The sequence below is a fragment of the Hamadaea sp. NPDC050747 genome (assembly GCF_040654195.1).
Classification (GTDB): Bacteria; Actinomycetota; Actinomycetes; order Mycobacteriales; family Micromonosporaceae; genus Hamadaea.
In genome coordinates this window covers 1-57,671 of record NZ_JBFAHM010000006.1, presented here as the reverse complement: position 1 = coordinate 57,671, position 57,671 = coordinate 1, and the positions used below count along the sequence as shown (strand labels likewise).

Here is a 57,671-nt window from a genome sequence, read left to right as displayed (position 1 = left end):
GCAGACGGTGGGTGGGGTCGGCCCGCGGGTCGCCCAAGCCGTGCTGTCGGTCCATTCCCCTTATTCAGTACGCGTGGCGATCGCGCACGGCGAGGTCGGCGTGTTGACCAAGGTGCCCGGGATCGGCAAGAAGGGCGCCGAGCGGATCATCCTCGAACTGCGCGACAAGGTCGGCCCGGTCGACGCGGCCGCCTCCGTGAAGGGCGTGCCCCGGCAGATGCCCTGGCAGGAGCAGGTACGCCAGGGTCTGGTCGGGCTGGGCTGGACGGCGAGTCAGGCGGATCAGGCGATCGGCACCGTCGCGTCCGGCCTCGACGACGGGCCGACGCCGCCGGTGCCCGTCCTGCTGAAGCAGGCGATCAAGCTGCTGGGTAGGGCCCGGTGAGCGAATCCGTCGTCAGCGCGGTCGCCTCGCCGGAGGAGCGTGACGCCGAGGCGACCGTCCGGCCGAAGCGCCTCAGCGAGTTCATCGCCCAGGAGCGCGTACGCGAGCAGCTGGAAGTTCTGCTGCACAGTGCGCTGCGCCGGGGCTCGCCGCCGGATCACATCCTGTTCTCCGGCTCGCCGGGGCTCGGCAAGACGACGCTGGCCATGATCGTCGCCGCCGAGCTGGGCGGTGGACTGCGGATGACCAGCGGCCCGGCCATCGAGCGCTCCGGCGACCTGGCCGCGATCCTGACCAGCCTCGCCGCCGGTGACGTGCTGTTCATCGACGAGATCCACCGCATCGCGAAGCCGGCCGAGGAACTGCTCTACTCGGCGATGGAGGACTTCCGGGTCGACGTCATCGTCGGCAAGGGACCGGGCGCGACCGCCATTCCGCTGGACGTGGAGCCGTTCACCCTGGTCGGGGCGACCACCCGGGCCGGGCTGCTCACCGGGCCGATGCGCGACCGGTTCGGCTTCGTCGGGCACCTCGAGTTCTACACCGGCACGGAGCTGACGGCGTTGCTGCACCGATCGGCCCAGATCCTCGGCGTACCGGTGACCGGCGAGGGCGTCGAGGAGATCGCGGGGCGGTCGCGGGGGACACCCCGGATCGCCAACCGGCTGCTGCGGCGCGTACGCGACTATGCCGAGCTGCGGGCCGACGGCGTGGTCACGCTGGACGCGGCCAAGGCCGCGCTGCGCGTCTACGACGTCGACGACCTCGGGCTGGACCGGCTGGACAAGGCGGTGCTGGCGGCGCTGGTCGAGACGTTCGGCGGGGGACCGGTCGGGCTGTCGACGCTGGCCGTCGCGGTGGGGGAGCAGCCGGAGACCGTCGCCGAGGTCTGTGAGCCCTTTCTCGTCCGGGCCGGCCTGCTCGCGCGTACGCCCCGGGGCCGGGTGGCGACCCCGGCCGCCTGGCAGCACCTCGGCCGCACGCCGCCGAACCACGTGTTTCCGGGGCAGACGGGCACGCAACTCCCGGGACAAACGGCCGGGAATGGTATGTTTTCCGGCGGCGCCGCCGGGGCGCCGGATCTGTTCAGCACTGCGGACGAAGCCGAATAAGTGCCGTGATCGTAATGTGATCGCCACGGGGGGTGTGGCGATCGGCGGTCCAGCGACTAGACTTCGCGCGGTCCGAACGGACATTCTTCGCCTGCCCCGGAACTCGGGGTGGGCTGAAACGGAAGGTCAGAAACCGTGTTCTACGCGGCAGGCAATTCGGGCGGCAGTGCGCTGCCGACGCTGCTTTTCTTCGGCCTCATGGCCGCCCTGATGTACTTCATGATCATCCGCCCGCAGAGCAAGCGGCGCAAGGAGGCCATGGAGCTGCAGCGCAACGTCGCCGTCGGCGACGAGGTGGTGACCGTCGTGGGTCTCCACGCCACCGTCGCGGGCATCGACGACGAGAACAACACCGTGCTGCTGGAGATCGCGCCGGGCGTCAACGCGACCTACGAGCGGGCCGCCATCGGCCGGGTGATCAAGGCCCCGACCGCCGAGGAGACCGCCGCGCCGGAGGCCGCCGACGAGACGCCGCAGGTCATCGAGCAGGGCCGCTAGTCCTTAGCCCCACCCCGGCGTCGCTGATCCGGCGCCGGGTCCACCCTCCCCACCCGTTCCCCATGCAAGGAGACCCGAGGCCGTGGCACCACCTCAAGGACAGATGAAGCCAGGACGGCAGCTAGCCGTTCTCGCCGGTCTCTTCGTCGTCCTCTATCTGCTTGTCTTCTTCACCTCCGGCGCCAGTGGCAGCTTCACCGATCGCCTGCACCCGCGGCTCGGGCTGGACCTGGTCGGCGGCATGCGGATGACCCTGGTCGCCCAGGGCAAGACGCCGTCCGCCAAGGAGATGGAGCAGGCCCGGCAGATCATCGAGGACCGGGTGAACGGTACGGGTGTCGCCGAGGCCGAGGTCGTCACCGAGAGCGACCGCAACATCGTGGTCTCCATCCCGGGCAGCAACACCGCCGACCTCGAGGACGTCGGCCAGCCCGCGCAGATGTTCTTCCGCAAGGTCCTCAACTCGGTGGACGACACCAGCGGCGCCCTCGCGGCGGCCACGGCCAGCCCGAGCCCGTCGGCCTCCACTTCGGCCTCGCCGAAGCCGTCCAGCTCGACCTCCGCTTCGCCGAAGCCGTCGACCAGCGCCTCCACCGGTGGCCAGGGCGGCGGTGCGGCCGCGAGTGCCACGCCGAGCGCGTCGGCCTCCACGTCTCCTTCCGCGGCGGCCAGCCCGACGCCCAGCGCCAAGGCGCTGACCCAGGAGCAGACCGCGACGCTGGACGAGGTCAAGAAGAAGATCGGCGACACCACCTACAAGGCGGCCGAAGCGTTGACCGCGCCCGTCGACGTGTCCACCGATCCGACCGCGGCGCTCCAGTTCTCGAAGTTCGCCGATCTGACGGCGAACGAGGTCGCGGTGCTCCCGGCGAAGATCCAGTTCAACGTCCCGCAGATCGGCTGCGACAAGCTCGGCAAGCGCCCGGTCGGCTCGATCAGCGACGCCAACGCGCAGGTGGTCGCGTGCGAAGGGTCCAGCAAGCACCTGCTGGACGTCGCCAAGGTCGCCGGCACCGACATCGGCAGCGCGCAGGCTGTGCCGCCGAACGCGCAGCAGGCCGAGTGGGTCGTCAGCCTCAAGTTCAAGGGCGACGGCCAGGACAAGTGGACCAACCTCACCAAGGAGGCGGTCAACAAGACCGGCACCACCTGCGAGGTCAAGGGCAACGAGGGCAACTGCCTCGTCGCCGTGGTCCTCGACAACACCGTGATCTCCGCCCCGGAGATCCGCGAGGTGCTCACGAGCGACTCGACGATCAGCGGCAGCTTCACCTCCGACACCGCCGCCGACCTGGCGAACAAGCTGAACTACGGCGCGCTGCCGGTCACCTTCCAGGCGGAGGAGGCCCAGCACGTCACCGCGACGCTCGGTGCGGCTCAGCTGAAGGCCGGTCTGCTGGCAGCCGGTCTCGGCATGCTGCTGGTCATCATCTACGCGTTCTTCTACTACCGCCTGCTCGGCTCGGTCATCTTCCTCTCGCTGGTCCTGTCCGGTCTGCTCACCTTCGGTGCGCTGGTCTGGCTCGGCCGGACGATGGGCTTCACGCTGACCCTCGCGGGCATGGCCGGTTTCGTGGTCTCCCTAGGTGTCGCGGCCGACTCGTTCGTCATCTACTTCGAACGATTGAAAGACGAGATCCGGGAAGGCAGAGCGCCGCGCAGCGCCGTGCAGCGGGCCTGGGTCCGCGCCCGGCGGACGATCATCACCGCCAACACGGTGACGGTCATGGCCGCGGTGGTCCTGTACCTCTTCTCGGCCGGGGCGGTGAAGGGCTTCGCGTTCGCGCTGGGTCTGTCGACCGTGCTCGACCTGGTGGTGGTGTTCCTCTTCCGGCACCCGATGATGGAGATGTTCGCCCGGACGAAGGCGTTCATGTCGCCGCGTGTCAGCGGTCTCGGCCGGGTCCTGCAACAGGCCAACGAAGACGAGGCCGACCAGCCGCGTCGCTACCGGGCCAAGGAGGCCTGACATGAGCAAGTCGGGACTTGCGACTCGCCTCTACCGCGGTGAGGCCGGCCTCAACATCATCGGCAAGCGGAAGGTCTGGTTCGGCGTCGTCGGCGCGGTCTTCGTGCTCGCCCTGATCAGCTTCTTCACGCTGGGCTTCAAGTCCGGCATCGAGTTCACCGGCGGCACGGAGTTCACCGTGCCGGCCAAGGTCGGCACGATCGAGAGCGTGCAGACCGCGGTCGGCGAACAGATCGTCAAGGTCGACCCCGAGGCGAAGGTCGCCACCAGCCAGCACCTCGGTGGCGGCACGCCGTCGTACAAGATCCGGACCTCGGCGCTGAGCAACGAGCAGGCGAACGAGGTTCGGACGGCGTTGGCCCAGCAGTACAACGTCGGCGTCGACGAGATCTCCAGCAGCGTGGTCTCGGGTGCGTGGGGCAAGCAGGTCACCGAGAAGGCGCTGTTCAGCCTCGCGATCTTCCTCGCCCTCGTGACGATCTTCCTGATCATCCGGTTCGAGTGGCGGATGGCCGTCGCGGCGCTCGCGTCGTTGGCCTTCGACCTGGTGGCGGCGGCCGCGGTCTACTCGCTGGTCGGGTTCGAGGTCACGCCGTCCACCGTGATCGGCTTCCTCACCATCCTGGGCTTCGCGCTCTACGACGTCGTCGTGGTGTTCGACAAGGTCCAGGAGAACACCCGGTCGATCACCGGCAGCAGCACCCAGACATACGCCGAGGCGGCCAACCTCGCCGTCAACCAGACCCTGATGCGGTCGATCAACACCGGTCTGGTGGCTCTGCTGCCCGTCGGCGGTCTGCTGTTCATCGGGGCCGGCCTGCTCGGCGCGGGCACCCTGAAGGACCTCGGCCTGGTGCTGTTCATCGGTATGGGCACCGCGGTGTACTCGTCGATCTTCTTCGCGACGCCGGTCCTGGTGACGCTGAAGGAGTTCGAGCCGAAGATCGCCACGCACACGCAGCGGGTGCTGGCCCGCCGGGCGAGCGGGGCGAGCAAGGCCGCCGCCGGTACGCCGGCCCAGGCCGCCCCGGAGCCGGAGCTGGCCACCACGGGAGGCGGCGGCACCGCCGCGCCGCGTCCGGGCGCGCGTCCGGCCGGTCGCAAGCCCGCCGGTGGCAAGTCCGGTGGCGGTAAGGCCGTCCGCCCCGGTGCGCCCAAGCGCCGCTGACCGCAGTTCCTCGCGAACGCCCACCAGGCCGCTCGGCCCGGTGGGCGTTCGCATGATCATTGCGTCAGCCAAGCTGTTTCCGGCCGCGAAATGCCCGGCTATGCAGCATGGCCGGCGCAACGATCATGGCGTGGAAGGGCCGTAGCCGCTGCTATGGCGGGGAGAGGCACACCCTAGAGTGGAGCGCGTGACGGAGATCGTGGAGCACCGGGGCGACAGCGGCCCCGAGACGGCGGAGCTGGTCGCCGGTGGGGTCGTGAACGTGGCCGACTTCCCGAAGCCGGGGATCCAGTTCAAGGACCTGACGCCGCTGTTCGCCGACGGGGAGCGGTTCCACGCGGTGATCGACGCGATCGTCGAGCACTACACGGACTCCGACGGTCGGCTCACCTTCGACACCGTGGTGGGCGTGGAGGCCCGGGGCTTCGTGATCGCCGCTGCCGTCGCGTACGCCGCCCGCGTGGGTGTGGTGGCTGTCCGGAAGGCCGGAAAGCTGCCCCGGGTGGCTCATTCGGCCGCCTACGACCTCGAGTACGGCCAGGCCGTCCTGGAGGTCTCCGAGGACGCCTTCGTGGCCGGTCAGCGCGTAGTGGTCGTCGACGACGTGCTGGCGACGGGTGGGACCGCCGAGGCGACGGTGGACCTGGTCGAGCGGGCCGGTGGCGAGGTCGTCGGTTTCACGGTGCTCATGGAGCTGGCGTTCCTGGAGGGGCGCAAGCGACTGCCGGGACGGCAAGTGCACGCCCTCTGGACGGTGTGACGCCCGTCGCAGGGATTGCCGAGCGCCGCCCGGGTGTTCTGACCCCTGGAAGTGGCCCGTCCGCTAGGTAAGATGGTCTCCTTGCGAGGGGATCGCCGAATGGCGGCGGGCACCCTGGCGAGGTGTGAGGAGCGGCCTGGTGTCCATGGATCCAGTCGACGCCGTGAGGGCTCCGGAGCAGGGCGGCGAGCAGGACAACGTCGTTCCCCTGCACCGTGCGGGTGCGTCCGGGCGGACGGCGACCGTGCCGCCGGGCGGAGAGGCGCAGAGCGCTCTCGAGCCCGTCGAGGGCGCCCCGGCGACGCAGACGAACCCGTTGAGCCTCAACGGGACTCCGTCAGGTCGGCGCGTGCGCGCCCGCCTGTCGCGGTTCAACGCGCCCTGGCAGTCGACCCTGGTCGCCGAGGAGCTCGCGCCGCTGATCTCCGAGCACCGCAGATGGCATCCGAAGGCTGACATCCGCCTGTTGCAGCAGGCGTACGAGACGGCCGACCGGTGGCACAGCGGGCAGTACCGCAAGTCCGGCGATCCCTACATCACGCACCCGCTGGCGGTCGCCGGGGTGCTCGCTGGGCTGGGCATGGACACCACGACCCTGGTCGCAGCGCTGCTGCACGACACGATCGAGGACACGGCGTACACGCTGGACCAGGTGCGCGCCGACTTCGGCGAGAGCGTCGCGCTGCTGGTCGACGGGGTGACCAAGCTCGACAAGGTCAAGCTCGGGGACGCGGCGAAGGCGGAGACGATCCGCAAGATGGTCGTCGCCACCGCGAAGGACCCCCGCGTCCTGGTCATCAAGCTGGCCGACCGGCTGCACAACATGCGTACCCTCAACTTCCTGCCCGCGCCCAAGCGGGAGCAGAAGGCGAAGGAGACGCTGGAGATCCTGGCGCCGCTGGCGCACCGGCTCGGCATGAACACGATCAAGTGGGAGCTGGAGGATCTCGCCTTCGAGCAGCTCTTCCCGAAGCGCTTCCACGAGATCAAGCGTCTGATCGACGAGCACCAGCCGCAGCGCGAGGCGTTGCTGCGGCAGGTCACCAACAAGGTGCAGGGCGATCTGCGGACGTCGAAGATCAAGGCGGAGGTCACCGGGCGGCCGAAGCACCTCTACTCGGTGTACCAGAAGATGATCGTCCGGGGCCGCGACTTCAACGACATCTACGACCTCGTGGGCGTCCGCATCCTGGTGGAGACGGTGCGCGACTGCTACGCGGCGCTCGGTGTGATCCACGCGAACTGGCAGCCGGTCCCCGGCCGGTTCAAGGACTACATCGCGATGCCGAAGTTCAACATGTACCAGTCGTTGCACACGACGGTCATCGGTCCCACCGGCAAGCCGGTGGAGATGCAGATCCGGACGAACGCGATGCACCGCACCGCGGAGTACGGCATCGCCGCGCACTGGAAGTACAAGGAGAACAAGGCCGCCACGATCGTCGGCCCGCCGGCGCACATCGACGAGATGACCTGGCTGCGGCAGCTGCTGGACTGGCAGCGGGAGGCCAGCGACCCGTCGGAGTTCCTGGACGCGCTGCGGTTCGACTTGTCGAGCCAGGAGGTCTACGTCTTCACGCCGAAGGGCGACGTGCGGGCGCTGCCGGTCGGGTCGACCCCGGTCGACTTCGCGTACGCGGTGCACACCGACGTCGGCCACCGGTGCATCGGCGCCCGGGTCAACAGCAAGCTGGTGCCGCTGGAGTCGGTGCTGTCCAACGGCGACGTGGTGGAGATCTTCACCTCGAAGTCGGAGACGGCCGGCCCGACGCAGGACTGGCTGGGCTTCGTCAAGTCGCCGCGGGCGCGGACGAAGATCCGGCAGTACTTCAAGAAGGAGCGCCGGGACGAGGCGATCGAGCAGGGCAAGGAGCAGCTCAACCGGTCGCTGCGCCGGGAGGGCCTGCCGCTGAAGCGGATGCTCACCGCCGAGGCCCTGATGGCGATCGCGCGGGAGCTGAACCTGCCGGACGTCGCCTCGTTGTACGCGGCGATCGGTGAGAGTCAGGTCTCCGCGCAGTCCATCGTGTCGCGTCTGGTCACCTCCTACGGCGGGGAAGAGGGCTCGATCGAGGACATGGCCGAGCAGGCCGTGCCCACGCGCCCGTCGCGTACGCGTCAGTCCAGTCAGGACCCGGGCGTGGTGGTGGTCGGTGTCAGCGACGTCTGGATCAAGCTGGCCCGCTGCTGCACCCCGGTGCCTGGTGACGACGTCTTCGGTTTCGTCACCCGGTCCGGCGGAGTTTCGGTGCACCGCAACGACTGCGCCAACGCCGAGGATCTGCAGGCCCAGCCGGAGCGGATCGTCCAGGTCACCTGGAAGCCGCGGGCGGGATCGACGTTCTTGGTCGCGATCCAGGTGGAGGCGCTGGACCGGCAGCGGTTGCTCGCCGACGTCACCAAGGCGCTGTCGGAGGAGCGAGTCAACATCCTGTCCGCCGTCGTCACGACCACCCGGGACCGGGTGGCGGTCAGCCGGTTCAGTTTCGAGATGGCCGACCCGAAGCACCTGGGGCACCTGCTGAACGCCGTCCGCAAGGTCGACGGGGTCTTCGACGCGTACCGGGTCACCTCGGGCGCCTGATCCGTCTCAGCACAGCGAAAGGGCCGCCCTCCGTGAGGAGGGCGGCCCTTTCGCTGAGTGTCAGGAGGCCTGGACCGCGCCGACCGTCGCCGACGTGATCTTCACTTCCAGCTTCGGCTTGCCGTCGCCGGCCGCCGTCTTGCCGTCCTCGCCGACGGCGCCGGCCTTGATCACCTTGTCCAGCACGTCGAGGCCGGTGACGATCTTGCCGAGCACGGTGTAGTCGGCGGTCAGGCCCTGCGTCGTCTGCCCGTCCGACAGTGGGATGTCGGCGTCGACGAGGAAGAACTGACTACCGGTCGAGCTCGGGCTCTGCGTCTTGGCCATCGCCACGACACCCCGCTCGTACGCCGGGTTCTGGCCGGTGGGGAGGTTCTCCTCGGCGTACTTGAAGGTCGGCCCGCCGGAGCCGGTGGCGCTCGGGTCGCCGCACTGGAGGATCTTGAAGCCCTCGGTCACCATCCGGTGGCACTTGGTGTTGTCGTAGAACTTCTTGTCGGTCAGGTACGCGATCGCGGCCGAGGTGCAGGGCGCGTCGGTCACGTTCATCTCGATCTCGATCTTGCCCTGAGTCGTGTTCAGCGTGAGCAGCTGCTTGCCCGACTTCGGAACGTCGGTCGCCGGCATGCCGACGTCCTTGAGGTTCGGGTTCGACGCCGTGTCGGCGTCCGGCAGCCACTGGCAGCCCGACGGCGCCGCGGCGGGGGTGTCGGTCTTCTTGTCCTTGCCCAGCACGCTGACGCCCAGCCAGGTGCCGCCGCCGATGAGGATCAGCACCGCCAGACCCGCTCCGATGTACGCGTTGCGCTGCCGGCGCTTGCGCGCTCCCTCGGCGCGGGTGGTCATCTCGCGCTCCAGCCGGGCGCGGGCCGCCGCGCGCTGGCGCTCCCTCGTGGACGTCATGGGGCTTTCCTCCGTGCGGGTCGGGTGGATTCTCGCTGGTTAAAGGCTAGCTGGCGGACGCGGAGGGCGACGCGGAGGCGGTCGGCGCCGCCGATCCGCTCGGCGCGGCCGAACCGGTGGGTTCGGTGGTCGGCTGGGTGTCGGTCACCGTCAACGTCTGGATCTTGACGTCGGTCTTCGGCTTCACGTCGGCGCCGGAGTCGTTGGCGACGGTCCCGGCCTTGGCGATCCCCTCGATCACGTTCAGCCCGGAGCTGACCTGGCCGACCACGGAGTAGTTGTGCACCGCGGAGTCGACCGTCGAGTCCTTGTAGAAGATCCGGAACTGGCTGCCGCTGACGGCCGGCTCCATGACGACGGTCCCGGCCTGGTAGAAGCGCAGGGTGCTGGGGGCGGCCGAAGCGCTCGCGGACGGGGCCGCGCTGGCGGTGGCCTCCGGGGCCGGCTGCTCGGAGAAGAACGTGTACGCCACCCCTCCGGTGCCCTTGCCGGACGGGTCGCCGCAGGCGAGGGCGTATCCCTCGGCGTCGGTGTGGGTCAGCGCGTGGCAGGCGGTGCCGTTGAAGAAGTTCTGGTCGGCGAGGTAGCGCAGGCTGGCCGCGCCGCAGGTGGCTCCGGCCCGGTCGAGCGTCGCCGTGACGGTGCCCGTGCCCAGCGCGAGGTTCATCGTGGCGTTGCCGGTGTCCGGCAGCCCGGACGTCGTCGGGACGCCCTTGTCCGCCAGATCCGGGTTGGCGGAGGTGTCCTGCTTGGTCCACTCGCACTGGGTCTGCGCGGTGGGCGTCTTGTCCTTGTCGAACGCGCCCAGCAACCAGGCCGTTCCGACGCCGACGAGGAGTACGGCGAGACCCACGGCGACCCCGGCCCGGACCTGCCGGCCTCGCCGCTGCGACTCGGCTTGGCGGGCGAGTTGCCGGTTGAGCTTGGCGCGGGCCAGTTTCCGCGCACGGGTCTTGCTGGAAGCCACGAGAGCTCCCCTCCCTGTCTCTACGCCGTAATTCCGGGGTGGACCAATTTCAGGGTGAATCAGCCGTTTCGTACCGGAGTGTGCCACGCCACGTCCCGGACGGTCCGTGCGAGTGTACGGAAAGTCGCTGTGTCGTGCCAGATAGGCTCTGGACAAACGGCTGAGTGTAGAGAGGTGGGCCACGTGCTCGTCGCGGGTTTCCCGTCGGACGTCTTCGGCACCAACTGCTACGTCGTGGCTCCTGGGCCCGGCGAGGAGTGCGTCGTCATCGACCCGGGCATCGGCGTGGCCGCCCGGCTCGACGATCTTCTCGCCGAGCATCGGCTGCGCCCGGTGGCGGTCCTGCTGACCCACGGGCACCTCGACCACACCTTCTCCGTGACCCCGGTCTGCGGCGCGAAGGGCGTTCCGGCGTACCTGCACCCGGACGACCGCTACATGCTCGAGGACCCGGGCAAGGCCTTGAGTTCGATGGACGTGAACAAGCTGCTCGGCGGCCTGCCCTGGAGCGAACCCGACGACGTCGCCGAACTGGCCGACGGCCAGCTGCTCAAGATCGCCGGCTTGGAGCTCGCCGTCGACCACGCACCGGGCCATACCGGCGGGTCGGTGATGTTCCGGAGTCAGAGTGCGGACGAACCCGTGTGCTTCAGCGGTGACGTCCTGTTCGCCGGCTCGATCGGACGCACCGACCTGCCGGGCGGCAGCATGGAGCAGATGTGGGCGAGCCTGCGGGACAAGGTCCTGCCGCTCGACGACACCACAGTCGTGCTGCCCGGCCACGGTCCCGCCACGACCATCGGCCGCGAGCGCGCCACCAATCCCTACCTCCGGGATGCCGGTCTGCGTCGGCCCCCGCTCGATCCGGCGTCAGCCGGGAGGGCGGCGGCCCGACCCGACGGGCTCAGCGCGCCGAAACGCGGCTTCTAAGACTTCGACAGGAGCTTTGCGAGAAATGAGCAAGATCATGCCGTTGTCCGGCTTCCCCGAGTGGTCGCCGGCCAACCGAGTCGTCGAGCAGTACTTCCTGGACCGCATCCGGCGCGTCTTCGAGCTGCACGGCTTCGCCTCGATCGAGACCCGGGCGGTCGAGCCGCTCGACACGCTGCTCAGCAAGGGTGAGACCTCCAAGGAGGTCTACCTGCTGCGCCGCCTGCAGGCGGAGGCGGAGGAGCCCCGTGGGGCCGGTGACGCCCAGCTCGGCCTGCACTTCGACCTGACCGTTCCGTTCGCCCGGTACGTGCTGGAGAACGCCGGCAAGCTGCAGTTCCCGTTCCGGCGCTACCAGATCCAGAAGGTCTGGCGTGGCGAGCGGCCGCAGGAGGGCCGGTACCGCGAGTTCTACCAATGCGACATCGACATCGTCGACCGGGACACCCTGCCGGCCCACTACGAGGCCGAGATCCCGCTGGTGATCGGGGACGTCTTCGCCGAACTGCCGCTGCCCAAGGCGACCATCCAGGTCAACAACCGCAAGATCCTGGAGGGCTTCTACCGCGGGCTCGGCCTGGCCGACCCGATGGAGACCATGCGGATCGTCGACAAGCTCGACAAGATCGGGCCGAAGGGTGTACTGGCGGAGCTGGTCGCCGGGGGCGTGAGCGAGGCGCAGGCGAACGCCTGCCTCGCGCTGGCCGAGATCTCCGCCGAGGACGGCTCGTTCGCCGAGCAGGTGGCCAAGCTCGGGGTCACCGATCCGCTGCTCGACGAGGGCCTCGCCGAACTGGTCGCGGTGGTCGAGACGGCCGCCGCGCACGCGCCCGGCCTGTGCCGGGCCGAGCTGAAGATCGCCCGTGGTCTCGACTACTACACCGGCACGGTCTACGAGACCCAGCTGGCGGGCTACGAGCGCTTCGGCTCGGTCTGCTCCGGCGGCCGCTACGACAACCTGGCCAGCTCCGGCGACGACCGCTATCCCGGCGTGGGCATCTCGATCGGGCTGTCCCGGCTGCTCGGCGTCCTGTTCGGACAGAACGCGCTGACCGCTTCGCGTGGCGTACCGACCTGCGTCCTGATCGCGCTGACCGCGGAGGAGGACCGGGCCGCGGCCATGCGGACCGCGGCCTCGCTGCGGGCCCGCGGTCTCGCGGTGGAGGTGTCGCCGTCCGCGGCCAAGTTCGGCAAGCAGATCCGGTACGCCGAACGGCGTGGCATCCCGTTCGTCTGGTTCAGCGGGCCGGACGGCGACTCCGTGAAGGACATTCGGTCCGGAGACCAGGCCGCAGCCGACGCGCTGACCTGGAACCCGCCCGCAGAGGATCGGTATCCGACGGTTTCCGGACCGATCGTATGACGGGAGACCACTTACAATAAAGAAACCTAAAGATTAGTCTGCCTTCCATGGCAGACCAGGTTCGTATCTGGGCGGACGGGGTGCTTCAGCCCGGGTTCGTCGGTGTGACGCCGCCGGAGTGGCTGAGGCGGCGGCTGGACGAGGGTCTCGGCGGTGTGGCGCTGTTCGGGCGCAACATCGTCGACCTCGACCAGCTCGCCGCCCTCAGCGCCGCGTTGCGCGCACACAATCCCGCCGTGGTGATCGCCCTCGACGAGGAGTCCGGCGACGTCACGCGAATAGAGATCGGCAGCGGCAGCACGCGGCCCGGCAATCACGCGCTCGGCGCGGCCGACGACCCGGAGCTGACGGCGTCGGTCGCGGCCGACATCGGCGACCAGCTCGCCGCGGCCGGGATCACGCTGAACTACGCGCCCACGGCGGACGTCAACAACAATCCGGACAACCCCGTGATCGGGGTGCGCTCGTTCGGCGCCGACCCGGATCTGGTCTCCCGGCACACCGCCGCCTGGGTACGCGGACTGCAGTCCAGCGGCGTGGCAGCGTGTGCGAAGCACTTTCCCGGGCACGGGGACACCGATGTGGACTCCCACCACGGCCTGCCGATCGTGCACGCCGATCGCGAGCGGCTGGCTCGCCTGGAACTGGCCCCCTTTCGGGCCGCGATCGAGGCCGGTACGCAGTCGATCATGACGGCGCACGTCCTGCTCCCGGCCCTGGACCCGGCGGTTCCCGCTACCTTGAGCGCGCCCGTGATGGACCTGCTTCGCACCGAGCTGGGCTTCACGGGTCTCGTGGTCACCGACGGCATCGAGATGGCGCCGATCAACGCGCAGTACGGGCTGGCCGGGGCCGTCGTGCGTGCGATCGCGGCCGGGGTCGACGCCGTCTGTGTGGGCGGCGAAACGGCCGACGAGGCGACCGCGATCCTGCTGCGGGACGCCCTCGTGCAGGCCGTCCACGATGGAACGCTCACCGAGGAGCGGCTGGCCGAAGCCGCTGGACGAGTCGCGGCCCTCGCCTCGTGGTCGGCCGCGCGGGCGACCGTGCGCCAGGAAGCCGCCGCCCGGTGGCACGCGGGTGGCGGCCGGCCGGGTCTGGAGGCAGCCCGCCGCGCCGTACGCACGTGGCGGGCGCCGTCGGCGGAGCCGCTGATGAAGCCGGCTCACGTCGTGGAGTTCACCACCTCGGTCAACCTCGCGGTCGACGCCGCCACGCCGTGGGGTGTCGGGGGGCCGCTCGCCGAGATCCTGCCGGGGACCACAGTGGAGCGTCTGGACGCGGCCGCGGCCCGTAACGGTGGCCTTCCGGCGGCGTTGCAGGCGGCCTCCGGGCGCCCCCTGGTCCTGGTCGTACGCGACGCGCACCGCCACGACTGGCTGTCGACCGCACTGCGTACGGCGCTGGCCGAGCGGCCGGACGCCTACGTCGTCGAGATGGGCGTACCGGGCGGCGAACCGGTGGGTTCCATGCACGTGGCGACCTTCGGATCGGCCCCGGTGTGCGGGCGGGCGGCGGCGGAGGTGCTGACCGGCGCCCGCTGACCGACCGCTCCTCCCGTTTTCGTTGGGGCGCCCTGTCGGACGCTTCCCGGCGGGCGCTTCCCGTTGGGCGCTTCCCGTTGGGCGCTTCCCGTTGGGCGCTTCCCGTTGGGCGTTGGATCAGGGTTCCGCGTCGAATCTTGGGGCAAGATTCGACCGGGAACCCTGATCCAACGCCCGGCCGCGCGTCCGGATGGGGCGGTCCGCGCGCGACGCGGCGCGGCTGGATGGAAGAATGACGAGGCAGCTGTTGAAGCCCGTGAAGGAGTCACCGTGATCCGCACCCACAACGCCGGCACCTTGCGCCCGACGCACGTCGGTGAGGTGGTGACGCTCGCGGGCTGGGTGGCCCGGCGCCGTGATCACGGCGGGGTGACCTTCATCGACCTGCGCGACGACTCCGGCATCGCCCAGGTCGTGCTCCGCCCCGGCGAAGCCGGGTCGGACCAGCAGCACAGCCGTGAAAGCGACCAGGCGCACGCCCTGCGGAACGAGTTCTGCGTCAAGGTCACCGGAACCGTGGCCGAGCGGCCCGCCGGCAACGAAAATCCTGAGCTTCCCACCGGCGCGATCGAGGTCATCGTCAGCGACCTGGAGGTGCTGTCGACCGCCGCGCCGCTGCCGTTCCCGATCGACGACCACGTCGAGGCCAACGACGACATCCGGATCCGGCACCGCTACCTCGACCTGCGGCGGCCGGGCCCGGCGAAGGCGATGAAGCTGCGGTCGCGGGCCAACCAGATTGCCCGCGAGATCCTGCACGCGCGCGACTTCCACGAGATCGAGACGCCGACGCTGACCCGGTCGACCCCCGAGGGCGCCCGCGACTTCCTGGTCCCGGTACGCCTGCAGCCCGGTTCCTGGTACGCGCTGCCGCAGTCCCCGCAGCTGTTCAAGCAGCTGCTGATGGTGGCCGGGATGGAGCGCTACTACCAGATCGCCCGGTGCTACCGCGACGAGGACTTCCGGGCCGACCGGCAGCCCGAGTTCACCCAGCTCGACATCGAGATGTCGTTCGTGACCCAGGACGACGTCATCGAGCTCGCCGAGGCGGTGGTGCGGAACCTCTGGAGCGAGCTGGCCGGGTACGACATTCCCACGCCCATCCGGCGTATCCCGTTCGGCGAGGCGATGGACCGCTACGGCTCGGACAAGCCCGACCTGCGGTTCGGCAGCGAGCTGACCGATCTCAGCGGCTACTTCGCGGGCACCGAATTCCGGGTGTTCCAGGCGGCGTACGTGGGCGCGGTCGTCATGCCGGGCGGGGCGAGCCAGACGCGCAAGGAACTCGACGGCTGGCAGGACTGGGCCAAGTCCCGCGGCGCCAAGGGCTTGGCGTACCTGCTGTTCGACGCCGAGACCGGTGAGCCGAAGGGCCCGGTCGCCAAGAACCTGTCCGAGGCACACCTGGCCGGGCTGGCCGACGCCGTCGGCGCGAAGCCGGGCGACGCGGTGTTCTTCGGCGCCGGCGAGAAGCGGCGTACGCAGGAACTGCTGGGCGCGGCCCGGCTGGAGATCGGCAAGCGGGCCAACCTGATCGACCCGGCCGCGTGGGCGTTCTGCTGGATCGTCGACGCGCCGATGTTCGAGCCGGTCTACGACGAGAAGGACGACACGAAGCAGATCGGCTGGACGGCGCTGCACCACCCGTTCACCTCGCCGAACGCGGAGTGGATCGACAAGTTCGACAACGACCCCGAGCACGCGCTGGCCTACGCGTACGACATCGTGTGCAACGGCAACGAGATCGGCGGCGGCTCGATCCGTATCCACCGCGGCGACGTGCAGGAGCGGGTGTTCACTTTGCTCGGCATCTCCGAGCAGGAGCAGCGCGACAAGTTCGGCTTCCTGCTCGACGCGTTCGCCTACGGCCCGCCGCCGCACGGCGGCATCGCGCTGGGCTGGGACCGCGTCTGCATGCTGCTCGCGGGCGCGGACTCGATCCGCGAGGTCATCGCGTTCCCCAAGACCGGCAACGGCTACGACCCGTTGACCGGCGCGCCCACACCCATCACCGCCCAGCAGCGGGCCGAGGCCGGTGTGGACGCGAAGCCCAAGGCCGCGTGAAGCTGCTCGTCATCGGGGCGTCGGGCCACCTCGGCAGCGAGGTGGCCCGGCTCGCGCTGGCCGCGGGGGCCGAGGTCACCGGCACCCACGCTCGTCCGGCACCGCCCCATGAGCTGCACGGCTGGTCGCGGCTCGACGTTCGCGACCCGTTCGCGGTCCACACTCTCGTCCAGCTGGTACGCCCGGACGCCGTGATCAACACGTGCTACGACCGCTGGTCGTGGGGGCCGACGGCGACGGGCGCCGCCCACGTCGCGACGGCGTCCGCCGCGGTCGGGGCGCGCCTGGTGCACGTGTCCAGCGACGCGCTGCACGCCGGGCGGCCGGAGGCGTACACCGAGGACGACGACCCGAGCCCGATCACGTCGTACGGCGCGGCGAAGGCGGCGGCCGAGACGGCGGTCGCGGCGATCGACCCGTCGGCGGCGATCGTGCGTACCTCGCTGATCCTGGGGGACGAGACGTCGCCGCAGGTCCGGTTGGCGCTGGACCTGATCCACGGGCGGTCCGAGGGCCGGCTGTTCACCGATCAGGTGCGCTGCCCGGTCGACGGCGCGGAGTTGGCGGCGGCATTGCTGGAGCTGGTCGGCAACGACTACGCCGGTGTGCTCAACGTCGCGGGGCCGCAGGCGGTGAGCCGGGCGCAGCTCGGCAAGCTGATCGCGCTGCGCCACGGGCTGTCCCCGCGCCTGGTGCCGACAGGCAAGGCCACGCGGGTGCCCAACGCCGGGCCGTTGGACGTCAAGCTCGACTCGTCGCGCGCGGCGACCCTGCTCAAGGTCCAGATCCGGCCGGTCTCCGAGGTGCTCGCCGGATAACCGGGGGCTACCGGTGTTCCATGACGAGCACGGCCCAGGTGCCCGGTTCGAGGGCCTCGTAGCCGTGGTCGGCGTCGCCGGGGAACGACGCGTAGTCGCCCGGTCCGAGGTCGACCAGGCTCCCCTCCGGCCCGGTACGCATCCGGCCCCCGCACACCACCATGTGTTCGACGGTCCCCGGGATGTGCGCCTCGGCGTGCCGTTCCGCGCCGGGCTCGACGTGCAGGACGTAGATGTCCCGGGTCACGTGGCGGGGGCCGGAGCTGAGTAGGGTGCCGGTGAAGTCGGCCTGGCTGCTCGGGTACGCCACCCCTTCGCCGCGCCGCACGACGCGTACGCCGGTGGGGCCGGGTTCGATGAGCCGGCTGAACGGCACCTCCAACGCCACCGCCAGTGACCAGAGCGTCTCCACACTCGGGTTGCCCTGCCCCGACTCCAGTTGGGAGAGGGTCGACTTGGCGACTCCGGCTCGTTTGGCGACCTCGCTGAGGCTGAGGCCGAGCCGGTCCCGTTCGCGCCGGAGCGCGGCGGCGATGACGTCGAGCGGTGGCCCGTCGGTCATGTTCGCTCCATAGGTCATAGCGTTCGATTTGACGAACACCGGGTTCGTGTTCGATATTCTAAACATGCGTACGCCAGATCGAACGCCACTCGATCGCGGCCTGCTCCGGGACGCGCTCGCGATCGGGACGGCCTCCGCGATGATCGGCATCTCCTTCGGCGCGATCAGCGTCGCCCAGGGGATGCCGAAGTGGCTGCCCACCGCGATGTCACTACTGATCTTCGCGGGCGGGTCGCAGTTCCTCGCCGTCGGCATGCTCGCCGCCGGAAACCCCGTCGCCGCGATCCTCGGCGGCCTGCTCGTCAACGTCCGCCACCTGCCGTTCGGCCTGGCGATCGGCGGCGCGCTCGGCGATCGGCTGCCGCTGAAACTGCTCGGCGCCCACGTGCTGATCGACGAGAACACGGCGTTCGCCCTGGCGCAGGACGAGGAGCATCGGCGGCGACAGGCGTACTGGCTGGTCGGCGGCATCCTCTTCGTCACCTGGAACCTCGGCGTGGCGGCCGGAGTCGTGGTCGGCGGCGCAGTCGGCGATCCGGCCACCTACGGACTCGACGCGGCGTTCCCGGCCGGCCTGCTTGCCCTGATCCTGCCCGCGATGCGGGACCGGACGACCCGGACGTCGGCCGCCATCGGAGCGGTCATCGCGGTCGCGGCGACTCCACTGCTTCCGGCCGGGCTCCCCGTGCTCGCCGCGCTGCTGGGAGTCGGTGCGGGCGTCGTCCGCCGCTTCTCGCTGCAGGGGGCGTCGGAATGAAGTACGTCGTGGTTCTCCTGGCGCTGGCCGCGGGCACGTACGCCATCCGCCTGTCCGGCGTCCTGCTCCGTGGCCGGCTCACCCTCCCGGACTGGCTACGCGACCTCCTGCCGGTGGCGGCGACGACACTGCTGGCCGCGTTGGTGGCGACCGCCGTGTTCACCGACGCCGGGCACCTCGCGCTCGGGATCGCCCGACCGGCGGGAGTGGCCGTCGGCGCGGTCCTGGCCTGGCGGCGTATGCCGTTCGCCGTGGTGGTCGTCGCGGCCGCCGCCACCGCCGCCCTCCTCCGCCTGGCCGGCCTCCCCTGACCGCCCGAACCCGCCTCCCCTGACCGCCGCCGCCTCATGACTTAGCGCTGGATCAGGGATCCGGGTCGAATCTTGGACCAAGATTCGACCGAGATCCCTGATCCAGCGCCAACGGGGGCGGCGGTGCCGGGCGGGGCGGCTCACGGTGGCGGTCGCCAGGGGTTACCGTGCGCATTGTGGAGACTGACATCCTCGTCGTGGTGACCACGACGGACTCCGCGGACGCCGCGCACGAACTCGCCCGGTCCGCGGTCGGCGCGCGGCTGGCCGCGTGCGCCCAGGTTCACGGGCCGATCACCAGCGTGTACTGGTGGAACGGCGGGGTGGACGAGGCCCGGGAGTGGCGCGTCGAGTTCAAGACGACCGCCGACCGGGGGCCGGAGCTCAGCGACCACCTGCGCGGCATGCACAGCTACGACGTGCCGGAGATCGTCTGCCTGCCCGTCGTCGACGGGGCCGCGTCCTACCTGGCCTGGATCCGCGACTCGACCCGCCCGGCGAAGTAGTCCAGCAGGCGGCGGTCCCGGGATTGTTCGGCCACGAGCGGGGTGCCACGAAAGCGGTCGCCCGTTCGGTCCGCCGGACGACGTCGCGCTGATCGTTCACGCGGTCGCGCCCGGTCAGGAACTCGCAGAACGGGCACGTGTATCCAGGCGGTTCGTGGCTCCATTCCGGCATCGGAACAGCTTAGCCACAAGGCGTTGCGGCGGTGTCCGTACATAGTGGACGGCTCCGGGTCTGCATGCGGCCCGGAGCCGTAACAGAAATCGTAACCCTCAATACGCAGCGTGGTCCAGAGGGCTGAGCTGCCATGAGTGAGGAACTGTCACGCGTACATGAGATGGAGCAGCATGCCCTGCTCGGCGTGGGCGAGATTGTGGCAGTGGTTCGCCCACATGCCGGGATTGTCGGCCTTGAAGGTCACCTCCCACACCTCACCGGGGCGTACGTCGAAGGAGTCGAGCCACAGCGGACTCCCGGTCGCGGCCTTTCCGTTGCGGGACAACACGAGCACATGGTGGCCGTGCAGATGCCACGGATGCACCACCAGCGACCGGTTCACGATCGTGAACTTGACGGTGTCGCCCAGGTGGACGACCTGCGGCGGGATGTCCGGGTCGGCCGCGCCGTTGACGGTGTGGGCGTACCGGGGGAGCAGGCCGCGCAGGTCCAGGCCGCGGTCGAGGACGAGGGTGAACTCCTTGTCGTAGCGGGTCCAGGGTGGGGCGGCGAAAGCGCCGTAGCTCAGCGGATCCAGAACGGGCCAGCCGGAGGTGGCGGCGGCCGTGGCGCCGGTGGCGTAGACGACGCGGTTGTCCACCGACAACGCGATCGGGGTCGCCGGGGCGGTGAACACCAGGTCGTAGCGCCCGCCGGCCGGGATCGAGATCGCGGTGCCGGTCAGGGTCGAGGGCTGCGACAGGTCCATCCCGTCGATCGCCGCCACCTGGAACGAGGTACCGGCCAGGGCGTACCGGTGCGTTGTGCTGTCGGTGTTGATCAGCCGCAGCCGCACCGGCGTCCCGGCCGCGACCGGCTCCTGCACCGGTTCGGGCAGGCTGACGCTCGACAACGTGTGCGCCGCGATCACCCGGTCCACACCGGACGCCGGCGCCGGGCGTACCACGAGCACGCCGTAGAGGCCCATCTTCACGCCGATGTCGGAGACCGCGTGCGTGTGGTACCAGTAGGTCCCGGCTTGATCGGCCCGGAATCGATAGACGAACTCCTGGCCGGGCAGCACCGCGTCCTGCGTGATGCCGGGCACGCCGTCCTGGCTGTTCGGCACGTCGTAGCCGTGCCAATGCAGCGTCACGCCGCGCGCGATGTCCTTGTTGCGCAACGTCACCTCCAGGACGTCGCCGACGGTCGCGGTCAGCTCCGGCCCCGGCACCTGGCCGTCGAACGCCCACGCCGCCACGCGCTGCCCGCTCACGGTCACCGTGGCGGTCGCCGCCGTCAACGTGAATTGTTTTGTCGGCTCGCCTACGCTCGGCGTGGCTCCCTGCTCGTGCTGATGTGGTACGCCTGGAGCAGCGCTCGGCGCGGCGGCCAGCCCGGTGCCGGCCACCAGCGCCACGACCGCCACCGCCAGGGTCGTCCGGGACACCGCCCGGGACGGGCGCGGGCCGAGGAGACGCCAGGAGACCGCGGTCGCGGCGACCACTCCCGCCACCGCCAGCAGGCCCGCTCCCGCCGACGCCGGGTACCCGTGCAGGACCGTCACGAGCAGGGCGCTGCTGTCGGCGTACCCGGCGAAGAGCAGGGCGATCGCCGCGGACCGGATGTCGCCCCGGGCCTTGAGCAGCCGCCAGCCGGCGACGACCACGGCCGTGAGCGACAGCGGGGCGGCGATGAGGATCTTCTCCGCGGCGAACCACCAGCCCGCGCGGGCGAGCATCGTCACCGTGACCGCGCGTGCGACCGTGGCCAGCACAGCGAACGCCGCCAGGGCGAGTGCGACCGGACGGCGCCGGGCGGCCGCCGCGGCGCCGCCGCCCAGCCACCCGGCGGCCGCGAGGACTGCGATCAGGAAGTCGATCGCGATCACGGACCCCGTGCTCATGCGACCACCGACCTGCGGCCGGCGCTCGCCTGGAACCTGTGGATGCTCATGCTGCTTCCACCGGCTGGCCGAGCTTCTGCGCTCCGCGCATCACGCCGACCACGAAATGGACCATGATGATCGCGTTGATGGCGTGCAACGCGCCGATGATCAGGCCGACCGTGCTCGTCGCGCCGCCGTCGTCGGTCAGGCCGTTGGCGATCCCGGCGAGCACCGGCTGCAGGACGACCAGGCCGAGCGGCAGAATCGCCATGCCGATGAGCTTGCCGGGCGCCTTCGCCAGCGCGGCGAACAGCGTCATGAGCAGGATGAGCACCGGGATCACCACCGATCCGTTGATCCGGTGCAGGCTGTACGCGCTGTCGTCGGCCGGTTTGGTGAACGCCCCGACCGCGGCGAACGCGAACTGCAGCGCGAACACGGCGAGCAGGACGCCGCTGGTGACGGAAAGTGCCTTACGCATGGTGATCTCCTTCAGATGAGGGCGTGCGCCGCGGTCGCGACGTGCTCGGTGGCCGTGATCGCGCCGTACGCGACGAGCCGCACCAGGTCGGCGTCGGACGGGTGGGACAGGCGCCAGAGGGCGACGTCGCCCTGGCTGAGGGCGCTCGGCGCGAACGCCGCCAGCAGCGCGATTCGCGCACCGACCCGGTCGAGCGCGGGCAGGTCCCGGACCTGGTCGACGGCCCAGTCGGCCGGGCGCTGCGGATGGATGCCGTCCTCGGCGGCGACCACGGCCTTGACGTGCGCCTGGGCGGCCTCGCTGAGCAGGCCGCCGACGTTCGACGCGACGTTTCGCAGCTCCGCGTACGCGTCCTCGACCGGCTTGCGTGGCTGCTTGTGCTCACGGGCGACCTTGGCGTAAAGGCGGCCCCCGACGTTGCGGACCATCGCCGAACGCTGCAGGCCGGCCGGCAGCAGATCCGGGTTGAGCAGCGCTGACACCATCCGGTTGATGAAGTGGAAGGCGAGCACGGTGCCGACGAGTTCGGCGGAGTAGCCGTCGTGGGTCCAGCGTGCGGTCACCGGATTCCGGCTCGCCTCGGCCCACGCCACGAGCGGGTGGTACGCGGCCGGTGCCTCGCCGCGGGCGGCGGCCTCGGCAAGCTCGTGCTCGCCGAGCCCGTGCAGCAGCATCACATGCGCGTCGACGCAGAACCGGCAGCGGTTCGCGTGCGACACCGAGGTCGCCGCGAGTTCCCGCTCGGTCCGGGAGGTGTCCCCGGCCAGCAACGCCTCGCGCATCAGCGACCAGGTCGCGCCCATCAGCTCGGGCACGGCCGACAGCACCTGGAAGGTGGGCACCGGCCCGAGGAACTCCTCGCGCAACTGCCGGTAGACCCCGGCGGCTTCGCCCGTGGCGGTGCGGGCGGGCGGCGGAGTGAAGAAGCGGTAAATCATGATCTCGATGCTCGTCGCGCAGCGTGGCGAAAACGTCGTGCGGCCGCAGGCACTTGGCGGGCCGCCGATACCGCGATCGCAGTACGCGTGATCTACGGCAAACGCAGGACGATTCGGGGCGACGGCCGTTCTAGAGTGCGGTTATGCCCTTCGCCATCGGTGGTCTCGTGATCGCGGCCGTCCTGCTCGGCAACGCGGCCCTCGTGCCGGAGGCCGGCCACGTCGGCGTCGTCGAAGTCGCGCTGGCCTTGCTGACCGCGGGGGCGGTGGCCGTCTGCCGCAAGTACCCGGTACCCGCGATGGCCGTGGTGACCGTCGCGATGCTCGCCTTCCACGTACGCGTCCACGCCGGGGTGTCGGCCTCGTTCGCCGTCCTCGGCACCGTCTACGTCGCAGGCTGGCTGGGCCATCGCATCTCGGCCGCCGTCGCCAGCGTCGTGTTCCTGACCGGCTTCCTCGCGTACGACATCTCCACGTCCAGCGGCGGGCTTCCGCAACAGGTAGGCGAGCGTACGTCGTTGCTGCTCGGCTGGTTCGTCGCGGCCAACATCGCGGGTCTGATCGCGCGGCAGCGGCAGGCGTACCTGGCTCAGGTCGAGCAGCGGGCGCTGGAAGCCGAACGCACCCGTGAGGAGATGGCGCTGCGCCGGGCCGGCGAGGAACGCCTGCGGATCGCCCGCGAGCTGCACGACGCGCTGACGCACAGCATTTCGGTGATCAAAGTGCAGGCCGGGATCGCGGTGCATCTCGCTCGCAAACACGGCGAGGAACCGCCACCGGCGCTGCTGGCCATTCAAGAGGCGAGCGCGGATGCGATGCGGGAACTGCGCGCCACGCTGGGTGTGCTGCGTACGTCTGATATGGACAGTGCTGGGCTCGATCGGCTGCCCGAGCTGCTGGAGCGGACCCGGTCCTTGGGCGTACCGGTGACGGTGGAGATCTCCGGCGAACCGCGGTCGCTGCCGGCCGAGGTGGACCAGGCCGCGTACCGGGTGGTCCAGGAGGGGCTGACCAACGTCGCCAAGCACGCCGGATCGGCCGCCGCCTCGGTCGCGGTCGCCTACCAGCCGGCGGCGGTCGTCATCTCGGTGACCGACGACGGTCCCGTCACCGATCGGCCCGTCACCCCGGGGGTCGGGCTGCGCGGGATGCGGGAACGGGTCACCGGGCTCGGCGGGACACTGTCGGCCGGACCGGTCGACAGCGGCGGCTTCGCCGTCCGCGCCTGCCTCCCACTCCCCATCGCCCTAACCCCCGTCCCCTCCGCCTCCGCCGGCGTCCCCGTTGATCATGGAGTAAACTCTGGTGTCGACGGCGTGTCGCGACAGGAAACTCCATGATCAAAGTGCTGCTCGCCGACGATCAGGCGCTCATGCGCGCCGGGTTCCGGGCGCTGCTCGAAGCCGAGGACGAGCTGGCGGTCGTCGGAGAGGCCGCCGACGGGGCGGCGGCGGTCGCCGAAGCCACCCGGCTCCAACCCGACGTCGTGCTCATGGACGTGCAGATGCCCGGCCTCGACGGGATCGAGGCAACCCGGCGCATCGCCGCCGAGCCCCGGCTGAGCGGCGTACGGGTGCTGATCCTGACCAACTACGGGCTCGACTCCTATGTGTTCGCCGCCCTGCGGGCCGGTGCCAGCGGGTTCCTCCTCAAAGACTCCGACCCCGCCGAACTACTGCAGGCGATCGCGGTCGTCGCCCGGGGTGACGCCCTACTCGCTCCGGCGATCACGCGTACGCTGATCAGCGAATTCGTCGCCGGACCGCCGGGAGCCGACCCAGCCGCCGGACGCGAAGTCCTCACCGCCCGCGAACAGGAGATCGTCGAACTGGTCGCCCGCGGACTCAGCAACGACGAGATCGCCGAACGGATGGTGATCAGCCCGTTGACCGCGAAGACCCACGTCAACCGGGCGATGATGAAACTCCACTGCCGGGATCGGGCGCAGCTCGTGGTGTGGGCGTACGAGTCGGGGCTGATCACGCCGCGTCGCCGCTGACCCGTGTTTCTCAGGGCTGGATCAGGGATGTCGGTCGAATCTTGGGCGATGATTCGACCGGGAACCGTGATCCGGTGGGATCGGGGCGCTGTGCTGTGCCGTGTGGCGTGGGTTGGTTCCGAGCCGGAGGGCTTGCGATTGGCGCCGTCGGGTCAGGCGTCGGCGTTGAGGTAGGTCAGCACGGCCAGCACCCGGCGATTCGTGTCGTCGGTCGGCGGCAGGTCGAGCTTGGCGAAGATGTTGCCGACGTGTTTGCCCACAGCAGCCTCGGTCACCACCAGACGCCGGGCGATCGCGGCGTTCGAGTGGCCCTCGGCCAGTAGTCCGAGGACTTCGCCTTCGCGGGGCGACAATCGCGACAGCGGATCGCGGTGCCGTTGGAGGAGTTGCCGGACGACCTCCGGGTCCACCACTGTCCCGCCGGACGCGATCTGATGCAGGGTCGCGGCGAACTCCTCGACATCCACGATGCGGTCCTTGAGCAGATAGCCGACGCCGCGACCGCCACCCGACTCGAGCAGGTCGGCGGCGAAGGAGTGCTGGACGTATTGGCTGAGCACGGCGACCGCCGGAGCCGGGCGCTGCTTCCGCAACTCCAACGCGGCGCGCAGCCCTTCGTCGGTATAGCCGGGTGGCATGCGGATGTCGGTGACCACGAGATCCGGCTGCTCCGCGGCCCACGCCGAAAGGAGTGAGGGTGCGTCGCCGACCGCCGCCACGACGGTGAAGCCGAAGCGGGCGAGCAGCCCGGCCAGCCCTTCCCGCAGGAGTACGCCGTCCTCTGCGAGCACGACTCGGACGGGCGACGGCTCGGCAGTCTCGGATCCGATCAGGCGCACGGCGTTTCCGCCTTCGGCACGGTCGGGTCGCCGGGTGGGCTGGACAACGACGGCTCGGCAGGCTCGGATCCGATCAGGCGCACGGGATCTCCGCCTTCAGCACGGTCGGGCCACCAGGCGGGCTGGACAGGAGGGTGGTGCCGCCGATCGCGTCGACCCGGTCGGCGAGGCCGGTCAGGCCGCTGCCGCCGCCGGGATCGGCCGCGCCCACGCCGTCATCGGTGACGACGACGGTCAGACGTCCATTGCGGACGGTCGCCTCGACCGCGGCCTGCGTAGCCCCGGAGTGTTTGGCCACGTTGGCCAGCGCCTCGGCGGCGACGAAGTACGCCGTCGTCTCGACCTGCGCCGGCAGCCGCTCCGGCACGGTCGCGGTGACGTGTACGCCGACGGGGGAGCGGTCGGCGAGTTCGCGCAGCGCGGCGGGCAGCCCCCGGTCGGTGAGGATCTGCGGCCGGATGCCCTGGATCAGCTCCCGCAGTTCGACCATGAGCTGCTTGGCCTGCTCGTGAGCGGCGGCCACCGCTTGCCCGGCCGGTGATTCGGGAGGCAGATCGTGCCGGGCCAGGCCGAGTTGGAGGGTCAGCCCGATCAGCCGCTGCTGCGCGCCGTCGTGCAGGTCGCGTTCGATCCGGCGGCGTTCGGTCTCGAACGCGTCGGCGAGCCGGGACCGGGAGCGGGCGATCTCCACCAGCTGGTCTCGCGGGTCGCCGCCGAGCAGCGCCTGGGCCACTGCCACGTGGCCGTCGGCGAGGATCAGGAACAGGTACGCCGTCACGGGCAGCAGGATCACCCCGGCGACCGTGTAGGGGACGGCCCCGGCGGCGCTGCTCACTTCGCCGAAGCCGAGCGAGACCGGCTGCTCGGCGGCGAGCAGCGGCGCCGCCATCCAGAGCGCCGCCAGCAGCACCGACATCGAGGTCAGCAGGTAGAGCGCGGGCAATGCGGTGACCAGGAGGATCGCGTATGCGAACTCACGCCACGCCACCGGATCGAGCCACGGCAGCCGGCCGGCGCCGGAGCGCGGGGAAGGGAGCGGCCGGGGATCGGCCAGCCGTAGCCGCCACCGTTCGAACGCCGCGACCACACGGGCGAACGGCGGCCCGAGTCCGCCGACGAGCAGCAGACCGGCGAGGCCCAGCAGCACGATCCGGGCGAACGACGCCCGGCCGGCCTCACCGAGGAGCAGAAGCCACGGCAAGGCGAGTACGCCCATCGGCACCGCGACGGTGATCATCACCGGCGGCGACGAGACGAGATAAGCCAGCGCACGGGGCCACCATCGCAGCCCCCGCCGGCCGCCAAGCCGAAGCACCTGATCAACGTAGCGCGGCGGACGCCACGGCACAGTAGGCCTAGGCATACCTTTCAGATGCCCCTTGGGCGTAGTGCCAGAGGACCGGCCCGGATGGTCGGCTGGAGCACGTGCTGGAACTCGACGAGATCACCAAGGTGTACCCGGGCGGCAAACGGGCCGTGGACCGCCTCACCCTGCGGTTCGGCCCCGGGCTGGTCGGCCTGCTCGGCCCGAACGGCGCGGGCAAGTCCACCCTCATGCGCATCGCGGCCACCGTCACCCGCCCGACCAGTGGGCAAGTCCGCTTCCTCGGGGCGGACGCGACGGCCAGACCCGAGTCGCTCCGGCGGGCGCTGGGATATCTACCGCAGGACTTCGGCGTCTACACCCACCTGACCGCCCGAGAGTTCCTGGCGTACCTGGCGGCGGTGAAGGGGTTGTCGGCGCGATCTGCCCGGGCTCGCATCGACGAACTGCTCGATCTGGTCAACCTGACCGAGGCGGCGAAGCGGCCGCTGGGCGGTTACTCCGGTGGCATGCTGCGCCGCGTGGGAATCGCTCAAACCCTGCTGGCCGATCCGCAGGTCCTCATCGTCGACGAGCCCACCGCCGGGCTCGACCCCGAGGAGCGGATGCGGTTTCGCAACCTGCTCAGTGACCTGGCCCGCGACCGGCTCGTGCTGCTGTCGACGCACATCGTCAGCGACATCGAGGCGATCGCGACCGAGGTGGCGGTGGTTTCGGGCGGCCGCCTGCGCTATCGGGGCACCCTCGACGCCCTCCTGCAGGCGGCGCAGGGCCGGGTCTGGGAGGTGACCACGCGTCCCGAACACGTCGCACACCTGCAGAGCCGGCATGCGCTCAGCCGCGTACTGCGCTCCGGGGATGCGGTGCGGGCGAGGGTGTTCGCGTTGGAGCCGCCGACGGCCGACGCGCAGGCGGTCGCGCCGGAGCTGGAGGACGCGTACCTCGGTCTCGTGGCGGCGGGCCGGTGAACGCCCGGAGTCTGCGGACCGTCACCGCACTGGCGGGTGCGGACTTCCGCGAACGGTCACGGCGTCCGGCGTACCTGGTCGTGCTGCTGGGTGCGGTGGCGTTGGCCTGGCTGGCGGTGCCCGCCCGGGACGCGCACTGGGTCATCGTCAACGCGGGCGCATATCGGGGGCTCTACACCAGCGCCTATGTCGGAGCAGTGACGGCGCTGGCCGCCTCGATGTGGCTGATGATCGGAGGCTTCTTCGCCATCCGGGGTTCGGTGACGCGCGACGAGTCGACCGGGGTCGGCCAGGTGCTGGCCGCGACGCCGATGGCGGGCTGGGCGTACCTGCTCGGCAAATTCCTCAGCAATGTCCTGGTGCTCGGCTCGATGACCGGGGTCCTCGTGGTCACCTCGGCGGTGCTGCAACTGATCCGGGGCGAGTCCCGGGCGGTGGACCCGATTGGCCTGCTGGCCCCATTCCTGCTGCTCACCTTGCCCGTCCTGGCGGTCACCGCCGCGTTGGCCGTCGTGTTCGAGACGATCCGGCTGCTGCGGGGCGGCTTCGGAACGGTCGTGTGGTTCTTCACCGCTTCGCTCGGTGCACTCGCCGGGCAAGGAGGGGCGGCGCCACTCGGCGGATTGGGCGGGCAGGCGCTCGCCGACTCGATGCGGGCCGACCTGACCGCGCTGGGCGTACGCGTTACCGAGTTCAGCGTCGGCTTCATGTATCTCGACGAGCCGCTGCGGACGTTCACCTGGTCCGGTCTGCACCTGACCAGCGGATTCCTCGCCGATCGTGCGGTGCTGACAGCACTGTCGGTCGGCGTCGCGGCCCTTCCCACGCTGTGGTTCCACCGGTTCGACACCCGGCCGCCATCGCGCCGTCGGGGCGCTGCCCGGCCGATCGAGCCGACGGCCGGCGCGGGGTTCGGCCATCGGCCGGTCACCGTGGTGGTTCACGGTGCGGGTTTCGCCGGCCTCGTAGGCGGTGAGGCTCGTGTGCTCGTCCGGCATGCCTCGCTGTGGTGGTGGCTGATCGCCGTCGGGCTGGCCCTCAGTGGACTGGCCGCACCGGCTCTGCTGCCCATCGTCTGGCTGTGGCCGGTGCTGGTCTGGTCCCGGCTCGGCGCGTTCCGGCACGAGTCCTCGATGACGGGGCTGCTGGGGGCGTACCCGGGGCCGGGGCGGCGAGCGGCGGCGGAGTGGCTGGCCGGGGTGCTGTTCACCGCGCTACTCGGTTTCGGGCCGATGGTCCGGTGGCTGATCGCCGGTTCGCTGCCGAGCCTGGCGATCGGGGCCGGCTGCGTCCTGGCGATCCCGTCGCTGGCCTGGTCATTGGGGTCGGTGACCCGTTCGCAGCGCCCGTTCCAGGTCCTCTACCTGGCCCTCTGGTACGCGGCGGTGAACATGCTGATCTGATCCCATCGGGATGACAAGTCTGTCATTGGGCCGCCCGCGATCGAATGGCGAACTCCATCGTCCACACCAGATGCACCGCCTCCACCGATCGGCTTGCCGTCTGTGGTCGATCAGGTGAGTAAGCGTCGTACCCCTGAGTCATACGCTCCGGAACCATGTGGACCGTTCACGATCACGGTTCGCCGACTGGAGAGGAAACCCCCATGAACGCACCCCGGCCGAAGGGCCGGCGCGCGCCTGCGACGGCGGCCCTGGCGGCGCTCGCCCTCGTTGCCAGCGGCTTGATCGCCGGCAGCAGTACGCAGGCCGTCGCCGCCGGCTCGGCGCAGCCGACCAAGCTCTACATCGTGCAGGCGATCGACGCCCCGGTCGCGACGTACGACGGCAAGGTCTCGGGCTACACCGCCACCCGTACGGCGCAGGGCAAGCGGCTGGACGCGCACTCGAGCAGCGCGACGGCGTACCGGAGGTATCTGACCGGCAAGCACGACAAGGCACTGCGTGCGGCCGGCATCAACCCCGCGACGAAGGCCTACGACTATGGCGTGACCTTCAACGGCTTCGCGGTCCGGCTGACCGCCGCCGAGGCGCAGAAGCTGGCGAAGACCTCCGGCATCAAGAAACTGTGGGAGAGCCAGACCTACACCGCCGACACCACCACGACGCGGGACTTCCTCGGCCTGACCGGGAAGAACGGCGTGTGGAACCAGCAGTTCCACGGCGACAAGCGGGCCGGTGAGGGCGTCATCGTGGGCGTCATCGACTCCGGCATCTGGCCGGAGAGCGCGTCGTTCGCGCCGCTGTCCGAGCCTCGCCCGGACGCGAAGACCATCGCCGCGAAGTGGCACGGCACCTGCGACTCGGGTGTCGAGGCCCCGGTGCCCTGCAACAACAAGCTGATCGGCGCACGGTACTACCGCGAGGGCTTCCCGGAGATCGAGGACTTCGAGTTCGACTCGCCGCGCGACTACGGCGGCCACGGCTCGCACACCTCGTCGACGGCGGCGGGCGACTTCGGCGTGAAGGCCACCATCGGCGGCAACGACGTCGGCAGCATCAGCGGCATGGCCCCGGCCGCCCGCCTCGCCATGTACAAGGCGCTGTGGCAGGGTGCCGACGGCTCCGGCCACGGTCAGGAGATCGACCTCGTCGCCGCGATCGAGCAGGCCACGGCGGACGGCGTGGACGTCATCAACTACTCCATCTCCGGCTCGTCGGCGTACATCGTGGCCGGTGCCGAGATCGCGTTCTTCAACGCGGCCGCGGCGGGCGTCTTCGTCTCGGCCTCGGCCGGCAACGATGGCGACACCATCGGCGAGAGCAGCGTCGCGCACAACGACCCGTGGATCACGACCGTCGCGGCAAGCACGCACGACCGCGGCAACGCGAAGTCCGTCACGCTGGGCAACGGCTCGACGTACACGGGCATCGGCACCATCCCGGCCGCGGTCGCCTCGTCGCCGCTGGTCTACTCGTCGGCGGTGAAGAAGGCCGAAGCGGACCCGACGCAGGCCCAGCTGTGCTACGTCGGCACGCTGGACCCGGCGCTCACCGCCGGCAAGATCGTCGTGTGTGACCGTGGTGGCAACGCCCGGGTCGAGAAGAGCCTGGCCGTCAAGGATGCGGGCGGAGTGGGCGTGGTCCTCGCCAACACCTCGGCGGCACAGTCGCTGAACGGCGACGACCACTTCCTGCCGACCGTGCACCTCGACTCGACGGCGGGCGCGGCGGTCCGGGCGTACGCCCAGACGGCGGGCGCGACCGCAAGCCTCAGCGCGGTCGACACCGCGAAGGTGCGGGCACCGCAGATGGCCGGGTTCTCCTCGTACGGCCCGGCGATCGCCGGCAACGGCGACCTGCTCAAGCCGGACATCACCGCGCCGGGCGTGGACGTCATCGCCTCGGTGGCGCCGACCGCCGCCAACTACGGCAACAGCTTCGCGACCTACTCGGGCACCTCGATGTCGTCCCCGCACATCGCAGGCCTCGCCGCGCTGCTGATCGCCAAGCACCCGGACTGGTCGCCGATGGCGGTCAAGTCCGCGCTGATGACGACGGCGAGCACCAAGGACAACCAGGGCAAGCCGATCCAGTGGGCGTTCGGCGACGCGACGCCGCTGAACTTCGGATCGGGCCACGTGACCCCGGCTCCGGCGTTCGACCCCGGCCTGGTCTACGACTCGACGCCGACCGACTGGATCGCGTACGGCTGCGCGCTGGGACAGTTCCAGCTCATCACCGACCCGTCGTTCTGCGCGAGCTACCCGACGGTCGACCCGAGCGACCTGAACTACCCGTCGATCGCCGTCGGTGACCTCGCCGGTGCGCAGACGATCAAGCGGTCGGTCACCAACGTGACCAAGCGCGCGGGCGTCTACCTCCCGATCGTGTCGGCCCCGGCCGGCTTCAAGATCAAGGTGAACCCGCCGCTGCTGGTGGTGGCCCCGGGCAAGACCAAGGGCTACACGGTCACCATCACCCGGACGACCGCCGCGATCGGTGAGTGGGCCTTCGGCTCGCTGACCTGGCAGGAGTTCGGCACCGGCAAGCACAAGGTCCGCAGCCCCATCGCGGTCAAGCCGGTCTCCCTGGCGGTGTCGCCGGAGATCACCGGTTCGTCGGCGGCGGGCAGCGTGGCGGTGCCGGTGAAGTCCGGCTTCGCCGGAACGCTCAGCACCATCCTGGCCGGGCTGGTCCCGGCCGAGGTCACCAGCCACTCGCTGGACCCGGCCGGCCCGGCGTTCGACGACGCCAGCCCGGCCGCCAGCAGCCGGACGGCGAAGCTGACCGTCACCGTCCCGGCCGGCACCGTCGGCCGGTACTCCACCTTCAACGCGGACTACGCCGGCGCCACCGACACCGACCTGTACGCGTACACGGCGGGGACGGCGAACGAGGTGACGCTCAGCGCCGGCGGTGACGCCAACGAGACGATGATCCTCGGCCCGGGCACGTATGACCTGTACGTCGTGCTGTTCGGCTCGACGGCGGGTCCGCTGGACGTGAAGCTGAACGGATGGACGCTGGGCAGCACGTCGGCGGGCAACGCCACAGTGTCGCCCACCAGCCAGGCGGTCACGGTCGGCGGCACGGCGTCGCTGACGGTCTCCTGGACCGGCCTCACGCCGGGGGTCCGCTACCTCGGCAAGCTCACCTACAGCGACGGGACCTCGGCCATCGGTTCGAGCTACCTGCTGGTCGGCTGAGTCTGCGGGGCTGACGGAACCAGCCCCGTGACGGCACACTAGGGGCCGCCCGTCCGCGCCGAGGTGCTGACGGGCGGCCCCGGCCGTCTCCGCGACCGGCGGTGGTACGGAACGACCGGCGGCGGTACGGGACCGCGACCGGCGGCGGCAGCACAGCGGCACGAGCGGCAGGATAGGACCGCGACCGGTGGCGGCAGCACAGCGGCACGACGGCGGCAGGACAGTGGCCTCAACCTGGGCCGAAGCGAGCGCTCCACAAAGGACTCACGACCGCGAGAGGGAGATCCCGAATTGGTAACGATCGGCGTGGGTCCGCAAAGAAAGTGCGCCCCTAGGCACTGTGTCAGATCGTGATCGGTCTCGTTTGGAGCGCAATCCGCTCACGACGGGCTCAGGTGGCGGCCATCTGGGCGCTCACCCTGCTCGCCGTGGCGGCGGCCGCCGCCACCCCGTGGTATGCCTTCGCGACCCGGGAGGCGCTGGCCCGCCGGGCGGTCGACACCGCCGCTCCGGTGGAGCGGTATGTCAGCGTAGCGGTCCGGTCGAAGGAGCCCGGGCAGATCACCGAGGCAGCGCCGCTGCAGGAGGCGTTGCGTACGCGGGCCGGGGACCTGCCGACCCTGAGCACCATCACCGAGTATGCGATGAGCGGCCGGATGACGGTCGGGGAGTTGACGACGTTCTCCGTCCTGGCCCGCGACGGGGTCTGCGAGCACTCCCTGATCGACGGAGCCTGCCCGACCGCACCCGGTCAGGTCATGATCGGCCAGGTCACCGCCGAGCGACTGGGGCTGGCCGTCGGGGACACGGTGGCGTACACGCCGGAGGAGGCGAAGCAGCCGATCACGTTGACCGTCGTCGGCCGCTATCAGCCGCAGGATCCGCTGGACGCGTACTGGTATGGCGTGCTCAAGACCGGGCCGCAGGATCTGGAGCCCGGCTTCACCGTCCGGCCGACGCTGGACTCGGCGGCCACGAAGGTCACCACGACCTGGTCGTTGCTGCTCGACCCGGCCGCGTACGACGGCGAGCTGGCGCATCGGCTCGACGTGGCCCGGCAGGGTCTGGGCGCCGACAACATGGTCGTGCGTACGTCGGCCGACAGTCTCGCCCGGCAGATCGAGGCCGAGCAACAGGAACTGCTCAACGGCATCGCGGTCGCCGCTGCCCGGCTGGTGCTGCTCTGCGGGGTGGCGTTGTTCGTCGCCGTCCGGCACGCGGCGCAGGCGCATCGCACCGACGTCGGGCTCGTTCGGCTGCGCGGGGTGCGCTGGTGGCGGGTCTGGACCGCGTCGCTCGCCCCGACCGCGTCGCCCATGCTCACCGCCGCGATTCTGGGCGCGCCGCTGGGCGTACTCGCTGGATTTGCTCTGGCTGGTGATGTGCGGGCCGGAGTCGAACGCACGACCGCGCTCGTCGCGAGCCTCGGGTCGGCTGCGGCTGTGCTGGTCAGCGCGATCGTCGTGGCGGCCGTGGCGCAGGCGCAGGCGACCCGCGCGACCGTGAGCGAGCTGCTGCGGGACGTGCCCGCGCGGGCGCGGACCGGGCGTGCGCTGGACGTGGTCGAGATCGTCGTGCTGCTGCTGGCCGGAGTGGGCGTGTGGCAGCTGATCAGCGTCGCGCAGACGCGGACCGCCACCGTCGCGCCCGCTGCCGCTCCGGCGGTGCTGGCGCTGGCGGCTGGGCTGCTCGTCAGCCGGCTCCTGCTGGCACTGGCCGCACGGACCGGCGGTTGGGCGGCGCGCGCGGGCCGGTTGCCGTCGGCGTTCGCGGCGCTGTCGGCGAGCCGCCGACCGGCCCTGCGCTGGGTGGTGACGTTGCTGGTGGTGGCGGTGGCCGGGCTCGCCGGAGCGATCGCCGACGATCTGCGCGCCCGGCCGGCGATCGCGGATCGGGCGGCGCTGCAGGTCGGCGCGTCCCGCGTGCTGACCGTGACCGCGCCGAGCCGTGCGGTGCTGCGCGACGCGGTACGCGAAGCCGACCCGGACGGCCGGTACGCGATGGCGGCGGCGCAGTACACGTTGTCGGCCGGGCTCAGCGACGGAGTGCTCGCCGTCGACACGGCGCGGCTGGCCCGGACGGCGTTGTGGCGCTCCGAGTACGGGCCGATCCCGGTCGTTCGCGACGATCGTGCGCCGGCCTGGAAGGTGACCAGCGGAACGCTCGCGCTCGACGTCACGCTGAACCCGAAGCTACACAAATTGGGCCGCGACGGCCTGAACCATACGGACGCCTCCGACGACGTGGCCGACACGGTGCACGTCGCGGCCTCGCTGATCCGGCGCGACGGTGTCGCCGTACGCGCGCTGTGGGGACCGCTCAAACCCGGCCGGGCCACCTATTCGGCGGCGGTGGAGCGATGCGAGGACGGGTGCCGGATCGCCTCGTTCGACCTGGTCACCCGGGACGAGCCCCAACCCGGCGGGCCGCCGGTGCACGACGGGAAACCGAATTGGGGCACCCAGGTCACCCTGCACGCCGTGCGGGAAGGGGAGACGGAGCTGGTCAGCCGAGCCGACCTCACCGATCGGGTGCGCTGGCGCGGCCCGGTCCAACCGGAGACGCTCGCCGCCGAACTGTCGACCAGCCCGGACGGGCTGTCCATCACCGCTCCGCCGACGTGTGGCCTTCCGCTGCGCGGGGCGTGCCTGCCATCGGCGTATCCGATCGGGGCGCCGGTTCCGGTGCCGGTCGTGCTTGCCGGCACACCCGGTTACGGCAACCGCAAGGAGCAACTGTGGCTCGACATGCTCGGCGCGCCCGCCGTCCCGGTCCGGGTGACCGGCCAGGTCTCGGCGCTGCCCCGCCTCGGCGCGTCGGGCGTCCTCGTGGACCTGACCGAGCTGGACGAGCTGGCCGGCGTACGCCTGGCGGCGGAGCAGTTCCAGGTCTGGCTCACGGCCGACGCCCCGCAGTCCATCGTGGACGAATTGGCGAAGCGGCAGATCCGGGTGCTGCGCAGTGAGACACCGGCGGAGACGGCCGACCGGCTCGACGACGACGCCCCAGCCGCCGTACGCCGATTCGCGCTCCTCGCCGCGATCCTCGGACTCGTCATCGCGGCGACCGCGCTGGTGCTGGCCGCCGCGTCCGGCCGGACGGCGACGGTCAAGGACCTGACCGCATTGCGGATCCAAGGCCTGCCCGAGCGCGCGGTACGCCGAGCCGGGCTGGCCTTCTACGGCTGGCCACCGGCAGCCGCGACAGCGGGCGGCCTCCTCGCCGCGGTCGCGGCGGCGGCGCTGCCCATCCCGCCCCCGAAGGTGTTCACGGATCGGTGGCACGTGCTGGCCCCGCCGCCGGGGGGTGTGCCGTTCGGCGTACTGGTCCTCGCCGGGGTGATCAGCGCGGTGGCGGTCGTGACCGCCGTCGGGTGGGCGACCCGTCGGGTGACGCTCGCCGTCCGCGCCGCCAGCGGAACAACCGCGCCCGGCGACCGGGCGACCGCGCGCGGCGACCGGGCGACCGCGCCTGGCGACCGGGCGACCGCGCCTGGCGACCGGGCGACGCCGCCTGGCGGCCGGGCGACGCCGCCTGGCGAAGGAACCGGATCACGGATATCGACCGAAAAACCGCCCAAGATTCGACCGATATCCCTGATCCAGCGCCAAAAAAGCGAGCGCCAAGAGGGCGAGCGCCAAGAGGGCGAGCGCCAAGAAAGCGAGCGCCAAGAAAGCGAGCGCCAAGAAGGCGAGCGCGAAGAAGGCGAGCGCCAAGAGGGCGAGCGCCGAGAGGGCGAGCGCCGAGAGGGCGAGCGCCGAGAGGGCGAGCGCCGGAGGAAAGAGGGGGGTGGGGAGGAGTGATTCCGCTGCTGGCGTTGCTGATCCGCGCCCGCTGGGCGGGTCTGCTCACGATCGGTGTGCTGACTGGTGTCCTCGGCGCGTTGGCCGCTGTGGGCGCGGACTTCCCGGGGCATACGGGGGATCGGCTGGCCGCCGACACGATCGCGGACGCACCTTTGGCCGAGCGCCAGTTCCGGCTGGCCGCCGACTCCGGGGATTCGTCGAATTTCGAGACCCAGCTCAACCGCGTACGCGACACGCCGGGGTTGACGGTTCGCTTCGGTCAGCAGTTCGACGTCATGGGGTTCGTCCCGAACGACGCGAGCACTCTGATGTTCCGTGAGGACTTCTGCGCTCACCTGAAGCTGACGGCTGGCCGGTGCCCGGTCGCTCCGGGGGAGGTCGCGGTCCCGGCTGACGAGGCGAAGTCGCTGCAGGTGTCGGTCGGTTCGGTGCTCGACGTCGCGCAGGCGCTCTACGACGACAAGTACAACATGTGGTACCCGTCGCCGGAGGGATCGCACCCGTTCGACGTGGTGGGCGTCTACACGCCGATCGACCAGGGCGAGGACTACTGGGGCTGGCCCAGTCCCTTCACGACCCAGCTCGACGGCACCGTGGTGGGCCCGCTGCTGACCCGGTCCGATGCCATGCAGGCGGTTCCGCACGACAGCCACCTGATCACGGCCGACGTCCTCGTGGAGCCTCCGCTGCTCAGCACGATGACGTGGCAGCAGTTCCTCGAGGAGATCCTGCAGCCGAAGCTGATCGAGCCGCCGTCCGACGGGCTGCCCACTCTCCTGAACCGGGTGCAGGACCAGCGCCGATACGTCGCCATCGCCACGCCGGCCGTGGTGCTGCCCGTCCTCACCCTCGGCTGCCTCGTGTTGTTCCTGCTCGTGTCGCGGCAGGTCCAGCGGGAACGCGGCGAACTCGGCGTACAGGCGGTCCGGGGGCTGCCGATGCCGTTGCGGTGGGCGCTCGGCGCGGGCGCGCCGCTGCTTCTGGCGCTCATTGGGCTGGTCGTCGGCGCGTCGCTCGCCGGCTCGCCGTTCACCACGCTGGTCGGCCTCACCGCGCTCGCCGTCACCTTCGCGATCACGGTGGCCGTGCTGCCCATTGTGGTCGCGCGGCCAGTTGACGCGCTGCGGCAGGTCGGCCCGGCCTGGGCGGCCCGGCTGCGGCAGTTGCCCGCCGGGGAGGTGGCGCTGGTCGCGCTCGCCGTCACCAGTCTGGCCTTTGTGCGTACCACTGAGGGCTTGGGAAACTTCGCCCCCGCGCTCCTGGCGGCGGCGATGGTGCTGGTGGTCGCGCGGGTCCTGCCCGCGGTGGTGCGGGCCGCGACGCCGCGCCTGCTCCGCGCGGGCCGGCTGGTCCTCGGCCTGGCCGCCGCGCAGCTCGGGCGCCGACCGGCCGCCCGCCAGCTGATCGCGTTGAGCGGCCTCGCCGTGGCGTTGCTCGCGCTGGTCGCGTCGTCGCTCGCCACGAGCCGAGTGGTACGCGATGAGCAGATCGCGTTGTCCGTCGGCGCCGACCGGGTCCTCTCCGTCCGGGCAGCCGACCCGGGTCAGGTGATCGCAGCGGTGCGCTCGGTCGATCCGGAGGGTTCGTTCGCGATGCCGGTCGGGCGGATCTCCAGTGAGACGCGGCACCCGGAGATCCTGGCGCTGGATCTGGGCCGGGCCGCCCAGCTCGACTGGGACCGGGCGGACGCCGTCGCCGCACAGATCGGGCCGAAGCTGACCGTACGCCCGCCGCTGTCGAAGTCCGTGTCGGTGACCGTGACCGCCACCCCGCTCGACGGCGTCGTCAATCCCCGGGCGCTGCTGCTGGCCCAGGTGACCACGGCGGACGGCCGGCGGCAGACGGTGACGATGGGTTCGCCCACTGCCGGGCGCAGTACGCTCACCTTCACGCTGCCAGCCGCCTGCGATGCCGGGTGCCGGCTGGACGCGATCACCGGCGTCGCCGCGACCGGCGCGGGCTGGCGACTGTCGCTGGAACAACTCGGCCCGTACGCCGACATCAGCACCTGGCGAGTCGTCGGCACGCTGGAGAAGGCGGGCACCTGGAAGCTCACCGGATCCGGTCTGCTCCTGCCGCCGGAGGTCCCGGAGGCGCTGCCCGCCATCGCCACGCCCGGCCTCGACGTCGACGCCCGGCGGATGGACCTGCCGCTCAGCGGCGGTTCGCTGAAACTGACCCAGGTCGGCGAAGCGCCGGTGCTGCCCCGGGTCGGCGACACCGGTCTCCTCGTCGACCTCGACACGCTCATCGCGGCCACCGGCGGCGCGCATTCGCTCGACTCGATGGAGGTGTGGCTGACCGCGTCGGCTCCAGCGTCCGTGACGTCGGCGTTGCAGGCCAAGGGCGTACTGGTCGTCGGGTCGGTCTCCCGGACCGAGGCGCGGACGGCCGCCGCCCGGTCGCCGGCGGCTCTCGTGCTGCAGTTGTTCGTCGGTGCGACCGTCGTCGCCTGGCTGCTGCTCGGCGCGGTGCTGCTCGCCGTCGCCCGCGTCGACCGGGGCTCGCCGGATCTCGGCGCGCTGCGGCTGGCTGGACTCCGGGACCGGACCCTGCGTGGGTCGTCGCGGCTCGCGTACGCGATCGCGGTGCTCTTCGGAGTCCTGTTAGGACTCCTGGGTGCGGGGCTGGCGTGGGCGCTGGCCCGGTCCGTGCTGCCGATCACCTCGGGGGAGACCTGGCTCGGCGTGCCCGCGGTTCCGCCCGCTCTCCCCGTCCTGGTTCCCGTCGGAGTGGGTGCGCTCGCTTTGCTCGCGGTCACCTGGCTCGCCTTCGCTCGCCGCACCCATTAGGCCCCGTTAGCGCGCAAGCGCAACGCGCTGGATCAGGGTTCTAGGTCGTATTTCGCGCAAGATTCGACCCAGAACCCTGATCCAGCGCCGAAGGTGGCGAGCGGGATCCAGCGCCGAAGGCGGCGAGCGGGGTCCAGCGCCGAGGCGGCGGGGCTAGGCGGCGAGGGCGTCGACGAGGCGGCGGCAGGAGCCGGCGAGGTTCCACTCCTCGGCCAGGGCTAGCACCCGGTCGGCGTCGCGAGGCTCGCGGGGCAAGGTGAGGTCCACTGCCGGGAGCGGGACGTCGTCGGCCACGCGGACGACCTTCGGCGCGACGTCCAGGTAGGACGCGGCGTCGGCGATCTTGCGGCGTACGCCGGAGGCCATCTCGCCGACCGTTTCGAGGGCGGCGGCCCGGATGCCGGCGAGGTTGCCGTAGCGGTTGACGAGTGCCATCGCGGTCTTCTCGCCGACGCCCGGCACGCCGGGCAGCCCGTCGCTGGGGTCGCCGCGCAGGATCGCGAAGTCGACGTACGCCTCCGGCGGCACCCCGTATTTAGCGATGACGGCGGCGGAGTCGCAGTCTTCGAGTTTGGCCACTCCCCGGCCGACGTAGAGGAACCGGACGCCGCGCGCGTCGTCGACGAGCTGGAACAGGTCGCGGTCGCCGCTGACCACCTCGACCGGGGCCGCCTTGGTGCCCGACGCGGCGAGCGTGCCGAGGACGTCGTCGGCCTCATATCCCGGTACGCCGAAGGCCGCGATCCCGAACGCGTCGAGGACTTCCAGCAGCATGGGCACCTGGGGGGCGAGCGTGTCGGGGACCTCTTCGACGGAGACGCCCGGGGCGGGTTCGGCGACCACCCGGTGGGCCTTGTAGCTGGGCAGCAGCTCGACTCGCCAGGCGGGCCGCCAGTCGGCGTCGAGCGCGCACGCGATCCGGTCGGGTCTGCGCGTCCGCACCAGGGTGGCGAGCATGTCCAGGAAGCCCCGGACGGCGTTGACCGGCTGGCCGGACGCCGTCTTGGCGGACGACTCGGGAACCCCGAAGTACGCGCGGAAGTAGAGGCTGGGCGCATCGACGGCGAGCAAAGGAGCGGTCACGCGAACAGACTGCCACACAGATGTGACACCCACCGGGAAGCATGACGAGCCCTAACGACCGTTAAGCTATGTGCATGCCCAGCGTTGTGCTCCTGCCCCCCAGCCTCGACCCGTCCGCCGCCGAGCTGTCCCGCGATCTGCTCGACCTCGCTCGCGAGCTGGCCGACAAGGAACTGCGTCCGCGCGCCGACGACTACGAGGCGCGGGGCGAGTTCCCCCGCGAGATCATCCGGACCCTCGGCCGTAGCGGCTTCCTCGGCCTGCCCTACTCCAGCGGCTACGGCGGCGCGGATCAGCCTTACGAGGTCTACCTGCAGGTCCTGGAGATCCTGGCGAGCCGCTGGCTGGCCGTCGCGGAGGCGGTCAGCGTGCACACCCTGGCGTGCTACCCGCTGGCCATGTACGGGACCGAGGAGCAGAAGCGGCGCTGGCTGCCCGACATGCTCGGCGGCGAGCTGCTGGGGGCGTACTGCCTGTCCGAGCCGGCCGGCGGCTCCGACGCGGCCAACCTCACCACCACGGCCAGGCTGGACGGCGACGCGTACGTCGTGAACGGCACGAAGGCGTGGATCACCCACGCGGGCGTCGCGGACGCGTACAACATCTTCTGCCGGACGGGCGGGCCCGGCGCCAAGGGGATCTCCTGCCTGTTCGCGGACGCCGCGACCGCGGGCATCGAGCCGCAGCCGCGCGAGCGGACGATGGGCCTGAAGGCGTCGCCGGTCGCGCAGATCGTGCTCGACGGCGCGCGAGTGCCCGCGGAGCGGCTGCTCGGCGGCGAGGGTGACGGTTTCACGATCGCCATGGGCGCGCTGGACAGCGGCCGCCTGGGCATCGCCGCGTGCGCGGTCGGGCTCGCCCAGGGCGCGCTCGACTACGCCGTCGGGTACGCCAAGGAGCGCAAGCAGTTCGGCCAGCGGATCATCGACTTCCAGGGGCTCGGCTTCCTCGTCGCCGACGCGGCCACCCAGCTCGCCGCGGCCCGGGCGCTGACGCTGCACGCCGCCCGGTTGAAGGACGCCGGGCAGCCGTACTCGCTGGAGGCGGCCCAGGCCAAGCTGTTCGCGACCGACGTGGCGATGAAGGTGACGACCGACGCCGTGCAGGTCCTCGGCGGCGCGGGCTACGTCGCCGACCACCCGGTCGAGCGGTATATGCGGGAGGCCAAGGTGCTGCAGATCGTCGAGGGCACCAACCAGATCCAGCGGATGGTGATCGCGCGGCACCTCGCCCGCTGACGCTCGCCCCGTTGAAGCATGATCATTGCGTCAGCCATGCTGTTTAATCGGGCATTTCACCGCCGGAAACAGCATGGCTGGCGCAATGATCATGCCTAGGATCAGCAGTATGCGCGCAGCCGTCATCCATGCCCCGAAGGACATCCGGATCGAGGAGGTCCCCGATCCGGAGCTGGTCGAGGCGACCGACGTGATCGTCCGGGTCACCCACGCCTGCATCTGCGGGAGCGACCTGTGGGCGTACCAGGGGGTGGCGAGCCGGCAGCCGGGGCAGCGGATCGGGCACGAGTTCGTCGGGATCGTCGAGGCGGCGGGCACGGCGGTGCGGACGCTGAAAGCCGGGCAGGCGGTCGTGGCGCCGTTCGTGTGGTCCGACGGGACGTGCGAGTTCTGCCGGGCGGGGCTGCAGACGAGCTGCCCCGAGGGTGGCTTCTGGGGCCAGGTCGGGTCGGACGGCGGTCAGGGTGAGGCGGTCCGCGTACCGTTCGCCGACGGCACTCTCGTGCCGCTGCCGGCCGGATTGTCGGACGCCGAGCTGGTCAAGGTGCTGGCGCTGTCGGACGTCATGTCGACGGGGCATCACGCTGCGCTGAGTGCCCGGGTCACACCGGGCGGCACGGTGGCGGTCGTCGGCGACGGCGCGGTCGGGCTCTGCGGCGTACTGGCCGCACGGCGGCTCGGCGCTGAACGCATCATCGCGCTGGGACGGCACGAGGTGCGTACGGCGATCGCCCGCGAGTTCGGCGCGACCGACGTGGTGGCCGAACGCGGCGCGGACGCGGTCGCGGCGGTTCAGGAGCTGACCGGTGGCTGGGGCGCGCACGCCGTCATCGAGGCGGTCGGGACCGAGGAGTCGATGCGGACGGCGATCCGCGTCGCCCGGCCGGGCGGCTACGTCGGCTACGTGGGCGTTCCGCACGGGGGTTCCGGCGGCGTCGACATCCACACCATGTTCGACAACAACGTCGGGTTGTGCGGCGGGGTCGCCCCGGCTCGGGCGTACATTCCGGAGCTGCTGGCGGACGTGCTTGGCGGAAACCTGGACCCGTCGCCGGTCTTCGACGTCGGCGTCGACCTGGCGGGCGTGCCCGGCGGCTACGCGGCGATGTCCGACCGGACCGCGCTGAAGGTCCTGGTGCGGCCATGAGCATCCGGAGGATGATCATCAGCCGGCACAGTGGCCATGTGATCGACGCCCGAAGGGTGGCGAGCGCGTGAGTGATCTGGGCGCTGGCGCGGTGACCGGGCGTACCACTATCGTGACCGCCGTGGAGGAGACTGACCGGGCCATTGTCGCCGCGCTGACCGCGGACGGCCGCATGTCCTACACGGACCTGGCCGAGAAGGTGGGGCTGTCGGTCTCCGCGGTGCACCAGCGGGTGCGCCGGCTCGAGCAGCGCGGCATCATCACCGGCTACGCGGCCAAGGTCGACTACGAGGCCATCGGGCTGCCGCTCACCGCGCTCGTCGCGATCCGCCCGTTCGATCCGGCTCAGCCGGACGACGCGCCGGAGCGGCTCGCGCATCTCACCCAGATCGACTCCTGCTGGTCCGTGGCGGGCGAGGACTTCTATCTCCTGCTGGTACGCGTAGGGTCGCCCGCTGAGCTGGAGAAGCTGCTGGCGGAGATCCGGTCGGCGGCCAACGTCATCACGCGGACGACGGTCGTGCTGTCGACGCCGTTCGAGCAGCGCCCGCCCGCGGTCGCCTGATCACCTTCCCCGCCGCGTCGCTCACGCTGCCGTTCGCTTTGCGCTGCCGTTCGCTTTGCGCTGCCGTTCGCTTTGCGCTGGATCAGGGATCTCGGTCGAATCTTGGCGCAAGATTCGACCCGGAACCCTGATCCGGCCGGGTGCTGGTTCAGCTTGAGTAACTGAATGAGCTACTTGCATCCTGGAAGTTGCAGGGCGCCGGGAACCACGATGGGGACGTGACCATCGTCGTCCCGGAGCTTCACGTTCCGGTCGAGCTGCGGTTGAGCCCGTACGCCGACCGAGCGGACGAGGCGTGCCGTGCCTTCCTCCGTGACCACGCGCTGGCGCGCGGACCCGCCGCCGAGGACTACGTCCGGCGTACGCGGTTCGGGGCGCTCGTCGCGGGGATGTATCCGGACGCGACCGCCCCAGAGTTGGCGCGGGTCGCGGAGTGGATGGGCGTGTGGTCCATCGTGGACGATCAACTGGAACGGATCGGTCCCCGTGAGCCCGCCCCGGCGGTGTCCCGGCTCTGCACAGCGATCGTCTCCTGGTTGGACGATCCCGGCAGCGGCCCGCTGGGCCGGGCGCTGCACCAGACCTGGCAGCGGATCGCCGCGACCGCCTCGGAGTCGTGGCAGCGGCGGTTCCGGACGGAGTTCCACCGCCATCTCGACGGCTGCGAATGGGAGGCAGCTCAGGTACGCGCGGGCGGCGTACCCCGGCTGCGGGACTATCTGCGGTGGCGGCCGCTGTTCTTCGGCGCCCACGTGGCCCTGGCCCTCGGGGAGTACGCCGAGAACCGTGAACTGCCACCGGCGGCGGTCGGTGATCCGCTGCTGGATCGGGTGGTGACCATCGGCGTCGAACTGATGATCATCTCCAACGACCTGCTCTCCGCCGACATCGAGGCCGAGCAGGGCAGCCGGGTGAACCTGGTCGCCATCGTCGCCGACGAGCAGGGCTGCTCGCCGCAGCAGAGCGCGTACCGGCTCGCCGAAGGCTACGAGCGGCGGCTGGCCGCGTACCGGGTGGCGTACGAGGATCTGCGGACGCACTGCGAAGAGCTCGATCCGGCCGCCGGCGCCGCCGTCCTGGCGTACGCCCGTGCGCCGCTGATCTGGACCCGGGGGCAGATCGCGTGGTCGACCGGCAATCCGCGGTACTCCGCCGACCGGGCGGCCTTCTACGCGGCCATCCCCGATCACCTTGCGGAGGTTGTGGCCCGGCTGGGGTGAAAATCGGGCCGCGTGGGTAGTGGCCTGGAATGCTGACCGCGGGAGATGCCGTCGAAAACCGCTATCGGCTGGTGCGAAAGCTCGCCTCCGGGGGCATGTCGGACGTCTGGGTCGCGACCGACGAGGTCCTGGCCCGTCAAGTCGCCGTGAAGGTGATCGTGCCCCGGCTGCTCGCCCAGCCCGGATTCGGGGAGCGCTTCGCCGCCGAGGCGCGTACGCTCGCCGCCCTGCACCATCCGGGCATCGTGGCCGTCTACGACTACGGCGAGGCCGACACCCCGGACGGGCGGATCGCGTACCTCGTCATGGAGCTGGTTCCGGGGCAGCCGCTGAGCCATCGGCTCGACGGCGGGCGGGCGCTCGACCCGGCCGAGACGATGCGGATCGTGGCCCAGGCGGCCGAGGCGTTGGAGGCGGCGCACCGGGCGGGTGTGGTGCATCGCGACGTGAAGCCGGCCAACCTCCTGCTCACGGAGGAGGGCGACGTCGTGGTGGTCGACTTCGGCGTGGCCAGCTCGGCCGGCTCGGCGGAGCTGACCCAGCCCGGCACCGTGCTCGGGACGGCCGCGTACATGGCTCCGGAGCAGGCCACCCGTAAGCCGCTCACCGGTGCCGCCGACGTGTACGCGCTCGGCGCGGTGGCGTACCACTGCCTGACCGGGCATCTGCCGTTCAGCGGTCCGGACGCCGTGTCGGTGGCCTTGAGCCAGGTACGCGACCAGCCGCCGCCGCTGCCCGAGGCGATCCCCGTCTCCGTGCGTCAGGTCGTCGAGCGGGCGATGGAGAAGGACCCGGCCGCCCGGTACGCGACCGCGGCGGAGCTGGCGGCAGCGGCCCAGGCGGCCCGCAAACCGGGTGCGGGGCTGTCCACGACGGCGACCATGCCCGCCGCCACCGCCACGGTCGCCGCGCGGGCCGCGGTGCCGACGTACGAGGCGGCCTACGATCCGGTCGGCGATCCGGCCGGGCCGCCGAAGAGCCGCAAGGGCTGGGCGTTGACTGCCGGTGGCATCGCCGCGGTCGCCGTGGCGGCGCTGGCGCTCGCGGCCGGCCAGTTGGGCGACGACCCGCCCGGTACGCCGTCCCCGACGACCTATCCGACGGCGAACACGCACACCAGTGTGGGTGGCAGCGCACCGGCTCGGGCCAGCAGCGTCACGCGGGTGACCACGGGCGCCGGGCAGACCACCACGGCGCCCCGGACGACCGCGGCGAGCCCGTCGGCGCCGCCCACCAGCGCCGCCCCGCCCAGTCCGACCAGCGCACCGACGACCCAGCCCGCCACCCGGCCGACGACGGCGGCCTCCCCGGCGGCAGCCACTCCGGCGGCGTCGGAGGCCCCATGACCGGTCCCGCTACGCTCAGGCGGTGGCGACGCTCTACGTGACGGACCTGGACGGCACCCTGCTGACCCCCGAGTCGGCGGTCAGCCCGACCTCGGTGAAGATCATCAATGAGCTGATCGGTCAGGGGCTGCAGTTCACCGTGGCCACCGCCCGGTCGCCGTACACGGCGCTGCCGGTCCTGAGCGAGCTGGACCTGCGGCTGCCGATGGCCTTCATCAACGGCGTGTTCATCTACGATCCCGTGAGCGGGACGGAGCTGGCCCGCAACCTGATCCGGCCCGCGACCGCCGTGACCGCCGTCGACGTCCTGCTCCGGCACGGACTGCGGCCGCTGGTCTTCACCATCGACGCCGACGGTCACCACCGCATCCACCACCTGGGCGGGCAGAACGCCAGCGAGCAGCACTTCATCGCGGTCCGGCTGGCCCGGGGCGATCAGCGGTTCAAGCTGGTCACCGAGTTCGAGCAGGCGCTGTCGGAGGAGATCCTGACGGTCATCGCGATCGACACGCCCGACCGGATCGATCCGGTCCTTGCCGAGCTGCCCGAAGACCTGTACGCCCATCTCGGCCCGGACCGGGGCGTGCCCGGGTACGCCTGGCTGGAGCTGTGCCACCCGCTGGCCAACAAGGCGGACGCCGTCCGCTTCATCCGCGACCACGTCGCGGCGACCCGGCTGGTGTGTTTCGGGGACAACGCCAACGACCTGCCGATGTTCGCGATCGCGGACGAGAGCTACGCGGTCGCGAACGCCACCGAGGCGGCGCTGGCGGCGGCCGGAGGCACCGTCGGCCCGAACGACGCGGACGGGGTCGCACGCCATCTCCAGGGCTTATTCGAGGCGGCGGAGGCCGATCTGGCCTAGCGTAAGGGCATGGACAGGCACAAAGTGGTCGTCGTCGGCGGGGGATTCGGCGGCCTGTTCGCCGCCAAGGCCCTGCGTCGCGCGCCCGTGGACGTCACCCTGATCAACGGAACCGCGCATCACCTGTTCCAGCCGCTGCTCTACCAGGTCGCCACCGGCATCCTGTCCGAAGGTGAGATCGCCCCACCGCTACGCGAGGTGCTGCGGCGTCAGCGCAACACCCGGGTGCTCATGGGCCACGTGACCGAGGTGGACGTCGAGCACCGCCAGGTGAAGGTGGTCGCCCCCGGCACCGAGTACACCGTCGACTACGACTCCCTCATCGTGGCGGCCGGCGCCACCCAGTCCTACTTCGGCAACGACCAGTACAGCAAGTACGCGCCTGGCATGAAGAGCATCGACGACGCGCTGGAGCTGCGCGGGCGCATCTTCGGGGCGTACGAGCTGGCCGAGCTCGAGACCGATCCGCAGGCGATCGAACGGTGGCTGACCTTCGTCGTCGTCGGCGCCGGTCCGACCGGGGTCGAGATGGCCGGGCAGATCGCCGAACTGGCCCACCGGACCCTGCGCGGCGAGTTCCGCCACATCGACCCGAGGAAATCGAAGATCATCCTGGTCGACGCCATCGGCGCGGTGCTGCAGACCTTCGGCGACCACCTCTCCGGGCGCGCCCAGCGGCGGCTCGAGAAGATCGGCGTCGACGTGCAGCTCAACACCAAGGTCGTCGGGGTCGATCAGACCGGCATCGAAGTCGAGACGCCCGAAGGCCGCCGCCGCATCGAATCGATGACTAAGATCTGGGCGGCCGGAGTCTCCGCGCCCGCCCTGTCACGACAACTGGCCGAGGCGGCCGGCGGCGCGACCGACCGGGCCGGGCGCATCCTCGTCAACCCGGACTGCACAGTGGCCGGTCATCCGGAGATCTTCGCCATCGGCGACATGATGTCGCTGGACAAGCTGCCCGGGGTCGCCCAGGTCGCGATCCAGAGCGGCAAGTACGCCGCCAAGCAGATCATCCGCCGGGTCAAGGGTCAGTCACCCGGCAAACCCTTCCACTACCGCGACAAGGGCAGCCTCGCGACGATCTCCCGGTTCTCCGCCGTCGCCAGCATCGGGCACCTGCGCTTCAGCGGATTCGTCGGCTGGGTCCTGTGGTTGGTCGTGCACCTGATCTACCTGGTCGGCTTCAAGAACCGCTTGATCACCTTGGTGCACTGGGCGATTAGCTTCGTCGGACGCAAGCGTTCCGAGCGAGTGTCGAGTATCCAGCAGGTCTTCGCCCGCCGAGCCATGTCCGAGTACGGTAATCCGGTCTACGCGCGATTTGGAAAGTCGTCCGATCACGGCTCGGATGACGTTTGAGACCGTGAAAGTGGGTATGGGGCGGCGCATGTCGACGGATGTCGCGCAGATCGGCACGCCGGCCGAGTTCGTGGCGGCCCTCCGTGCCCTGCGGGAGCGGGCGCAGCTCAGCTATCGCGAGCTGGAGGAGAAGGCCACAGCGCTGGGGGAGCGGCTACCGCGGGCCACGATCGCGAACGCGTTGTCCCGCGGGCACCTGCCCGGCGAGGAGATCATCGCCTCGTTCGTGCGCGCCTGCGGCGAGGACGCCCTGGCGGTCGAACGCTGGCTGGCCACGCATCGCCGCCTCGCCCAGGCCGACCTCTCGCACGCGGTCGAGCGGTGGGTGCACTCCCGCTGGCAGGTGCGGGCCGACAAGCCCCGGCCCGACCTCGCCAGCGCCGTCGAGAACTGGCTCGTGACGCGCTGGCGCAAGACCACACCCAAGGCCACCACCATCGGGTACGCCGAGGGCCGGCTGGCCGAAGCCGCCGCCCGGGCGCAAGGCGGACGCTGGCGGGGGTTGCACCGCCGGTCCAAGCGCGGCCGCCCCGACCGCGACTAGGCGGTCACCGTCGTTCTTTCCGCGCGATCATGAACTAACGGTCGTGATCGACTTCGCGGGCCAGTGTCAGACAGCGGTGGCGGGTTCCGGCGTACGCAGGAGATCCCGGATCTGCCGAGCCGCGTCCCGGCCGGCTCGATTGGCGCCGACCGTGCTCGCCGAAGGCCCGTAGCCGACCAGGTGCAGCCGCGGTTCGGCGAGCACCCGCGTACCGTCCATCCGGATGCCGCCGCCCGGCTCACGCAGCTTCAACGGCGCGAGGTGATCCAGGGCGGCCCGGAATCCGGTGCACCACAGGATCACATCCGCTTCCGCCGACGTGCCGTCGGCCCACTCGACCCCGTACGCGGTGATCCGGGTGAACATCGGCAACCGGTGCAACGCACCCTTCGCCAGCGCTGCGCGTACCACTGTGGTGTAACCGAGCCCGGTGACGCTGACGACGCTCTGCGGCGGCAGACCGGCGCGGACCCGCGCGTCGACCTCGGCCACGACGGCGCGGCCGGTGTCCGGCGTGAACTCGCCCTCGTGGAAGACCGGTGGGCGGCGAGTGACCCAGATGGTCTGCGCGGCGACTCCGGCCAGATCGGACAGCGCGTGGACGGCGGAGTTGCCGCCGCCGACCACGACGACGCGGCGTCCCGCGAACTCCTCCGGACCCCGATAGTCGGCGTAGTGCAGCTGACGGCCCTGGAAGCCGGCCGCGCCGGGGTAGTACGGCCAGTGCGGGCGGGTCCAGGTGCCGGTCGCGTTGACCACCGCACGGGCCGCCCACTCGCCGGCGCCGTCGGAGACGACGAGGCGGTCCGCATCCCGGCGAACGGACTGCACCGTGACCGGGCGGACGACCGGAAGCTCCATCCGGTGCTCGTACGCGGCGAAATAGTCGCTCACCGCGTCGGCGGCGGGATCGGAGCCGCGGTGATCGGCGGCGTCGAACCGGAAGCCGGGCAGATCGAAGATCCCGTGCACCTCGGCCATGCTCAACGTCGGCGACCGATGCCGCCAGGCCCCGCCGGGCGTGGCGTTGGCGTCGAGGACCACGAAGTCGAGGCCGAAATGGCGCAGGAAGTACGCGCTGGACAGCCCGGCCTGCCCGGCCCCGATGACGACCGTGTCGATCTCCACGCCCGTATAACCGCCTCGCCTCATGCCCCCATCCCGCCCTGTGACCGCCCTCTCTCCACCGGCCCCGCTTTCCGCGCGCCCCTTTCCCCGCGCCCCTTTCCCCGCGCCCCTTTCCCCGCGATCATGAACTTTCGGTCGTGATCGACCGGCGGTCGTGTCCCCAGCGCCCTGATCGATCCCCGCCGGGCCTGATCGACTACGCGAGTCGTTGTCGGACCCCGCCGGCAGGATCGAGTCGTTGTCGGACCCCGCTGGCAGGATGCGGCGCATGGAGATGCTCTCGCGGCAGGCCGCGTCCGACGCCGTCCACGACCTCGGCTGGCGGTTTCAGCTGCGTACGCTGCGGGCGTCGATTCCGGCGGCGTCGTTGGCCGAGGCGGTCGCGCTGGCCCAGACCGTCGTCCACGCGGCGGGGACGGACGCCGACGAGCACCTCTGGCTCGACGTACGCCGTGATCAGGTGCTGCTCGCCGTGCAGTCACAAAGCACGCAGTGGGTCACCGAGGTCGACGTCGAACTGGCCCGGCGCATCACCGCCGCCGTCGGCGGGCGTACGCGTCCGGGGGTGCGCCAAGTCCTCGAATACGCCATCGACGCCCTGGACATCGACGCGGTCCGCCCGTTCTGGCAGGCGCTGCTGGCGTACGCCCAAGACGAGGACGGATCGCTGAGCGACCCCGACCGGCAGAGCCCACCGATATGGTTCCAGCAGATGGACGCGCCGCGCCCGCAACGAAACCGCATCCACCTCGACGTCACCGTGCCGCATGACGTGGCCCCGGCCCGGATGGCGGCCGCGGTCGCCGCGGGCGGCCGGCTCGTCTACGACGCGGAGGCGCCCGCTTTCTGGGTGCTCGCCGACCCCGAGGGCAACGAAGCCTGCGTCACGACCTGGCAGGGCCGCGACTGACAAGGTGATCAGGCGTTCCACGTCACCAGGGTCGGCGCCTCCCGCTCGAAGCCCAGGACGCTCAGCGTCGCCGTCTCCAGCTTGAACTTCTCCCCGTCCTGCGGTGGCAGCCCGAGCCAGCGCGCCGTCAGCACCCGCAACTGGTGACCGTGACCGACCAGGCAGACGTCCGCGCCGGCCAGAATCGGGCGTACGCGGTTGAGGATCCGGTCGGCGCGCGCGCCGACCTGTGCCGCCGTCTCGCCGCCCGGAGTCGTGCCCGTCCACACCGTCCAGGTGGGGTCGTGTTCGCGGATCTGGGGGGTGGTCTTGCCCTCGTATTCCCCGTAGTTCCACTCGACCAGGTCGTCGTCGATGTCGAGCGGGCCGATCCCGGCCAGCTCGGCGGTTTTCTGCGCGCGTTTCCGGGGACTGCAGAGCACGAGCGCGAAGGACCGCCCGGCCAGCCGTGCGCCGAGCGCGCGCGCCCGGCGTTCGCCCTCCGGGGTGAGGTCGAGGTCGGTGACGGACGTGTGGCGGCCGTTCGCGGACCATTCGGTCTGTCCGTGCCGCACGAGGACGATCTCCCGCATACCTTCCATCAAACCGTGTTTGGGCGTGTCATGCGTCTGACCTGAAACGAATAGTCTCCTAGGACGGCTTACGAGACGTTGAGCGGGTGACCTTGTGGCGAAGACCGCTTATCGTGGCCAGATGGACGCGACTCCGGAGCAGGTCGCGCGCCGTCTCGGGACGTCGCGGCGACGGGTCGTGTCCGCCGCGCGCCGCCTGGGGGTGGGCCGCCTCGACGCGAGCGGCTGGCTGTTCTCCCTGGAGGACGAGGAGGCGCTGCGGGCTGAGCTGGGCGTCGACGCGGGCGGTCCGCTGCCGCGCTCGCAGATGCGCGTCCTGGCGGAGTTGTCGCTGCGTCCGCGGGGGTTGGTGTCCGCGCGCGCGGTCGCGGAGGCGTGCGGCTTGGCTCCGGCCACCGCCAGCGCCGCGGTGAAGGCGCTGCTCGCGGCCGGTTTCATCGTGGTACGCGACGGAGCCATGCACGCGGATGTGCTGCACCCGCGATGGCTGGAGTTGCGGCCGTTGCTCCGGGAGGTTCGCCCACCCGAGTCGCGGGGAATGCAAGCGGCATGATTTCGCGTGGCGTGGACGTGGCATGACGGAGCGGTTGCCGCATTGGTTGCGGGGTGTGCTGACGCTGGAGGCGGCGTATCGGTGGCGTGCGCTCGCGACCGAGGGCAGCGACTTGGTGATCTCCGGCGGGACGGCGTTGGCGGTGCAACTGCGGCATCGGGTGTGCGACGAGGTCGTGTGCGTGCCGGTGGGCAGTCTGTTGCGGGAGCCGGTGACGGTGGCCGGGATGGCTGTCGCGTCGGCCGACGACGTGCTCGTCCATCTGCTGTGGACGGAGTCGGCCGAGCGGCTGGCCGATCTGCGGCAGGTGGAGCTGCGGACGCCGTTGCAGGTGGAGGAGGGGTTGATCCTGCTCGCCCACGTACGCCCGGAGCTGAGCACCGAGCGCGTGATCTCGGACTTGTCGGAGGCGGCGGCGGGGTTGTCCGGTGAGGTGGGGGACTACTGGGCCGAGCGGCTGCCGGAGGTGGCGGCGTCGATGGCCGTACGCGGTTTCGTCCGCCGGGTGGTGGTGCCCCGGCAGCGTGGCCCGGTGCATCGGCCGGCGTTGACCTTGGGCAGTTCGGGGCAGGTGTGGGTGGAGCCGCATGAGCGGGACGGCCAGCCGGTGGCCGGGTATTGGCGTCGTCGCTGACCTGCGATGGGCCTGGTGCGCGCTGTGGCAGCATGGGCGCGTGGCGACGACGGTCTTCGGTGAAGTGGCAGCGCAGTATGACGACATTCGGCCGGGATATCCGGTGGAGATGGCCGACGCGTTGGCGGCCTATCTAGGTGGTACGCCGGAGCTGGTCGCGGAGATCGGCGCGGGGACCGGCAAGGGCACCGAGTTGTTCAGCCGGTTGGGTGCGCCGATGCTGTGCGTCGAGCCGGATCCGCGGATGGCCGAGCATCTGCGGGCCAAGTTCCCGCAGGCTGAGGTGGTCAGCGCGGATTTCGAGAGCTGGGCGCCGCCGGTGCCGGTGCCGGTGCTGGCGGGCACGCTGGTCTGGCATCTGCTCGATCCGGCGACCCGCTGCGGCCGGGCTCATGGCCTGCTCCAGGCGGACGGCGTGATCGCGCTGATCGGCCGGAAGCACGCGTACGTGGATCCGGCCGAGCAGGCGGCGTTGGACGCGGTGTTCGCCGCCGACGGGAAGTCCTATCCGGATCGGCGTCCGGAGTGGATCGTCGACGACTTCGCGGCCAGCGGCTTGTTCCGGGATGTTGAGCTGCGCCGGTTCGACTCGGAACTGCCGCTGGCGACGGAGCGCTATCTGCGGTTGGTGGAGACGTTCTCGCCGTTCCGGCTGCGCACGCCCGAGCGGCAGCAGAGCCTGCTGGCGGAGTTGCGCGCGGCCGTGGACGGCATCGGTGGAGTCGTTCATCTGCGTCTGGAGACGACGCTGAACCTGGGGCGTCGCGCGCGCTGAGGTTCGGCGGACGGCCCGTCGGCCGGCGGTCGTAGGCATTGTCGTGCGGCGATGCGTTACCGGTACATACAGGTATTGCCAAAGAGAAATCCATGAAGGAGACTCCCAGTCAGCTCCCACCCGGAGTTGTGTTGAGAGGAGTCCGCCATGGATCGCCGCCGCTCTCGTGTCCTCGCGGGATTCCTCCTGACCGCAGTGATGCTGCTGGTCACCGCCACTCCGCAGCCTGCGACGATCTTCGGCCCGGTGGATCTGAAGGTGAGCTGGTTGTGGTCGTGGTTGACCGCGCCGTCCGCCTTCGCCGACGGCCATCCGGTCGGTCCGGCGCAGGAGAGTGGGTCGGCGGCCGGGAAGGGTCACTACGTCGGGTACGCCGACACGAAGGCGTCCGGTGGGGCGGGCCGGGCTCCGGACAAGACGCCCGCCGAACGGCAGGACGGCAAGGTCCAGCGCCTGACCACACCGGGCATTCAGGGGTACGCACCCGGCCGCAGTACGCGGAGGGCCGAGGACTCGACTGCGGGCTCGGATCTGTTCGCGAATCCGGACGGCAGCTATACGCGCGAGGTGTCTCAGAGCACGGTCAACTACCAGGACGGCAAGGGCGCCTGGCAGAAGATCGACGCCCGCCTGACGGCGGGTGGGGATCGGCTGGGGCAGCGGGCGAACCGGTTGGGTTTGCAGTTTGCGAAGCGGGCTGACGACCGGCAGATCGTCTCGGCGTCGTTCGACGGTCTCGGGTTCGGTTATTCGCTGCTGGGTGCGGCTGCGGTTCCGGCGCAGGCCGGGGCGTACGCGGTGACCTATCCCGGCGTGTTTCCGGGCACGGATCTGGTGCTGGAGTCGCGGGAGAGCGGGGTCAAGGAGTCGATCGTCCTGCGGGAGCGGGGCAGCATGACCGAGTGGGTGTTTCCGCTGCGGTTGAGCGGGCTTACGCCGGCGCTGGACGACAGCGGCGGTGTGGTGCTCGCCGACGAGAAGGGGACGGTCAAGGGCCGTATTCCGCCGGGTCTGATGCACGATTCGAGGTTCGATCGGGCGACCGGTGAGTTCACGACCTCGAACGCCGTGCGCTACGAACTCGTCCAGGCCGACGGCGCCGTGGCGCTGAAGGTCACCGCGGACACGAAGTGGCTCGACGATCCGGCCCGCGTCTACCCGGTGACGATCGACCCGACGGCCGACTTGACCGTGGACGGCGACACCTACGTGTACTACGGGAACGACATCGACCACTCTGCTGACGACGACATCGCCGTCGGCACCTGGGACGCCGGCGGCCACCGTGGCAAAGGTCTGCTGACCTCGACCGACTTCGCCGCCACCTTCGCCGGGCTGCGGATCACGTCGGCCAGCCTCAAGCTGTTCCTCACGTGGCAGGGCAGCTGCTCGGCGCAGCCGTTCACGGTGCATCCGATCACCGAGCCGTGGTCGTTCAGCACGGTCCGGTACGGCAGCGTGAGCTACACCGGCCCGGCCTTCGGCTCGCAGATCGGCACCGCGACCCCGACGAACTACTCGGAGGCGTGTGCCAACACGGCGGGCAACCGGGCTGTGGGTTCGTGGGTGACGGTGCCGTTGACCAAGGCGACCCTCGACGGCTGGCTGAACGGGACGTTGACCAACAATGGTCTGGGCCTCTCCGCCTCGCAGACCGAGACGACGGACTTCAAGCGGTTCACGTCGCGGAACGGGCCGTCCGGGGCGGTGTGTGACGGGCACACGTGTGCGCCGTATCTGTCGGTGACCTACACCCCGAACATCGCTCCGCAGATCGACTCGCAGTACCCGCCGCGGGACTATCAGGCGACCACGCTGACGCCGGAGCTGCTGGCCAAGGGCCACGACCCGGATGTGTGGCCGAAGGCGGCGGTTCAGTACAACTACAAGGTCAACGACGCGTCGGGTGCGCTGGTGGCCACCTCGGGCTGGACGTCGTCGTCGAGCTGGACGGTGCCGGACGGCAAGTTGCAGTGGTCGAAGACGTACTACTGGTGGGTCGTGTCGTACGACGGCTGGGCGACGAGTCCGGATCCGTTGAACGTGGCGTACTACTTCCCGTTGTCGACGCCGCCGCCGCAGCCGCTGGTGACGTCCGGGCTGTCGCAGGACGGCGGCGGTCGCGGGTTCGAGCCCAGTGCGGGCAATTACACGACGGAGGCGATGGACGCCCAGGTGGCCACGGTCGGTCCGGCGCTGGCGGTGCAGCGGTCGTACAACAGCCGGGATCCGCGTACCGGGCTGGCGTTCGGGGCCGGTTGGTCCACAGTGGTGGATGCGAGCGTCACCGAGCGGTACGCCGTGGCGAATGCGAAGACGGCGGTGATCACGTATCCCACCGGCGTCGAGGTCGCGTTCGGGCGTAACGCCGACGGCAGCTTCAACCCGCCGTCCGGTCGCTATTCGGTGTTCACCGCGGTCACCGGCGGCTATTCGCTGGTGGACAAGGACGGCACGACGTATCTGTTCACCCGGCAGGTCGCGGGCACGGCCGGTATCGACGCGGTCTATGCGATCACGGCGATCAACGACGCGGCCGGGCGGACGCTGACGTTGGCGTACAACGCGTCGGGTCAGGTGGAGACGATCACGTCGGCTTCCGGGCGGGCGCTGCATCTGACGTGGTCGACGCCCGCGGGGGCGAGCAAGGCGCACGTCGCCACGGTGTTCACCGACCCGGCCACCGCCGGGGACGCCAGCACCGTTGCCACCTGGTCGTACGCGTACAGCGGCGACCAGCTGACGAAGGTGTGCCCGCCGACCGACGCCACGCACTGCACGACCTACGAGTACGGCACCGGATCGCAGTACCCGACGGCATTGCTGGATGCGGGTCCGCACTCTTACTGGCGACTGTCCGAGCCGGCCGGCGCGGTGAAGGCGACCAGCGACGTCCTCGACAACGCCGGGACGGATGCGGCGACCTATGCGAACGCCGCCTTGGGTCAGGCCGGCCCGCTGCCCGGATCCTCAGCCACGGCCGCCGGGTTCAACGGGACCTCGTCGTATGTGGAGGTGCCCGGCAAGCTCGTGACGGCGGCCAGCTATCAGTCTTTGAGCATGTGGTTCAAGACGACCACGCCGGATGCCGTGCTGTTCAGCTATCAGAAGGACGCGATCACCGGCGGGACGACGGACGGCAACTACACCCCCGCGATCTACATCGGCAGCAGCGGCAAGTTGCGGGCGGCGTTCTGGGTCAATGACGTCGGGGCGGGCATCGTGTCGGCCAACCCGGTGACCGACGGAGCTTGGCATCATCTGGTGCTGGCGGCGGCGGGAAACACGCAGACGCTCTACCTCGACGGGCAGGTCGTCGGCTCCCGCAGCGGGCTGATCACGCTGGTGGACGCGTACAGCGCTACGCATGAGTACGTTGGGGCGGGCTTCCTCGGCGGCGCCTGGCCGGATCAGTCGCACCAGTCGAGCACGTCGAGTCAGGGGTACGCGAACTACTTCACCGGATCGATCTCCGACGTGGCGCTGTTCGACCGGACGCTGACCGCCGCCGATGTGGCGAGCCTGCGCGGCGCGGCCTCGGTGGCCGCGCACCCGTTGACGAAGATCGTCCGCCCGTCGGGTGCGACGGCGGCTCAGATCACCTACGACCCGGTCAGCGGCATCGTGACGCAGGTGATCGACGAACACAACGGCACCTGGAAGATCAGCTCGTCGACGGTGTCGGGCTCGTCGAACATTTACGCGGCGTCGGTGCTGTCCGGCGGCCCGGCCGACTACCTGCGGATGAACGAGACCGGCGTCTCCGAGGCGGTGAACGAGGTCGGTGGCGGGGTCGGCACCTACAACACGGTGACGCTCGGCTCCGCCGGCCCGTTCGCCGACGCGACGGCGGCCAAGTTCAACGGCACCTCCTCATACGTGGAGCTACCGGCCGCGGAGATTCCGACAACGGGCCCGAACTCCATCTCGATGTGGTTCAGCATGCCCTCGGGCTCCACGGCGGGCGGCGTGCTCTACGCGTACCAGGGGATGCCCTTGAGTGATCTGACCGGCAGTTGGTGGACGCCGGCGCTGTATGTCGGCGTGGACGGCAAGCTGCGCGGGGGACTCTGGACCGGGACCGCGACCACCCGGATCACGAGCGCGGCCTCGGTGGCCGACGGCAAGTGGCACCACGTCGTGCTCGCCGCGGGCGTCAACACGCAGAGCCTGTACCTGGACGGCGCGGTGGTGGGGACGCTGAACGCCCCAGTCGTCACGACCGGCGCGGCGTACGCCTATGTGGGTGCGGGCCGATGGGAGGGCAACTGGCCGTCGCACAGCACTGCGAGTGTCGGCTACTTCCCTGGGTCGATCGGCGAGTTCGCGTTCTACAAGACGCAGCTGACCGCGGCGCAGGTCGCCGATCAGGTGGCGGCGAGCAAGAACGCGTCGGCGGACGCGGCCGGGGCGGCGTTGGCGAAGAAGATCGTGGTGACCGATCCGCTGAACGCCACGACGACTTATCTGTACGACGTGAACAACGGCAACCGGCAGGTCGCGGAGATCTGGGCCGACGGTACGCAGCAGCGCCAGACCACCTACGGGTACAAGGACGGCTACCTGCGGACGGTCACCGACCCGAACGGCAACGTGACCACCAGCGAGCACGACGCCCGCGGTAACACGATCTCCGAGCAGACCTGCCAGGACCGGTCGGCCGGGAAGTGCTCCACGGTCTACTACACCTACTACTTGAACGCGGCGTCGCCGGGCGATCTGCGCAACGA

46 protein-coding genes (1 of these 46 running past the window's edge) are annotated in these 57,671 nt (G+C 70.8%); 35 read left to right on the top strand and 11 right to left on the bottom strand.

What is annotated here, in order from left to right; genetic code table 11:
• The 7 genes from ruvA to AB0H43_RS15090 all read left to right on the top strand — a co-directional run.
• Positions 1–385 carry the 3' portion of a Holliday junction branch migration protein RuvA gene (gene ruvA, locus AB0H43_RS15120; protein ID WP_359999928.1) on the top strand. It extends 221 nt beyond the left edge of the window, so 385 of the gene's 606 nt are visible here — the last part of the coding sequence; its start codon lies beyond the left edge, outside the window; it ends in the stop codon at positions 383–385.
• Positions 382–1,497, top strand: a complete 1,116-nt coding sequence (ruvB, locus tag AB0H43_RS15115; RefSeq protein WP_359999927.1) for a Holliday junction branch migration DNA helicase RuvB — start codon at positions 382–384, stop codon at positions 1,495–1,497. Before ruvA ends, ruvB begins: the two co-directional genes overlap by 4 nt.
• 135 nt (positions 1,498–1,632) lie before the next feature.
• The gene (gene yajC / locus AB0H43_RS15110) at positions 1,633–1,995 is read left to right on the top strand and encodes a preprotein translocase subunit YajC (protein ID WP_359999926.1); all 363 of its coding nucleotides are present in this window, start codon (positions 1,633–1,635) and stop codon (positions 1,993–1,995) included.
• A gap of 82 nt (positions 1,996–2,077) precedes the next feature.
• Positions 2,078–3,964, top strand: coding sequence for a protein translocase subunit SecD (gene secD / locus AB0H43_RS15105; RefSeq protein ID WP_359999925.1), 1,887 nt, complete (start codon positions 2,078–2,080; stop codon positions 3,962–3,964).
• Between the two features lies 1 nt (position 3,965).
• Positions 3,966–5,132 (top strand): protein translocase subunit SecF, encoded by a 1,167-nt coding sequence (gene secF / locus AB0H43_RS15100; RefSeq protein WP_359999924.1) that lies wholly within the window; start codon positions 3,966–3,968, stop codon positions 5,130–5,132.
• A gap of 187 nt (positions 5,133–5,319) precedes the next feature.
• Positions 5,320–5,892 (top strand): adenine phosphoribosyltransferase, encoded by a 573-nt coding sequence (locus tag AB0H43_RS15095; RefSeq protein ID WP_359999923.1) that lies wholly within the window; start codon positions 5,320–5,322, stop codon positions 5,890–5,892.
• Positions 5,893–6,037: 145 nt separating this feature from the next.
• Positions 6,038–8,476, top strand: coding sequence for a bifunctional (p)ppGpp synthetase/guanosine-3',5'-bis(diphosphate) 3'-pyrophosphohydrolase (locus tag AB0H43_RS15090; protein ID WP_360000351.1), 2,439 nt, complete (start codon positions 6,038–6,040; stop codon positions 8,474–8,476).
• 60 nt (positions 8,477–8,536) lie between these two features.
• Here AB0H43_RS15090 and AB0H43_RS15085 read toward each other — a convergent pair whose 3' ends face one another.
• Together AB0H43_RS15085 and AB0H43_RS15080 are read right to left on the bottom strand one after the other, a co-directional pair.
• Positions 8,537–9,379, bottom strand: a complete 843-nt coding sequence (locus tag AB0H43_RS15085) for a peptidylprolyl isomerase (protein ID WP_359999922.1) — start codon at positions 9,377–9,379, stop codon at positions 8,537–8,539.
• 46 nt (positions 9,380–9,425) lie between these two features.
• The gene (locus AB0H43_RS15080; protein WP_359999921.1) at positions 9,426–10,346 is read right to left on the bottom strand and encodes a peptidylprolyl isomerase; all 921 of its coding nucleotides are present in this window, start codon (positions 10,344–10,346) and stop codon (positions 9,426–9,428) included.
• 183 nt (positions 10,347–10,529) lie between these two features.
• On the opposite strand from AB0H43_RS15080, the gene AB0H43_RS15075 reads away from it, so the two are divergent.
• From AB0H43_RS15075 to AB0H43_RS15055, 5 genes are all read left to right on the top strand, one after another.
• Positions 10,530–11,276, top strand: coding sequence for an MBL fold metallo-hydrolase (locus AB0H43_RS15075; protein WP_359999920.1), 747 nt, complete (start codon positions 10,530–10,532; stop codon positions 11,274–11,276).
• Between the two features lie 25 nt (positions 11,277–11,301).
• On the top strand, positions 11,302–12,639 hold the full coding sequence (gene hisS, locus AB0H43_RS15070; RefSeq protein WP_359999919.1) for a histidine--tRNA ligase: 1,338 nt from the start codon (positions 11,302–11,304) through the stop codon (positions 12,637–12,639).
• A 47-nt stretch (positions 12,640–12,686) separates the two neighbouring features.
• Positions 12,687–14,183: a glycoside hydrolase family 3 N-terminal domain-containing protein gene (locus tag AB0H43_RS15065; protein WP_359999918.1), complete on the top strand. Its 1,497-nt coding sequence runs from the start codon at positions 12,687–12,689 to the stop codon at positions 14,181–14,183.
• 270 nt (positions 14,184–14,453) lie between these two features.
• Entirely contained in the window at positions 14,454–16,247 is a 1,794-nt protein-coding gene (aspS, locus tag AB0H43_RS15060; RefSeq protein WP_359999917.1) for an aspartate--tRNA ligase, read from the top strand.
• Positions 16,244–17,065, top strand: coding sequence for a sugar nucleotide-binding protein (locus AB0H43_RS15055; RefSeq protein WP_359999916.1), 822 nt, complete (start codon positions 16,244–16,246; stop codon positions 17,063–17,065). The genes aspS and AB0H43_RS15055 overlap by 4 nt, the downstream gene beginning before the upstream one ends.
• 7 nt (positions 17,066–17,072) lie before the next feature.
• Here AB0H43_RS15055 and AB0H43_RS15050 read toward each other — a convergent pair whose 3' ends face one another.
• Positions 17,073–17,627, bottom strand: coding sequence for an XRE family transcriptional regulator (locus AB0H43_RS15050; RefSeq protein WP_359999915.1), 555 nt, complete (start codon positions 17,625–17,627; stop codon positions 17,073–17,075).
• A gap of 64 nt (positions 17,628–17,691) precedes the next feature.
• Here AB0H43_RS15050 and AB0H43_RS15045 point away from each other — a divergent pair, with 64 nt between their 5' ends.
• From AB0H43_RS15045 to cutA, 3 genes are all read left to right on the top strand, one after another.
• A complete protein-coding gene (locus tag AB0H43_RS15045; protein ID WP_359999914.1) occupies positions 17,692–18,384 on the top strand; it encodes an AzlC family ABC transporter permease in 693 nt (230 codons plus the stop codon).
• Entirely contained in the window at positions 18,381–18,695 is a 315-nt protein-coding gene (locus tag AB0H43_RS15040; RefSeq protein WP_359999913.1) for an AzlD domain-containing protein, read from the top strand. Before AB0H43_RS15045 ends, AB0H43_RS15040 begins: the two co-directional genes overlap by 4 nt.
• 176 nt (positions 18,696–18,871) lie before the next feature.
• Positions 18,872–19,201 (top strand): divalent-cation tolerance protein CutA, encoded by a 330-nt coding sequence (gene cutA, locus AB0H43_RS15035; RefSeq protein ID WP_359999912.1) that lies wholly within the window; start codon positions 18,872–18,874, stop codon positions 19,199–19,201.
• A gap of 320 nt (positions 19,202–19,521) precedes the next feature.
• On the opposite strand, the gene AB0H43_RS15030 is transcribed toward cutA, so the two are convergent.
• From AB0H43_RS15030 to AB0H43_RS15020, 3 genes are read right to left on the bottom strand one after another with little or no spacing between them, the layout of a single operon-like run.
• Positions 19,522–21,261 (bottom strand): multicopper oxidase family protein, encoded by a 1,740-nt coding sequence (locus tag AB0H43_RS15030; RefSeq protein ID WP_359999911.1) that lies wholly within the window; start codon positions 21,259–21,261, stop codon positions 19,522–19,524.
• Between the two features lie 46 nt (positions 21,262–21,307).
• Complete coding sequence (locus AB0H43_RS15025; RefSeq protein ID WP_359999910.1) at positions 21,308–21,724, bottom strand: DUF6220 domain-containing protein; 417 nt, start codon at positions 21,722–21,724, stop codon at positions 21,308–21,310.
• An 11-nt stretch (positions 21,725–21,735) separates the two neighbouring features.
• On the bottom strand, positions 21,736–22,662 hold the full coding sequence (locus AB0H43_RS15020; RefSeq protein ID WP_359999909.1) for a carboxymuconolactone decarboxylase family protein: 927 nt from the start codon (positions 22,660–22,662) through the stop codon (positions 21,736–21,738).
• Between the two features lie 143 nt (positions 22,663–22,805).
• Here AB0H43_RS15020 and AB0H43_RS15015 point away from each other — a divergent pair, with 143 nt between their 5' ends.
• Together AB0H43_RS15015 and AB0H43_RS15010 are read left to right on the top strand one after the other, a co-directional pair.
• Positions 22,806–24,002, top strand: a complete 1,197-nt coding sequence (locus AB0H43_RS15015) for a histidine kinase (RefSeq protein ID WP_359999908.1) — start codon at positions 22,806–22,808, stop codon at positions 24,000–24,002.
• Positions 23,999–24,661 (top strand): response regulator transcription factor, encoded by a 663-nt coding sequence (locus tag AB0H43_RS15010; protein ID WP_359999907.1) that lies wholly within the window; start codon positions 23,999–24,001, stop codon positions 24,659–24,661. The genes AB0H43_RS15015 and AB0H43_RS15010 overlap by 4 nt, the downstream gene beginning before the upstream one ends.
• Positions 24,662–24,813: 152 nt before the next feature.
• On the opposite strand, the gene AB0H43_RS15005 is transcribed toward AB0H43_RS15010, so the two are convergent.
• Together AB0H43_RS15005 and AB0H43_RS15000 are read right to left on the bottom strand one after the other, a co-directional pair.
• A complete protein-coding gene (locus AB0H43_RS15005) occupies positions 24,814–25,500 on the bottom strand; it encodes a response regulator transcription factor (protein ID WP_359999906.1) in 687 nt (228 codons plus the stop codon).
• A gap of 73 nt (positions 25,501–25,573) precedes the next feature.
• Positions 25,574–26,815 (bottom strand): sensor histidine kinase, encoded by a 1,242-nt coding sequence (locus tag AB0H43_RS15000; RefSeq protein WP_359999905.1) that lies wholly within the window; start codon positions 26,813–26,815, stop codon positions 25,574–25,576.
• A gap of 110 nt (positions 26,816–26,925) precedes the next feature.
• On the opposite strand from AB0H43_RS15000, the gene AB0H43_RS14995 reads away from it, so the two are divergent.
• The 5 genes from AB0H43_RS14995 to AB0H43_RS14975 all read left to right on the top strand — a co-directional run bounded on the left by AB0H43_RS14995 (position 26,926) and on the right by AB0H43_RS14975 (position 38,999).
• Positions 26,926–27,792: an ABC transporter ATP-binding protein gene (locus tag AB0H43_RS14995; protein ID WP_359999904.1), complete on the top strand. Its 867-nt coding sequence runs from the start codon at positions 26,926–26,928 to the stop codon at positions 27,790–27,792.
• Positions 27,789–29,195, top strand: coding sequence for a hypothetical protein (locus tag AB0H43_RS14990; RefSeq protein WP_359999903.1), 1,407 nt, complete (start codon positions 27,789–27,791; stop codon positions 29,193–29,195). The genes AB0H43_RS14995 and AB0H43_RS14990 overlap by 4 nt, the downstream gene beginning before the upstream one ends.
• A gap of 203 nt (positions 29,196–29,398) precedes the next feature.
• Positions 29,399–32,401, top strand: a complete 3,003-nt coding sequence (locus tag AB0H43_RS14985; protein WP_359999902.1) for a S8 family peptidase — start codon at positions 29,399–29,401, stop codon at positions 32,399–32,401.
• Positions 32,402–32,796: 395 nt separating this feature from the next.
• Entirely contained in the window at positions 32,797–36,204 is a 3,408-nt protein-coding gene (locus tag AB0H43_RS14980) for a hypothetical protein (protein ID WP_359999901.1), read from the top strand.
• On the top strand, positions 36,201–38,999 hold the full coding sequence (locus tag AB0H43_RS14975) for a hypothetical protein (RefSeq protein ID WP_359999900.1): 2,799 nt from the start codon (positions 36,201–36,203) through the stop codon (positions 38,997–38,999). Before AB0H43_RS14980 ends, AB0H43_RS14975 begins: the two co-directional genes overlap by 4 nt.
• 153 nt (positions 39,000–39,152) lie before the next feature.
• Here the strand turns inward: AB0H43_RS14975 and AB0H43_RS14970 are convergent, their stop codons facing one another.
• Positions 39,153–40,082 (bottom strand): 5'-3' exonuclease, encoded by a 930-nt coding sequence (locus AB0H43_RS14970; protein WP_359999899.1) that lies wholly within the window; start codon positions 40,080–40,082, stop codon positions 39,153–39,155.
• A gap of 74 nt (positions 40,083–40,156) precedes the next feature.
• Between AB0H43_RS14970 and AB0H43_RS14965 the strand changes: the two genes are divergently transcribed.
• From AB0H43_RS14965 to AB0H43_RS14930, 8 genes are all read left to right on the top strand, one after another.
• Positions 40,157–41,320, top strand: coding sequence for an acyl-CoA dehydrogenase family protein (locus tag AB0H43_RS14965; protein ID WP_359999898.1), 1,164 nt, complete (start codon positions 40,157–40,159; stop codon positions 41,318–41,320).
• A gap of 109 nt (positions 41,321–41,429) precedes the next feature.
• Positions 41,430–42,467 (top strand): zinc-dependent alcohol dehydrogenase family protein, encoded by a 1,038-nt coding sequence (locus AB0H43_RS14960; protein WP_359999897.1) that lies wholly within the window; start codon positions 41,430–41,432, stop codon positions 42,465–42,467.
• A gap of 121 nt (positions 42,468–42,588) precedes the next feature.
• Positions 42,589–43,032, top strand: coding sequence for a winged helix-turn-helix transcriptional regulator (locus tag AB0H43_RS14955; RefSeq protein ID WP_359999896.1), 444 nt, complete (start codon positions 42,589–42,591; stop codon positions 43,030–43,032).
• Positions 43,033–43,250: 218 nt separating this feature from the next.
• On the top strand, positions 43,251–44,252 hold the full coding sequence (locus AB0H43_RS14950) for a terpene synthase family protein (RefSeq protein WP_359999895.1): 1,002 nt from the start codon (positions 43,251–43,253) through the stop codon (positions 44,250–44,252).
• A gap of 71 nt (positions 44,253–44,323) precedes the next feature.
• Positions 44,324–45,598 carry a serine/threonine-protein kinase gene (locus AB0H43_RS14945; protein ID WP_359999894.1) on the top strand — a complete coding sequence of 425 codons (1,275 nt, stop codon included), beginning with the start codon at positions 44,324–44,326 and terminating at the stop codon, positions 45,596–45,598.
• A gap of 22 nt (positions 45,599–45,620) precedes the next feature.
• Positions 45,621–46,463: an HAD hydrolase family protein gene (locus AB0H43_RS14940; RefSeq protein ID WP_359999893.1), complete on the top strand. Its 843-nt coding sequence runs from the start codon at positions 45,621–45,623 to the stop codon at positions 46,461–46,463.
• Positions 46,464–46,472: 9 nt separating this feature from the next.
• Positions 46,473–47,825: an NAD(P)/FAD-dependent oxidoreductase gene (locus AB0H43_RS14935; protein ID WP_359999892.1), complete on the top strand. Its 1,353-nt coding sequence runs from the start codon at positions 46,473–46,475 to the stop codon at positions 47,823–47,825.
• A 28-nt stretch (positions 47,826–47,853) separates the two neighbouring features.
• Positions 47,854–48,369 carry a hypothetical protein gene (locus AB0H43_RS14930; RefSeq protein WP_359999891.1) on the top strand — a complete coding sequence of 172 codons (516 nt, stop codon included), beginning with the start codon at positions 47,854–47,856 and terminating at the stop codon, positions 48,367–48,369.
• Positions 48,370–48,435: 66 nt separating this feature from the next.
• On the opposite strand, the gene AB0H43_RS14925 is transcribed toward AB0H43_RS14930, so the two are convergent.
• Positions 48,436–49,521: an NAD(P)-binding domain-containing protein gene (locus AB0H43_RS14925; protein WP_359999890.1), complete on the bottom strand. Its 1,086-nt coding sequence runs from the start codon at positions 49,519–49,521 to the stop codon at positions 48,436–48,438.
• Positions 49,522–49,765: 244 nt separating this feature from the next.
• On the opposite strand from AB0H43_RS14925, the gene AB0H43_RS14920 reads away from it, so the two are divergent.
• Positions 49,766–50,407 (top strand): VOC family protein, encoded by a 642-nt coding sequence (locus AB0H43_RS14920; protein WP_359999889.1) that lies wholly within the window; start codon positions 49,766–49,768, stop codon positions 50,405–50,407.
• Positions 50,408–50,415: 8 nt separating this feature from the next.
• Here AB0H43_RS14920 and AB0H43_RS14915 read toward each other — a convergent pair whose 3' ends face one another.
• Positions 50,416–50,979: a histidine phosphatase family protein gene (locus AB0H43_RS14915; protein ID WP_359999888.1), complete on the bottom strand. Its 564-nt coding sequence runs from the start codon at positions 50,977–50,979 to the stop codon at positions 50,416–50,418.
• Positions 50,980–51,100: 121 nt separating this feature from the next.
• Between AB0H43_RS14915 and AB0H43_RS14910 the strand changes: the two genes are divergently transcribed.
• The 4 genes from AB0H43_RS14910 to AB0H43_RS14895 all read left to right on the top strand — a co-directional run.
• Positions 51,101–51,532: a winged helix-turn-helix domain-containing protein gene (locus AB0H43_RS14910; RefSeq protein WP_359999887.1), complete on the top strand. Its 432-nt coding sequence runs from the start codon at positions 51,101–51,103 to the stop codon at positions 51,530–51,532.
• A 22-nt stretch (positions 51,533–51,554) separates the two neighbouring features.
• Entirely contained in the window at positions 51,555–52,166 is a 612-nt protein-coding gene (locus AB0H43_RS14905) for a hypothetical protein (RefSeq protein ID WP_359999886.1), read from the top strand.
• Between the two features lie 40 nt (positions 52,167–52,206).
• Positions 52,207–52,941: a methyltransferase domain-containing protein gene (locus AB0H43_RS14900; RefSeq protein ID WP_359999885.1), complete on the top strand. Its 735-nt coding sequence runs from the start codon at positions 52,207–52,209 to the stop codon at positions 52,939–52,941.
• A gap of 147 nt (positions 52,942–53,088) precedes the next feature.
• Positions 53,089–57,671, top strand: a 4,583-nt coding sequence (locus AB0H43_RS14895; RefSeq protein WP_359999884.1) for a LamG-like jellyroll fold domain-containing protein, incomplete at its 3' end; no start/stop codon positions are given.

What these genes read in the sequence shown, in the direction of transcription:
- secF (WP_359999924.1), top strand. Translation starts at nt 3,966, where the DNA reads ATGAGCAAGTCGGGACTTGCGACTCGCCTCTACCGCGGTGAGGCCGGC.
- AB0H43_RS15090 (WP_360000351.1), top strand. Translation starts at nt 6,038, where the DNA reads ATGGATCCAGTCGACGCCGTGAGGGCTCCGGAGCAGGGCGGCGAGCAG.
- AB0H43_RS15085 (WP_359999922.1), bottom strand. Translation starts at nt 9,379, where the DNA reads ATGACGTCCACGAGGGAGCGCCAGCGCGCGGCGGCCCGCGCCCGGCTG.
- hisS (WP_359999919.1), top strand. Translation starts at nt 11,302, where the DNA reads ATGAGCAAGATCATGCCGTTGTCCGGCTTCCCCGAGTGGTCGCCGGCC.
- AB0H43_RS15065 (WP_359999918.1), top strand. Translation starts at nt 12,687, where the DNA reads ATGGCAGACCAGGTTCGTATCTGGGCGGACGGGGTGCTTCAGCCCGGG.
- AB0H43_RS15050 (WP_359999915.1), bottom strand. Translation starts at nt 17,627, where the DNA reads ATGACCGACGGGCCACCGCTCGACGTCATCGCCGCCGCGCTCCGGCGC.
- AB0H43_RS15045 (WP_359999914.1), top strand. Translation starts at nt 17,692, where the DNA reads ATGCGTACGCCAGATCGAACGCCACTCGATCGCGGCCTGCTCCGGGAC.
- AB0H43_RS15040 (WP_359999913.1), top strand. Translation starts at nt 18,381, where the DNA reads ATGAAGTACGTCGTGGTTCTCCTGGCGCTGGCCGCGGGCACGTACGCC.
- AB0H43_RS15030 (WP_359999911.1), bottom strand. Translation starts at nt 21,261, where the DNA reads ATGAGCACGGGGTCCGTGATCGCGATCGACTTCCTGATCGCAGTCCTC.
- AB0H43_RS15025 (WP_359999910.1), bottom strand. Translation starts at nt 21,724, where the DNA reads ATGCGTAAGGCACTTTCCGTCACCAGCGGCGTCCTGCTCGCCGTGTTC.
- AB0H43_RS15020 (WP_359999909.1), bottom strand. Translation starts at nt 22,662, where the DNA reads ATGATTTACCGCTTCTTCACTCCGCCGCCCGCCCGCACCGCCACGGGC.
- AB0H43_RS15015 (WP_359999908.1), top strand. Translation starts at nt 22,806, where the DNA reads ATGCCCTTCGCCATCGGTGGTCTCGTGATCGCGGCCGTCCTGCTCGGC.
- AB0H43_RS15010 (WP_359999907.1), top strand. Translation starts at nt 23,999, where the DNA reads ATGATCAAAGTGCTGCTCGCCGACGATCAGGCGCTCATGCGCGCCGGG.
- AB0H43_RS14985 (WP_359999902.1), top strand. Translation starts at nt 29,399, where the DNA reads ATGAACGCACCCCGGCCGAAGGGCCGGCGCGCGCCTGCGACGGCGGCC.
- AB0H43_RS14965 (WP_359999898.1), top strand. Translation starts at nt 40,157, where the DNA reads ATGCCCAGCGTTGTGCTCCTGCCCCCCAGCCTCGACCCGTCCGCCGCC.
- AB0H43_RS14960 (WP_359999897.1), top strand. Translation starts at nt 41,430, where the DNA reads ATGCGCGCAGCCGTCATCCATGCCCCGAAGGACATCCGGATCGAGGAG.
- AB0H43_RS14935 (WP_359999892.1), top strand. Translation starts at nt 46,473, where the DNA reads ATGGACAGGCACAAAGTGGTCGTCGTCGGCGGGGGATTCGGCGGCCTG.
- AB0H43_RS14930 (WP_359999891.1), top strand. Translation starts at nt 47,854, where the DNA reads ATGTCGACGGATGTCGCGCAGATCGGCACGCCGGCCGAGTTCGTGGCG.
- AB0H43_RS14925 (WP_359999890.1), bottom strand. Translation starts at nt 49,521, where the DNA reads ATGAGGCGAGGCGGTTATACGGGCGTGGAGATCGACACGGTCGTCATC.
- AB0H43_RS14920 (WP_359999889.1), top strand. Translation starts at nt 49,766, where the DNA reads ATGGAGATGCTCTCGCGGCAGGCCGCGTCCGACGCCGTCCACGACCTC.
- AB0H43_RS14915 (WP_359999888.1), bottom strand. Translation starts at nt 50,979, where the DNA reads ATGCGGGAGATCGTCCTCGTGCGGCACGGACAGACCGAATGGTCCGCG.
- AB0H43_RS14910 (WP_359999887.1), top strand. Translation starts at nt 51,101, where the DNA reads ATGGACGCGACTCCGGAGCAGGTCGCGCGCCGTCTCGGGACGTCGCGG.
- AB0H43_RS14905 (WP_359999886.1), top strand. Translation starts at nt 51,555, where the DNA reads ATGACGGAGCGGTTGCCGCATTGGTTGCGGGGTGTGCTGACGCTGGAG.